Annotated in this window: 55 protein-coding genes (2 of these 55 only partly in view); 27 read left to right on the top strand and 28 right to left on the bottom strand. The window is 65.9% G+C overall.

Annotated features, from left to right (window positions below):
- Nucleotides 1–1,142, bottom strand: partial view of an amidohydrolase family protein gene (locus CJ179_RS29885; RefSeq protein WP_095863816.1) — the 5' portion only. 178 nt of this gene lie to the left of the window's left edge; the window shows 1,142 of its 1,320 coding nt (coding positions 1–1,142); the start codon lies at nt 1,140–1,142; the stop codon falls past the left edge of the window.
- Nucleotides 1,143–1,941: 799 nt separating this feature from the next.
- On the opposite strand from CJ179_RS29885, the gene CJ179_RS29880 reads away from it, so the two are divergent.
- The 11 genes from CJ179_RS29880 (at nt 1,942) to CJ179_RS29830 (ending at nt 12,183) form a co-directional block, all read left to right on the top strand.
- The gene (locus tag CJ179_RS29880; protein WP_095863815.1) at nt 1,942–2,817 is read left to right on the top strand and encodes a cyclase family protein; all 876 of its coding nucleotides are present in this window, start codon (nt 1,942–1,944) and stop codon (nt 2,815–2,817) included.
- A complete protein-coding gene (locus CJ179_RS29875; RefSeq protein WP_257015838.1) occupies nt 2,814–4,031 on the top strand; it encodes an acetyl-CoA hydrolase/transferase family protein in 1,218 nt (405 codons plus the stop codon). The genes CJ179_RS29880 and CJ179_RS29875 overlap by 4 nt, the downstream gene beginning before the upstream one ends.
- Nucleotides 4,028–5,035: a phosphotransferase family protein gene (locus CJ179_RS29870; RefSeq protein ID WP_095863814.1), complete on the top strand. Its 1,008-nt coding sequence runs from the start codon at nt 4,028–4,030 to the stop codon at nt 5,033–5,035. Before CJ179_RS29875 ends, CJ179_RS29870 begins: the two co-directional genes overlap by 4 nt.
- A complete protein-coding gene (locus tag CJ179_RS29865) occupies nt 5,032–5,412 on the top strand; it encodes a hypothetical protein (RefSeq protein ID WP_095863813.1) in 381 nt (126 codons plus the stop codon). The genes CJ179_RS29870 and CJ179_RS29865 overlap by 4 nt, the downstream gene beginning before the upstream one ends.
- A gap of 21 nt (nt 5,413–5,433) precedes the next feature.
- A complete protein-coding gene (locus CJ179_RS29860; RefSeq protein ID WP_257015836.1) occupies nt 5,434–6,579 on the top strand; it encodes a hypothetical protein in 1,146 nt (381 codons plus the stop codon).
- A gap of 392 nt (nt 6,580–6,971) precedes the next feature.
- Nucleotides 6,972–8,012, top strand: coding sequence for a substrate-binding domain-containing protein (locus CJ179_RS29855; protein ID WP_179377676.1), 1,041 nt, complete (start codon nt 6,972–6,974; stop codon nt 8,010–8,012).
- On the top strand, nt 8,009–8,818 hold the full coding sequence (locus CJ179_RS29850) for an ABC transporter ATP-binding protein (protein ID WP_095863811.1): 810 nt from the start codon (nt 8,009–8,011) through the stop codon (nt 8,816–8,818). Before CJ179_RS29855 ends, CJ179_RS29850 begins: the two co-directional genes overlap by 4 nt.
- Nucleotides 8,818–9,576, top strand: coding sequence for an ABC transporter ATP-binding protein (locus tag CJ179_RS29845; RefSeq protein WP_095863810.1), 759 nt, complete (start codon nt 8,818–8,820; stop codon nt 9,574–9,576). The genes CJ179_RS29850 and CJ179_RS29845 overlap by 1 nt, the downstream gene beginning before the upstream one ends.
- The gene (locus CJ179_RS29840; RefSeq protein ID WP_095863809.1) at nt 9,573–10,463 is read left to right on the top strand and encodes a branched-chain amino acid ABC transporter permease; all 891 of its coding nucleotides are present in this window, start codon (nt 9,573–9,575) and stop codon (nt 10,461–10,463) included. The genes CJ179_RS29845 and CJ179_RS29840 overlap by 4 nt, the downstream gene beginning before the upstream one ends.
- 86 nt (nt 10,464–10,549) lie before the next feature.
- On the top strand, nt 10,550–11,635 hold the full coding sequence (locus CJ179_RS29835) for a branched-chain amino acid ABC transporter permease (RefSeq protein ID WP_179377675.1): 1,086 nt from the start codon (nt 10,550–10,552) through the stop codon (nt 11,633–11,635).
- A 65-nt stretch (nt 11,636–11,700) separates the two neighbouring features.
- Nucleotides 11,701–12,183, top strand: coding sequence for a VOC family protein (locus tag CJ179_RS29830; RefSeq protein ID WP_095863807.1), 483 nt, complete (start codon nt 11,701–11,703; stop codon nt 12,181–12,183).
- A 140-nt stretch (nt 12,184–12,323) separates the two neighbouring features.
- On the opposite strand, the gene CJ179_RS29825 is transcribed toward CJ179_RS29830, so the two are convergent.
- On the bottom strand, nt 12,324–13,502 hold the full coding sequence (locus CJ179_RS29825) for an ISAs1 family transposase (RefSeq protein WP_179377674.1): 1,179 nt from the start codon (nt 13,500–13,502) through the stop codon (nt 12,324–12,326).
- An 843-nt stretch (nt 13,503–14,345) separates the two neighbouring features.
- Here CJ179_RS29825 and CJ179_RS29820 point away from each other — a divergent pair.
- Nucleotides 14,346–15,104: an SDR family oxidoreductase gene (locus CJ179_RS29820; protein WP_179377673.1), complete on the top strand. Its 759-nt coding sequence runs from the start codon at nt 14,346–14,348 to the stop codon at nt 15,102–15,104.
- 74 nt (nt 15,105–15,178) lie between these two features.
- The gene (locus tag CJ179_RS29815) at nt 15,179–15,814 is read left to right on the top strand and encodes a VOC family protein (protein ID WP_095863805.1); all 636 of its coding nucleotides are present in this window, start codon (nt 15,179–15,181) and stop codon (nt 15,812–15,814) included.
- A gap of 28 nt (nt 15,815–15,842) precedes the next feature.
- Here CJ179_RS29815 and CJ179_RS29810 read toward each other — a convergent pair whose 3' ends face one another.
- Both CJ179_RS29810 and CJ179_RS29805 read right to left on the bottom strand, forming a co-directional pair.
- Nucleotides 15,843–16,481: a carboxymuconolactone decarboxylase family protein gene (locus tag CJ179_RS29810; RefSeq protein ID WP_095863804.1), complete on the bottom strand. Its 639-nt coding sequence runs from the start codon at nt 16,479–16,481 to the stop codon at nt 15,843–15,845.
- A gap of 25 nt (nt 16,482–16,506) precedes the next feature.
- A complete protein-coding gene (locus tag CJ179_RS29805; RefSeq protein ID WP_095863803.1) occupies nt 16,507–17,073 on the bottom strand; it encodes a VOC family protein in 567 nt (188 codons plus the stop codon).
- Nucleotides 17,074–17,159: 86 nt separating this feature from the next.
- Between CJ179_RS29805 and CJ179_RS29800 the strand changes: the two genes are divergently transcribed.
- From CJ179_RS29800 to CJ179_RS29775, 6 genes are all read left to right on the top strand, one after another.
- Nucleotides 17,160–17,795, top strand: a complete 636-nt coding sequence (locus CJ179_RS29800; protein ID WP_095863802.1) for a TetR/AcrR family transcriptional regulator — start codon at nt 17,160–17,162, stop codon at nt 17,793–17,795.
- A 148-nt stretch (nt 17,796–17,943) separates the two neighbouring features.
- Complete coding sequence (locus CJ179_RS29795) at nt 17,944–19,209, top strand: CaiB/BaiF CoA-transferase family protein (RefSeq protein WP_095864015.1); 1,266 nt, start codon at nt 17,944–17,946, stop codon at nt 19,207–19,209.
- Nucleotides 19,206–20,129 (top strand): hydroxymethylglutaryl-CoA lyase, encoded by a 924-nt coding sequence (locus CJ179_RS29790; RefSeq protein WP_095863801.1) that lies wholly within the window; start codon nt 19,206–19,208, stop codon nt 20,127–20,129. Before CJ179_RS29795 ends, CJ179_RS29790 begins: the two co-directional genes overlap by 4 nt.
- A gap of 77 nt (nt 20,130–20,206) precedes the next feature.
- Nucleotides 20,207–20,593, top strand: coding sequence for a nuclear transport factor 2 family protein (locus tag CJ179_RS29785; protein ID WP_095863800.1), 387 nt, complete (start codon nt 20,207–20,209; stop codon nt 20,591–20,593).
- 1 nt (nt 20,594) lies between these two features.
- On the top strand, nt 20,595–21,779 hold the full coding sequence (locus CJ179_RS29780) for an acyl-CoA dehydrogenase family protein (protein WP_095863799.1): 1,185 nt from the start codon (nt 20,595–20,597) through the stop codon (nt 21,777–21,779).
- Nucleotides 21,770–23,143 carry a phosphotransferase family protein gene (locus tag CJ179_RS29775; protein WP_257015835.1) on the top strand — a complete coding sequence of 458 codons (1,374 nt, stop codon included), beginning with the start codon at nt 21,770–21,772 and terminating at the stop codon, nt 23,141–23,143. Before CJ179_RS29780 ends, CJ179_RS29775 begins: the two co-directional genes overlap by 10 nt.
- A 71-nt stretch (nt 23,144–23,214) precedes the next feature.
- Here the strand turns inward: CJ179_RS29775 and CJ179_RS29770 are convergent, their stop codons facing one another.
- The 7 genes from CJ179_RS29770 to CJ179_RS29740 all read right to left on the bottom strand — a co-directional run bounded on the left by CJ179_RS29770 (nt 23,215) and on the right by CJ179_RS29740 (nt 30,519).
- On the bottom strand, nt 23,215–24,279 hold the full coding sequence (locus CJ179_RS29770; RefSeq protein WP_095863798.1) for a branched-chain amino acid ABC transporter permease: 1,065 nt from the start codon (nt 24,277–24,279) through the stop codon (nt 23,215–23,217).
- Nucleotides 24,276–25,160: a branched-chain amino acid ABC transporter permease gene (locus CJ179_RS29765; protein ID WP_095863797.1), complete on the bottom strand. Its 885-nt coding sequence runs from the start codon at nt 25,158–25,160 to the stop codon at nt 24,276–24,278. The genes CJ179_RS29770 and CJ179_RS29765 overlap by 4 nt, the downstream gene beginning before the upstream one ends.
- Before the next feature lie 16 nt (nt 25,161–25,176).
- Complete coding sequence (locus CJ179_RS29760; protein ID WP_072941411.1) at nt 25,177–25,884, bottom strand: ABC transporter ATP-binding protein; 708 nt, start codon at nt 25,882–25,884, stop codon at nt 25,177–25,179.
- Nucleotides 25,881–26,666, bottom strand: coding sequence for an ABC transporter ATP-binding protein (locus tag CJ179_RS29755; protein ID WP_095863796.1), 786 nt, complete (start codon nt 26,664–26,666; stop codon nt 25,881–25,883). The genes CJ179_RS29760 and CJ179_RS29755 overlap by 4 nt, the downstream gene beginning before the upstream one ends.
- A complete protein-coding gene (locus tag CJ179_RS29750; protein ID WP_095863795.1) occupies nt 26,663–27,901 on the bottom strand; it encodes an ABC transporter substrate-binding protein in 1,239 nt (412 codons plus the stop codon). Before CJ179_RS29750 ends, CJ179_RS29755 begins: the two co-directional genes overlap by 4 nt.
- A gap of 114 nt (nt 27,902–28,015) precedes the next feature.
- Complete coding sequence (locus CJ179_RS29745) at nt 28,016–29,548, bottom strand: long-chain-fatty-acid--CoA ligase (RefSeq protein ID WP_095863794.1); 1,533 nt, start codon at nt 29,546–29,548, stop codon at nt 28,016–28,018.
- Between the two features lie 44 nt (nt 29,549–29,592).
- Nucleotides 29,593–30,519, bottom strand: a complete 927-nt coding sequence (locus CJ179_RS29740) for a cyclase family protein (RefSeq protein ID WP_095863793.1) — start codon at nt 30,517–30,519, stop codon at nt 29,593–29,595.
- A gap of 214 nt (nt 30,520–30,733) precedes the next feature.
- On the opposite strand from CJ179_RS29740, the gene CJ179_RS29735 reads away from it, so the two are divergent.
- Complete coding sequence (locus CJ179_RS29735) at nt 30,734–31,747, top strand: alcohol dehydrogenase catalytic domain-containing protein (protein WP_072941910.1); 1,014 nt, start codon at nt 30,734–30,736, stop codon at nt 31,745–31,747.
- 25 nt (nt 31,748–31,772) lie between these two features.
- Here the strand turns inward: CJ179_RS29735 and CJ179_RS29730 are convergent, their stop codons facing one another.
- The 4 genes from CJ179_RS29730 to CJ179_RS29715 all read right to left on the bottom strand — a co-directional run bounded on the left by CJ179_RS29730 (nt 31,773) and on the right by CJ179_RS29715 (nt 34,331).
- A complete protein-coding gene (locus CJ179_RS29730; protein ID WP_095863792.1) occupies nt 31,773–32,204 on the bottom strand; it encodes a DUF5313 family protein in 432 nt (143 codons plus the stop codon).
- Between the two features lie 50 nt (nt 32,205–32,254).
- Nucleotides 32,255–32,731: a MarR family winged helix-turn-helix transcriptional regulator gene (locus CJ179_RS29725; protein ID WP_072941543.1), complete on the bottom strand. Its 477-nt coding sequence runs from the start codon at nt 32,729–32,731 to the stop codon at nt 32,255–32,257.
- A gap of 73 nt (nt 32,732–32,804) precedes the next feature.
- The gene (gene hemQ / locus CJ179_RS29720) at nt 32,805–33,452 is read right to left on the bottom strand and encodes a hydrogen peroxide-dependent heme synthase (protein ID WP_072941912.1); all 648 of its coding nucleotides are present in this window, start codon (nt 33,450–33,452) and stop codon (nt 32,805–32,807) included.
- Nucleotides 33,453–33,503: 51 nt separating this feature from the next.
- On the bottom strand, nt 33,504–34,331 hold the full coding sequence (locus CJ179_RS29715) for a sulfurtransferase (protein WP_095863791.1): 828 nt from the start codon (nt 34,329–34,331) through the stop codon (nt 33,504–33,506).
- A gap of 107 nt (nt 34,332–34,438) precedes the next feature.
- Here CJ179_RS29715 and CJ179_RS29710 point away from each other — a divergent pair, with 107 nt between their 5' ends.
- The gene (locus CJ179_RS29710; RefSeq protein WP_095863790.1) at nt 34,439–36,121 is read left to right on the top strand and encodes a nitrite/sulfite reductase; all 1,683 of its coding nucleotides are present in this window, start codon (nt 34,439–34,441) and stop codon (nt 36,119–36,121) included.
- A complete protein-coding gene (locus CJ179_RS29705; protein ID WP_095863789.1) occupies nt 36,118–37,221 on the top strand; it encodes an aminotransferase class I/II-fold pyridoxal phosphate-dependent enzyme in 1,104 nt (367 codons plus the stop codon). Before CJ179_RS29710 ends, CJ179_RS29705 begins: the two co-directional genes overlap by 4 nt.
- An 8-nt stretch (nt 37,222–37,229) precedes the next feature.
- Here CJ179_RS29705 and CJ179_RS29700 read toward each other — a convergent pair whose 3' ends face one another.
- The 9 genes from CJ179_RS29700 to CJ179_RS29660 form a co-directional block, all read right to left on the bottom strand.
- Complete coding sequence (locus tag CJ179_RS29700; RefSeq protein WP_095863788.1) at nt 37,230–37,907, bottom strand: hypothetical protein; 678 nt, start codon at nt 37,905–37,907, stop codon at nt 37,230–37,232.
- A gap of 65 nt (nt 37,908–37,972) precedes the next feature.
- A complete protein-coding gene (locus CJ179_RS29695) occupies nt 37,973–38,233 on the bottom strand; it encodes a hypothetical protein (protein WP_143548923.1) in 261 nt (86 codons plus the stop codon).
- Nucleotides 38,230–38,559: an ANTAR domain-containing protein gene (locus CJ179_RS29690; protein WP_095863786.1), complete on the bottom strand. Its 330-nt coding sequence runs from the start codon at nt 38,557–38,559 to the stop codon at nt 38,230–38,232. The genes CJ179_RS29695 and CJ179_RS29690 overlap by 4 nt, the downstream gene beginning before the upstream one ends.
- A gap of 328 nt (nt 38,560–38,887) precedes the next feature.
- Nucleotides 38,888–39,682 (bottom strand): class I SAM-dependent methyltransferase, encoded by a 795-nt coding sequence (locus CJ179_RS29685; RefSeq protein ID WP_257015878.1) that lies wholly within the window; start codon nt 39,680–39,682, stop codon nt 38,888–38,890.
- Nucleotides 39,683–40,399: 717 nt separating this feature from the next.
- Nucleotides 40,400–42,943, bottom strand: a complete 2,544-nt coding sequence (locus CJ179_RS29680) for an excinuclease ABC subunit UvrA (RefSeq protein ID WP_072941561.1) — start codon at nt 42,941–42,943, stop codon at nt 40,400–40,402.
- Nucleotides 42,944–43,031: 88 nt separating this feature from the next.
- Complete coding sequence (locus CJ179_RS29675) at nt 43,032–44,198, bottom strand: FAD-binding oxidoreductase (protein ID WP_095863784.1); 1,167 nt, start codon at nt 44,196–44,198, stop codon at nt 43,032–43,034.
- Between the two features lie 48 nt (nt 44,199–44,246).
- Complete coding sequence (locus CJ179_RS29670; protein WP_095863783.1) at nt 44,247–45,395, bottom strand: Glu/Leu/Phe/Val dehydrogenase; 1,149 nt, start codon at nt 45,393–45,395, stop codon at nt 44,247–44,249.
- Nucleotides 45,396–45,427: 32 nt separating this feature from the next.
- Entirely contained in the window at nt 45,428–46,984 is a 1,557-nt protein-coding gene (locus tag CJ179_RS29665) for an aldehyde dehydrogenase family protein (protein ID WP_095863782.1), read from the bottom strand.
- Nucleotides 46,985–48,448 (bottom strand): VOC family protein, encoded by a 1,464-nt coding sequence (locus CJ179_RS29660; RefSeq protein ID WP_095863781.1) that lies wholly within the window; start codon nt 48,446–48,448, stop codon nt 46,985–46,987.
- Nucleotides 48,449–48,616: 168 nt separating this feature from the next.
- On the opposite strand from CJ179_RS29660, the gene CJ179_RS29655 reads away from it, so the two are divergent.
- Nucleotides 48,617–49,534 (top strand): LysR family transcriptional regulator, encoded by a 918-nt coding sequence (locus tag CJ179_RS29655; RefSeq protein ID WP_095863780.1) that lies wholly within the window; start codon nt 48,617–48,619, stop codon nt 49,532–49,534.
- A gap of 19 nt (nt 49,535–49,553) precedes the next feature.
- Here CJ179_RS29655 and CJ179_RS29650 read toward each other — a convergent pair whose 3' ends face one another.
- The gene (locus CJ179_RS29650) at nt 49,554–50,684 is read right to left on the bottom strand and encodes a CdaR family transcriptional regulator (RefSeq protein ID WP_095863779.1); all 1,131 of its coding nucleotides are present in this window, start codon (nt 50,682–50,684) and stop codon (nt 49,554–49,556) included.
- Nucleotides 50,685–50,955: 271 nt separating this feature from the next.
- On the opposite strand from CJ179_RS29650, the gene CJ179_RS29645 reads away from it, so the two are divergent.
- Nucleotides 50,956–52,347 carry an amino acid permease gene (locus CJ179_RS29645; RefSeq protein ID WP_095863778.1) on the top strand — a complete coding sequence of 464 codons (1,392 nt, stop codon included), beginning with the start codon at nt 50,956–50,958 and terminating at the stop codon, nt 52,345–52,347.
- A 69-nt stretch (nt 52,348–52,416) separates the two neighbouring features.
- On the opposite strand, the gene CJ179_RS29640 is transcribed toward CJ179_RS29645, so the two are convergent.
- Entirely contained in the window at nt 52,417–55,266 is a 2,850-nt protein-coding gene (locus CJ179_RS29640; protein WP_095863777.1) for an FAD-binding and (Fe-S)-binding domain-containing protein, read from the bottom strand.
- A gap of 52 nt (nt 55,267–55,318) precedes the next feature.
- Here CJ179_RS29640 and CJ179_RS29635 point away from each other — a divergent pair, with 52 nt between their 5' ends.
- Nucleotides 55,319–56,044 carry a GntR family transcriptional regulator gene (locus CJ179_RS29635; RefSeq protein ID WP_179377672.1) on the top strand — a complete coding sequence of 242 codons (726 nt, stop codon included), beginning with the start codon at nt 55,319–55,321 and terminating at the stop codon, nt 56,042–56,044.
- A 63-nt stretch (nt 56,045–56,107) separates the two neighbouring features.
- Here the strand turns inward: CJ179_RS29635 and CJ179_RS29630 are convergent, their stop codons facing one another.
- A complete protein-coding gene (locus CJ179_RS29630; RefSeq protein WP_072941588.1) occupies nt 56,108–56,296 on the bottom strand; it encodes a ChaB family protein in 189 nt (62 codons plus the stop codon).
- Between the two features lie 271 nt (nt 56,297–56,567).
- Here CJ179_RS29630 and CJ179_RS29625 point away from each other — a divergent pair, with 271 nt between their 5' ends.
- On the top strand, nt 56,568–56,822 hold the full coding sequence (locus CJ179_RS29625) for a hypothetical protein (RefSeq protein WP_179377671.1): 255 nt from the start codon (nt 56,568–56,570) through the stop codon (nt 56,820–56,822).
- A complete protein-coding gene (locus CJ179_RS29620; RefSeq protein WP_072941917.1) occupies nt 56,819–57,025 on the top strand; it encodes a hypothetical protein in 207 nt (68 codons plus the stop codon). The genes CJ179_RS29625 and CJ179_RS29620 overlap by 4 nt, the downstream gene beginning before the upstream one ends.
- 226 nt (nt 57,026–57,251) lie before the next feature.
- On the opposite strand, the gene CJ179_RS52925 is transcribed toward CJ179_RS29620, so the two are convergent.
- On the bottom strand, nt 57,252–57,330 hold the 3' portion of the coding sequence (locus CJ179_RS52925) for a hypothetical protein (RefSeq protein WP_255314973.1). 47 nt of this gene lie beyond the right edge of the window; the window shows 79 of its 126 coding nt (coding positions 48–126); its start codon lies off the right edge, out of view — the gene reads right to left on this strand; it ends in the stop codon at nt 57,252–57,254.

The raw sequence follows: 57,330 nt of genomic DNA, 5'->3' as shown, positions 1-57,330 counted from the left end.
AGCAGGTCGGCGAGGTAGCCGGCCTTGATGCAGCCCAAATCGTCCGGTTGGAGCATCAGCTCGCCACCGAGGCGGGTTGCAGACTCGATGGCCTCCATCGGGCTGAACTCCAGGAAGTTGACGAAATGCTCCAGGTCCCGGGCGTTGTTGCCCATCGGGTTCCAGGGCACGAAGTAGTCACCGCCGGGCAACACTCGAACTCCGCGCTTCTTGAGCTCGATCATGTTCGCGATCAGGCTCTCGAGCTGTTCGTCGAGACCCATCGAAGCAGTGACTTCCGGGGTCAGCCCCCAGTCGCCGGCCTCGTACCTCGACGTGTGGAGGAAGCCGAAGGCCGGGGCCACGAAGTGCTTGTCCTTGTTCTCGGCCACCAGGTCGAGACCTTCCTCGTCGGTGAAATCGGCATGGAAGATGATCTCGATGCCGTGGCGGACGCACATCTTCACCGATTCCGCGCTTCGGGCGTGCGCCGCCACGCGTTTTCCGCGAGCGTGGGCCACCTGGCACGTGGCGGCAACCTCCTCGTCGGTCATGGTGGTCATGCGACCTTTAGCATATGGAATGAACTCGTCACCAGAGATGTCGAGCTTCATGTGGTCGACGCCTTCACGCATGTACCACCGCGTCGTCTGGCGGAATTGATCCACACCATCGCAGACATGTTCGACGGATTGCCGATGCATGTGCGGCAGCCGGACATCACCGACTCCTCCGGTGACGGTCAGCTCGGGTGATGCGACCAGCATGCGCGGTCCGATCAGGTTGCCCGCGTTGATTTCGTTCCGGACAACCAGGTCCAGTCGCGGCTTCGCCGATGCGGCGCACAGGATGCTGGTGAAGCCCTGATCCAGCATCAGCCGTGCGTTGCGAGCAGTGAGCAACGTGTGCTCCTCGACCGGCAGATTGCCCATTTTGGCAAGGTCGATCTCGGGAAGGAAGCTCGGATGCGAGTGGGCATCGATCAGTCCCGGCATGACCGTCGCGCCGCCGACGTCTATGACTGTGGCGTCGGGGTCCTGCCCGTTTCCGGTCCCCTCGGCAGCGACACTCAGGATCCGCTGCCCTTCGATCACGATTTCGGCGAGATACGGCTCTGCCCCCGTACCATCGATCAGCCGTGCGTTGCGAAGCTTGATCGTCACGATTTTCTCCTTCTCAGCCTCGGGGAATCCAGGATTGGTGAAGCGCAGCGGCGAGACCCGAACGGGATTGTCCGTTCCAATTCCGGCGCCATAGGGCGCCCTTCGAGTGTCGCCTCTGTGGGCGGAATGCGACCCGACGCAGTCTTCCTGAATTCGGAACCATTTTCCTAGTTGTGAAATGTGTCACCGGACCGCGGGACTTGTCAAGAGAAATCCCGTATTGGCCGGTTTGTCACGATGAGGCAAGTCGGCAGACTTGACACCGACCCGTCCCGCCTTCCGTGGCCACTGCCGTCGCGCGGTGAACGGGTCCGACCTTCCAGGTCGCGCTCACATGCAATTGACTTCTCCCGCTTCGCTTGTCGCGCCGCTGTGCCGAAGTCGCCCGGGCGGGGGCAATTCACGAACGCGGGGCGCACGCGACCCCGAGCGGTCCGAAGGCGCCCACCGCCCAGACCCTTGACGTCGCCGCGCGCGGATCGCTAATATTCGAATACGCGAAATCAGTTTCGAAAAACCGAGAGCTTGAGGGTTGCCGGTTCACCGTCGCGAGCTCGTTGAGCGCTGAGCGGAACCCCTGAGGAGATAGATCGCTATGTGCCATCACGACTCGAAGAACCATGGCTGACCCACCCGCAGCGGCGAGCCTGCCTGCGCTACTCGCAGCATGCGCTACCGAATCGCCTCGAGCGGAGGCGCTGATTGACGACGTCGCGACCGGAAAAGTGGTGCGTCGAGGTCTAGGCGAACAGGCGCCGGCACTGGCGCCGGCACAACTGACACAGGATCGGAGTTGCGCATGAGCAACAACTGGGGACGATGGGGCGCCGACGACGAAGCCGGTGCACTTAATCTCGTCACAACCGGCGTGACGCGCAGGGCCGCGGGCTTGGTCGCCACCGGCCAGACGCTGTCACTGGCCCAACCCCTCGGCCCGAAGACACCTGCGCCCGGCCACCGGCAACAGCCGTCGCGGTTCATGAACCGCGACGCCGGTGATTACGCGCTCGGTGCACGCACGCCGGGAGGATTCAAATTCGCCGAGGACACAGTGCAATTCGCGACCCACAGCGGTACTCACGTCGACGCGCTGTCCCATGCGTGGTCGGGGGACGAACTCTACAATGGGCATTCGTCTGCCCTCACCAGAAGTACGCAAGGCGCACAGCGGTGCGGCGCCGAGAAGCTCGCACCGGTCGCCACCCGTGGCATTCTCGTCGACTTGGTACGCGCATCCGGTGGGCCGCTCGCCCCGCAGACCGCGGTCGGACCTAAAGAACTCGAGCGTGGCATTTCCGAAGCCGGCGTGTCGGTTGAGCCGGGCGACGCCGTATTGGTCCGGACCGGGTGGTGGGAATCGAAGGGATCGAGCGACTCCTACTTCGCGGACGAACCCGGCATCAACGAAGAGGCCGCCCGCTGGCTCGCGAGCCGTGACGTGGCGCTGGTGGGTGCGGACAATTATGCGGTCGAACAGCAATCGGCTGAACCCGGCTTTCCGGCGCATCTGGTGCTCCTCCACCAGTTCGGCGTGCCGCTGATCGAGAACCTGGATCTCGCGGAACTCGCGGAGGCGCTGTCCGTCCTCGACCGTTCGACGTTCTTCCTGCTGTTCGCCCCGATCCCCCTCGTCGGCTCGACCGGAACTCCGGTGACGCCCGTGGCGATCCTGTGAACAGCAACTGGCCTGCCGATCTCGTGCGGCCCGGAGACCTGGTTGTGGTGGCGCAAGGCGTCGGGGAGCCGACGCCACTGCTCGATCAGCTCCTCGCGGCCTGCCCACCCGAGGTCGAGATCTTCGTCGGACTCAGCCACAGCGATGCGCTCAAAGGATCCGCGCCGCAGCGTCCGCTCGTGTCCTTCGGTGCAATGGGGCCACTCGGCAAGCTCGCGGCCACCGGCCACGCCGAGGTAATCCCCTGCAATTTCGACGACCTGCCACGCCTGTTGCCTTTGCGTGCCCAGAGCAACCTCGTGCTCCTGATGCAAGTGTCCCCTGCTGATTCGCAGGGATGCCACGGCTTGGGAATGGCGATGGACTACACCTACGAACTGATCGCGCAAGCACGAACCGTGGTGGCCGAGGTCAATGCCGCGATGCCGACCACCTCCGCGCCAACACTTCCGGCCTCCACGTTCGCTGCCGTCATCCACACGTCCCGGCCTCTTCCGATTGTGCCCACACCGGCAGTCCATGAAGAACACCACGGAATCGCCAGGCATATCCTGCCGCTGATCCCTGACGGCGGGACCATCCAACTCGGCATCGGCGCGGTCCCCTCGGCCATCGGAAAGGCGCTGACCGTACGCCGCGGATTGCGTGTCCGATCGACTCTTGCCGGCGATTGGCTGCTGGATCTGCATCGTGCTGGATCACTCTGCGAAGAGCCCGGTTCGGTCATCATCAGCGAGGCCGCGGGCTCCGAGGAGCTGTACGAGCACATCGCCACGTCGAAAGCGTGGGTACGGCCGGTCGCCGAGGTAATCGGTCCGGCAGCCGCAGCGTCGATCCCGCGACTGTTCGCAGTGAACTCGGCACTGCAGGTAGACCTCACCGGTCAAGTCAATGCCGAAGAGATCGACAGCAGATATTTGGGAGCCACCGGTGGGCAAGCAGAATTCCTGCGGGCCGCTCAGCGCTCGCCCGGCGGGGCATCGATCGTCGCGCTCGCTGCGACGGCACGGGGCGGACGAACCTCCCGGATCGTTCGGCAGCTGCAGCCCCCGACCGTCACGACGCCGCGAACGAGCATCGACTTCGTGGCCACCGAGTTCGGCGTCGTCGATCTCAGAGGGCGGACTCTGCGCGAACGCGCCGACGCCATGATCGCGATCGCGGCGCCTCAGCACCGATCGAGCCTTCACGAACAGAACGGACACCAACGATGACACCACCATCCGAAACCGACGACCGTCTCACCAGATTCCTGTCCGACCAACTGGGTGGGGCCGGTGCCCGCGTAGTAGGCCTGAACCGCATCGGTGTCGGCAGGTCCCGGGACAATTGGGTGTTCGACCTGGTGACCGAACACAATGGCACCGAGCATTGCGAGCCGCTGATCCTGCGCAGCGACCCGGACGGAGGCCTGGTCGACACAGACCGCAACGTGGAGTTCGCGTTGCTCGGCATGCTGGAGAGCAGCGATCTGCCAACCCCTGGTGCCCGCTGGCTGGACGCCGACGGGCGATGGCTCGGCCGGCCCTCGCTGATCATGCAGCGGTGCCCAGGTGACTGCGACTACCGCGTGCTTTCGGACCCGCAGCGCTCGATCACTCAGCGGCGGGCCCTTGCCGAAAGCTTCTGCGAACTCATGGCGCAAGTCCACAGCACCGATTGGCAGGCACTCGGGTTGTCAGCGGTACTCGATGGTTCCGGCCGGCTCGGTGCGCCCGCCGAACTCGACGCCTGGGAGAAGGTTCTGCGTCACAACCAGCTGGAGCCGTTGCCCGAGTTGGATTTTGCGATTGCGGGACTACGAGCGTCAGCACCCGAACCGGCTCGCACCGTTCTGGTCCACGCCGATTTCAAACCCGGCAACATTCTGTTGGACGGTGATCGGATTACCGCACTGCTCGACTGGGAGTTGGCTCATCTCGGCGATCCGCTCGAGGACCTCGGGTGGGTGACGCAGCCGCTGCGGAGGATGGAGCACCTGATCGACGGGGCGTGGGATGCCGACGATCTGATCGAGCATTACGAGCGAGCCACAGGATTCGAGGTCGACCGCGGCAACCTTCGGTGGTGGCAGGCCTTTTCGACGTTCAAGACCGCGGTGATGCAGGTCAGCGGTCTGCGATCGTTTCTCGATGGCCGTAGTGACGAGCCATTTCGCCCCACCCGCCGGGTACTGGCGACATTGCTCGATTTCGTAGTCAAGGAGGATATCCGATGAGACCGACCATTCACGAGCAATTGTCCGGAGTCGATCGGCTTCTCGATCTCGCTGACGGATCTCATTCGCTTCCGGTCGAGACGTCCGAATTACTGAGCAACGCACGCCGACTGATCAAGCGGGTTGCCACATCATGGGACACGGCATTGCCCTTCCTCCTGGACGACAACGCTCGGCTCACCGAACTCCTGAACGCCGGCGTCGAGGCGCAGGCGCCTGCCCCGACCGACATCACAGCTGTCGTCGCGCGAAACGAGGAGCTACGAGGATCGTTAACTCAGCTCATCTCCACCATTCCCACAGACCCCGAGTTTCGACAGCGTCGGGCCGAAATCGGACAGTACCTGCAGTGGCGGGTTGCCACCGATCCCGCCTGACAGGCAGAAAGACGAGCAAACGTGAACGCACTACCACCAGAATCGATCTCCGGCGACGAGCACTTGGCCGAACAGTTCCCGCTATCGCCGATAGATGACTATTTCGTCCACCAAACCCCGGATCCCGTGCGGGTCATGTGGACAGGGGATCCCCGGGCGTACGAACGCCACTGGGTGGTGATCCACGACGACACCGGCGAGTTGCTGATCGCCACGGGCGGCAGCCTCTATCCGAACCTCGATCGGGCCGAGGCCTACGCGATCGTCAACTCGAAAGGCCGACATACCACCGTCCGGAGTTTCCGCTCGATCGGCGCGGATCGCACCGACCTGCGCGTGGGACCGATCGTGCCCACGATTGTTCGCGGTCTGCGGGAATGGCGTTACGTCCTCGAGCCGAACGAGTGGGGAGTCAGCTACGATTTGACGTTCCACGACACCACCCGGCAGGTTTTTCGCGAACCGCTGTCGGACTCTGCGCACGGCTTTCCGACCGGTCGCCGCAACGATGTCACCAGCGGATTCGAATGCTTCGGCTCGGTGACCGGATGGGTCGAGATCGAGGGCGAACGAACCACTTTGGGTCCGAATGCCGCAGGAACGAGGGATCGCCACTGGGGCACCGGACGCGGTGTCGGGGGACCGGAGTTGTCCCTGGGAGGCCGCCTGCACGTAGGGACCAACGGCAACGCCTTCGTGGCATTTCCGGACTGGGCGCTGTGGGGTGACCGACTCTTCTACCCGTTCGGCGACTCGACATCGGGTTCGACGCGAGTCCTCAAACCCACCCGCCGACTCCGGTTCGAGCCGGACACGGACCTCTTCGTCGAAGCCATCGTCGACTACGAGTTCGACAACGGCAAGCAAGTCCAACTCCACTACGAGCGGGTGGGCCAGCAGACGGCCTATCTGCGATGCGGAATGTACGGCGGCACACCGGATCGTGACATCCACCAAGGTGGTTATGCCGGCCCCGACCTGACCGAAGGAGAATCGTATGATCTGAGTCGACCGGAGACCCGGATCGGTATCCGCGGCCTCGACGAGCATCTCTGCCGCGTCACACGTGACGACGGCCAGACCGTTCTCGGGATATACCAGACCATCGACCCCGTGGCCTATGAAGTGTGCATGTCGGGCAGGAAGGGCTGGAACCTCCTCGTCTGAGAAGCACCAGGCCAGGACGGTATGGACCGTACAGCCGAAACTCTCTGAAACCCTTGACTTCAGCCATCGCTCGCGACATTCTGATAATCGGAACGCATTTCGAGTCCATGAATTCTGAATCTCCTGTGACCGTGGCGAACCAATCAAAATACGGTCGAAGACCACGAGATTGACCACTTCTGACGCAGCATGAAGCGATTTCGGCCAGTCGCATTCCTCAGATGCAGGCATTTCGTGCAACGAGAATCTTCCTGAAGGGGCAAATTGTGGTGATTTTACGGAGTACACGGCGAGGCGCGTGTGTACTGTCCGCAGCATTGCTGGCATCGGTCGGGTTGGTCGCTTGCAGCTCGACGGGTTCCGGCACATCGGGAGATGCGATACGAGTGGGCGTGACAACGTCGCTCACCGGATCGTTCGGTACCTACGGAAACATGATCAAGGACGGACTGGAGGCCGGCCTGTACTGCAGCACCGAAGGCACCAACGAAGTCGACGGCAAGCCAATCGAATTCGTCTACGCCGATGACGGCGGCGATCCCGAGCAGACGCTCGCTGCGGCCACCAGGATGGTTGGTGACGGGATCAACATCCTCACCGGCACCACGTCGTCCGCCGCCGCGATGCAACTCGGCCACTTCGCCGAGCAACAGAATCTCCTGTACATCTCCGGTGCCGCGGGGATCGATGATGTCACCGGTCTGAACGCCAACACTTTCCGTGCCTCGCGACAGGCGTATCAGGAAGCGGCCGCCCTGAGCAGCGTCCTCGAGAAGAACAATAACAAGACGGTAGTACTTGCCCAGGACTACGCATTCGGACAGAAGTACGCCTCTACGATCACCGGCATCCTCGAATCGAGCGGATCTGAAGTAGAGAAAGTGCTTGTGCCTTTGGACACGAATGAGTTCACGCCCTACGCGCGGCGAATCAGCGAGTTGAAGCCCGATCTACTGATTGTTGTCTACTACGGCGATGGGGCTCCGTCCATGTGGCAAGCGATGTCGCAACAAGGAATCTTGGACACGACCACGGTGGCGAGCGTGCTGGTCGAGAAGCCGCACTGGTCCATCTATGGTGACGCCGCCGAGAAGATCAACTTCGTGACGCACTATTACCCTGGCGCACCAGGCGGCGAAATGAACGATTGCCTGACCGAGCGAGTGCCCGATGCCGACCTGTCCACTCACGACGGATTCGTGGCTGCTCAGCAGATCGTGCATGCACTATCCACTGCGGGCCCCGACGACGTCGAAGGCATGATCGAGGCACTCGACGGGTGGTCATTCGAGGCGCCGAAAGGACCTATGACAATCCGCTCAGGTGACCACGCCCTACTTCAGGACATGTACCTCGTCTCGCTCAGTGACAACGATGGCGAATTGGTCGCCCACACAGTCGGAAACGTCGGCAGTGAGGCAGCGAAACCATGAAAGATACCGCAGCACTTGACCGGACGCTGCCGTCCTCACAGGTACTGGGACCCGCGATCGAATATGCGCTCGAGACAGTCGATCTCTCCTGGAGTGTCGGCGGATTCGCCATCGTCAGCGATGTCGGACTCCGTGTCCGGCGTGGCGAGTTTCTCACCGTTATCGGGCCCAACGGCGCCGGCAAGAGCACGTTGATGAATCTTCTGTCAGGGGTGTATCGCCCCTCATCGGGTTCAGTCCACTTCGATGGTCAGGACATCACCAGGATGGGAGCCGCACACCGTGTCCGGCGCGGCTTGGGACGGACGTTCCAGACGTCGAGCCTGTTTGCTGGACTGACGGTCCTCGAGAACGCACGGTTGGCGGCCCAGGCTGCGCTGGGCGGGAGCATGAACCTGTGGGGCAGGCCATCGGCCCACGATCGAGCCACCGAGCGTGCGCGAGAGCACCTCGAAGAGGTCGGCCTGCACGACATGGGCGGAAACATCGTGTCCGACCTACCGTACGGAGACAAGCGGAAGCTCGAGATAGCCCTCGCGTTGTGCGCGCGCCCGCGCGTGTTGCTCTTGGATGAACCGACGGCCGGTGTCTCCGCCGAGGATGTCCACGCGCTGATCGACGTCGTACGGGCGGTGCACGACACGGGCCGTACTGTGGTGATGGTCGAGCATCGAATGGATCTCGTTCTGGACGCGTCGGATCGTATTGCCGTCATGCAAGACGGCGGTCTTCTTCTGTGCGACGAGCCGAACGCAGTGATGTCCGATCCGCGGGTCCAAGCCGCCTACCTCGGGCCGGAGTTCTGATGTCCGCCGGCGACGCTGCCCTGTCCGTGCGAGACCTTCAGGTGCACCGCGGGGAAGCACATGTTCTGGAAGGTGTGTCGTTCGAGGTACGTCCACGTCGTGTCACCGCACTGCTCGGTCGCAACGGCGCTGGGAAGACGACAACGTTGATGACAATTCTCGGTTTGCTCGAGGGCAGCGGCAGCATCAGGCTCTACGGTGACGAGATCTTGGGCGTGCCGACCCACCACCTGGTCCGCCGAGGTATCGGATACGTGCCCGAGGACCGCGAGGTCTTCAGCACGTTGACTGTCGCCGAGAATCTTCGATTGGCTGCGCGGACACCGGAGGCGACCCAACGTCTGGATCTCGTACACGAATTGTTTCCAGACTTGCTGCATCGGAGCGCTCAGCGGGCGGGAGCGCTGTCCGGAGGCCAGCAGCAGATGGTGGCAATCGCGCGTGCCATCCTGAACCCGAACCGCTTGCTCCTCATCGACGAGCCGAGCAAGGGATTGGCGCCCATCGTGGTCGGCCAGGTAGTCGAGGCTCTGGCGAAGGCCGCCAGCGCCACCACAATCTTGCTCGTCGACCAGAACATCCGAGTCGCGCAGCGCCTGGCTACCGATGCGATCGTGCTGGACCACGGCGCAGTTGTTTTTACCGGTTCGATGGAGGATTTGGCCGCAGATGCGGATCTCACGCAGCGCTACCTCGGTGTCGCGCCGTCTTCCCGTGGCAGCAACACGATCGGGACCGAAAAGGGGTCTGCACAATGACAACTCTTATCGTCCTCACTGCTACGAGCCTCGGACTCGCGGGCCTGTATTTCCTCCTCTCTTCAGGGCTTTCCCTGATATTCGGCTTGATGGACGTCCTGAATGTTGCGCATGCCGCGACCTTTGGGGTGGGCGGATATGCGGCCTGGGTCGTCATGGACCGGTTCGACTTGATAGATTCCCTCGCTGCACGTTTCGCTGTCGCCATAGTTGTGGCGGTCATATTCGGATGCGTTCTAGGATATTTCGTAGAGCGGACGCTGATAGCGCGCAACTACGGTGATCACCTCACACAGATCCTCATCACGTTGGGGCTCGCATTCGTCATGGAGGGGCTCATCGGCGGTATTTTCTCGTATTCGCCGCAATCGATCGCACAGCCGGCCTGGTTCACCGACGTCACGGTGATCCTCGGTGGACGCATTCCCAACAGCAGAATCCTTATCTTCGGCATATCAGCCTTGGTGCTGGTGAGCTTGCTGTTCTTCATGAAGAAGAGCAAGTACGGGTTGATCATCCGCGCAGGTGTGGAGAACAGGCGGATGGTTCAGGCGCTGGGCATCGATGTCGCGCGGAGCTTCACCTTCGTGTTCGTACTGGGCGCTGCCTTGGCCTGCCTGGGTGGCGCGCTGGGCGCGGTCTACTTCACGGGAATTACCCCTGCCCTCGGTCCGAATCTGTTGATCTTCGCTTTCATCGTGGTGATTATCGGCGGACTCGGATCAATCGGCGGCACCGCCATCGCTGCCGCTCTCGTCGCCTTCACTCAGCAAATCGTGAACTTCTACGTGAGCACTGGGCTGGGCGACATCGCGGTCGTCGGTCTGCTTGCGGCTGTGCTCCTACTGCGCCCACAGGGCTTGCTCGGAAGGGTTGCGTCAGCATGATTCCGTTATCCAGTACCCAGACACGGTTGCCCGTCGACCGGAGTCCGGGAAAGATGCACCCGAGGCGGATTTCCGTCGGGGCGCGAGTGGGCCTCACGGTCATTCTCGTTTTGGCTGCTCTACCGATGTTGGATGTTCCGATTCCGATCCTTCTCCCCGGACAGTTGTCGAGTTCCGGTTCTCTGCTCATCTTGTCGATCGGCCTTGTATTCGCTGGTGTCGCGATATCTTTCGATGTCGTATTCGGATACACCGGCCTGCTGAGCGCTGGTCATGCCCTGGTTTTCGCTCTGGGAATCTACGCAACCAACCTGCTGATGCACGCAGGCCTGGGGTATTTTTCCGCTGCAGCGCTTGCCATCGCGCTGTCCGGGCTGGTCAATACCGCGCTGGGAGCGATCGCCCTTCGCGTGAAGGCGGTCGCCTTCACGATGGTCACGCTGGCGTTCGGCGAGGCCTTCTACATTTTGCTCCTGGTTGATCCTGCGGGGATTTTCGGCGGCGAGGAGGGCCTGCCTGTTGCCTTCGAGCAGATCCCCGATCTGCTCGCCAGCGCCCGCGACGTCCGCTGGCTCTACTGGCTATCGCTCGCATTCGCCGTGGTCGCCTACCTTCTGGCGTGGATGGCGACGCGGTCTCGTTGTGGCCAGGTGTGGCAAGCGATCCGCGAGAACGAGGATCGGGTCGAAAGTCTCGGGTTGTTCTCGTACAGCTACAAGCTGGTTGCATATGCTTTCGGCGGCGTGATCGCGGCGGCGGGCGGGGCGGTGTATCTCTTGGTTGCGCGGGGCGCCAATCCGTCCAGCGCATCAGTGCATTTCAGTCTTGCATTGATCGTCATGGTGGTTTTGGGCGGCCGCGGTCGGATCTGGGGTGCAGCGATCGGTGGCCTCGTATACGGAATCCTCACTTTGAGGCTGCCCGAGCTTTCTACGTCCGGCGTGCTCGACGGCCTACCTGAATGGGCAAGTCGCACAGTGTCCGAACCGCTCTTCGTCCTCGGGTTTCTGTTCATCCTGATTGTGCTGTTTTTTCCGGATGGCATAGTCGGTCTTGTCGACCGTACCAACTCCTGGCTCCGGACAGTGCGACCGCGGAACATGAATGAAAATGCGCGAATTCTGTCTCCGGATGAACGGATTGGAGCGGATGAGATCAGGAAGAAGCATTAGGAGAGGGCAGGTTCAGCACCATCTTCCCGTCGTCCAATTTGCTCGCAGTCCCGAAAGGAACGCACATGGAATCACCGAACGTCTATCACTACGGAATTCTCGTCAGAGACATCGACAACGCAATCACGCTGTACGGGCATCTTTTTGGGCTTACCTTCCATGAGCCGACCGAAGTGCATCTCAATAGACTGGCGGATCCCGACGAACACGAGTTCGACCTGCGAGTTACATATTCTCAACAAGGACCCCCTTATATGGAACTGCTCGAAGCCAAGGGTGACGGAGTTTATTCCGCTGGTCACGGGGAGGGCCTGCATCACATCGGCATGTGGGACGCGAAAATCGATGAAAACAAGAAGCGGTATCTCGATTCCGGAGTGGAATCGGATGGCGAGGTTTTGAACCCCGATGGAACCACGTTTGCGTGGTACACGAACCCGAAGACTACCGGCGGGGTTCGCTTCGAGTTCGTCGATGAATCCGCAAGGGAAGATCTCGAGAAATGGATTCAAACCGGGATAATGGGGCCGGGAGGTTTCGTCGTCTGAGGCCAATGGCTTCCCCCGATCGTGACGTAAACACGCTGGCTGGTCGAGCGCCGCCGAATTGGCCGACGCTCGACCAGGTCCGCACGGGCTCTCGGGCAGGGTGCCGTAGTTGTTGATTTCTGGAGCTGTGAGCTGCGTTTTCAGGTTCCCAGGATCAGGTCGACTGCGTGAACAGGGTTGGCGGCGAGTCGCCGGCAGGCGCGGGCGATGTTGGACTGTCCGGCCCGGCGGTGGAGGCTGATCACGGTGTTCCGCAACGTCGCCATCACCTGCGGGCCGCTGCCGGTGCGGATCGTGGAACGGTCCTCGTCGAACGTCACGTCCCGCACCCAGTGGATCTTGTTCTCGATGGTCCAATGACCGCGGATCCACGCCGACAACAGCTTCGGTGGTGCCTGCTCGCACGGCAGTGAACAGATCGCGTAGACAACCTCGACACCCCATCGTTCGGTGCCGATCCGGCGCCGGCGCCGGGTGATCTGCACGACCTGCTGTGCGTACGGAAACCGCAGGCCCCGGGGCACAGTGATGATCTTGTAGCTGCGCTGCTCCTCGCGGCCGTGGTGACGCTCGAGGCCGTCCTGCCACACCACCGGAACCCGCTCCCAGGGTTGCGCCTTCACCCGCGCGAACAATCCGGGCTGGTTCGCCTTGACGATCATCACGTAGTCTGCCCGGCACTGTTCCCGCAGGCACCGGGCGGTGGTCTTCTGGGTGTGCATCGCATCGATCGTGATCACCGCCCCGACCAGATCGATGCCCCGCAGCAGTCGGCGCACGGCGGGGATCTCGTTGGATTTCTCTGCCGTCCGGCACTGCCCGAGGACGGTGGCGCCGTCGTGGGTGACCGCGCAGACCAGATGCGGTGCCGGCTCCTGTCCGGCCCGTGCTCCGCGCACCGTCTTGCCGTCCACTGCCACCACCGGACGCCCACCGCCGTCACCGTTGCTGTCGGACAGGTAGCGGCCGAGCACCTGGTCCAGATCGTCGCCGTCGATGCGTTCGAGGACCAACCGCAGCGTCGCCTCGCTCGGCACCCGGAACCGAATACCCAACCGCACCAGCACCTCCGGGCCGACACCGGCCGCCCAGTCGGCGATCGCATAGAACGAGCGGGCTCCGCCGGCCACCGCACACAGCGCGACCGCTACCAACGACGAGAGTCGATAGCGCCGACCGCGGAGGCCACGAGGATCGGGCAGCCGCTCGTCGAGCACCGTGAGCAGTTCCGGCACCCGCTCCGGGGCGGCGACGGCGTCGGTCCACCGGGTCAGCTGGTCAAGACACGGGTCGATCGGGGACACTGTCCCGGCGGGCATAGGTGACTCCTCGCGGATGAGCATCGGATGCGTAAGACACACCCATGATCAATCCCTGTCCCTATGCCCGCTCCGCCGCCCCCGAGACACCTCCGAAGATCGGAAACCCCAGGCAGAACGCCCGCTACTCAACAACTACGGCACCCTGGGCTCTCGGGTCCCGAGACCGGGGTCGTGGACCACGAGTTCTTCGTCCGCATTGGCCCGGACTCCTCCTGGTTCACTTCGGATCGCCTTCGACTGCTTTCCGTTGCCGGCGGCGTCAGGTAGCCACGATGATGAGGACCGCAACTCGCCTCACGTGGCCTCGGTCCATATGCGGGGTCACACGGAGAATCTTCCGTCGGACCGCTGAGAGTGGCGATGCGGTCCGGTGCCAATTGGACACGTGATCCTCGCGCTCGATTGCCGCGATGGGACGACAACCTGATGGCGATCCAAGTCGGGCGCGTGCGATGTTCGTACCCGTCGCAGCGCGCTGGGTCGCAGCGGAGGTGATCGTCGCCGTGTTCGGCCCCAAGACCACCGGCGCGCCGCTGGAAGACTGACGACCTTCACGACCATCCGGTAGCGGCGGATGGGAAACCAGACCCACGTCCCGATGGTTGATCCCACCCTGGTGTTCGCCGAAATCAATCGACGGCGATTGGTGCCGCGCCCCTTGCCCCGCCGCGACGACTGTAGAAACATTTCCGTAGGCGGACACCGACCCGCGACTCGAGGTCGCGCGGTGCCGGACTGCGACGTGCTCTCCCCGACCGCGCCGACATGGTCGATCGGCGTACGAGCGCCACGCGTGCGAATCCCGGTGATCAGTGGCCGACGCTACCGATCGGAGAAATCGTGACCAGCGAAACCACACGATGCTCGATGCAGCGCGAACCGGAGCTGGCCGGACAGACCGTCGTCCTCATCGGCGGCAGCGCAGGCATCGGGCTCGAGACAGCGCGACGCGCCCGGATGGAGGGTGCCGACGTCATCCTCACCGGGCGCAACCCCGACCGGCTCGAGGCCGCAGCGGCAGACGTCGGCACGCAGCGCACCGCAGCGTTCGACGCCAACGACCCGGCCGCATTGCGGAGGTTCTTCGAGGACTTGCCGACACCGATCGACCATGTGCTGGTGACGGCAGGCGGCCCGCGTTACGCTCCCCTGCTCGAGATGGACGCGGACGAGGTGCGCCGGCAGCTCACCGAGCACATAGTGCTGGGGCTCGAAGTCGCGCGTAATGCGGCGAACAAGATGCGGCCCGGGGGCACGCTGCTGTTCATGGGCGGCACCGGCGGCCGGCGCATCGGTCACGGCCTAGGGATTGCCTCCGCCGCCACGGCCGCACTGCCCCCGTTCACGGCGGCCCTCGCTCTCGAGCTCGCGCCGGTTCGCGTCAACCTCATCGCCGCGGGCTTCGTCGACACCCCGCTGTCGGCATCGCTGCTCGGCGATCGGCTCGACGAACGGCGGAACGAGTTGCGGACGAAGCTTCCGATCGGCCGGGTCGTCGGCCCTGCCGACGTCGCAGCCCTCGCCGTCCACATCATGAGCAACACGGCACTCACCGGTGCGACGTACGACATCGACGGCGGCCAGCAGTTCGTCTTCTGACGACCGCACGACGACAGACGGACTGGTTCGCAGGGCCTGTTCGATCGATCCCGACACATCGCGAGAGGAAACCCATGAGCACCAACGAAGTTCACACCGACCAGGCAACCAGCACCACGAATGTCCCGACCGTCGACATGAAGCTGGAGGTCGTCGTCCTCCCCGTCTCGGACGTCGACCGCGCCACCGAGTTCTACACCACACTCGGCTGGAGACAGGACGTCACACCACCCGACTCCGGCGTCGTCCAGTTCACTCCGCCCGGCTCCGACGCCTCGATTCACTTCGGCGCAGACCTCACCACGGCCGCACCCGGTTCGGCCAGGGGATATCTCATCGTCTCCGACATCGAGGTCGCCCGTGACCAGCTGGTCGCTGCCGGCGTCGCGGTGAGCGTATTCCACCGCGGCGCGGACGGGCCTGCAGACGGGCCGGACCCCGACCGCCGCAGCTACTCCTCCCTGGCGTCGTTCAGCGACCCCGACGGCAATTCCTGGCTGCTGCAGGAGGTCACCACCAGGCTTCCCGGGCGGATCGACACGGCCACCACGTCGTTCGGCTCCGCACGCGACCTGGCGACCGCGCTCCGCCGGGCGGCGGCCGCCCACGGCCGGCACGAAGAGCGCACCGGCGAGGAGGACCCGAACTGGCCCGACTGGTACGCCGAGTACATGGCCGCCGAGCAGTCCGGGGCTGAGCTACCCACGTGAGGAGCGGCGACCGGTAGCGGAGCGAGTGTCATTCTCCGGACAGGTCGGCCGAAAGGTCACGGACCTCGATGCCGGCGGGAATCTCGACCTCGGCGATCAACTCCGGCCGGTCGTCGAATTCGAGGCGAAGGGCCCGGCACATCGTGGCGTGCATGTCGTAGAGAGTGGTGATGTAGGTCAGCTGCAGAATTTCGGGATCCGTCAGATGGGCCTTCAGGACCGCGAACACCTCGTCCGGCACCCGGCCGCCGTCGTAGACGAGGCCGTCGGTGTAGGCCAGGACCGCCCGCTCGAGTGCGGAGAAGCAGTCGCTGACCTGCCAGTGCGGAAGGGCCGCGATCTTTTTCTCCGGCGCCCCGAGGGATCGCATCTGCTTGCAGTGCTGGGAGAAGACGAACTGGCTTCCGCGTGCGTACCCGGCCCTGGCCTGCCCCAGTTCACGCAACAGGGGGTCCAGGGTGACGTTCCGGTAGAGCGAGAATCCGCGGACGGCGTGCCGGAACACGTCCGGTGACTGGGCGAACACGGTCCACCAGTCGCCGGGGGTGGCGTGGATGGTGCCGTGATCGACGGCGGGATCCTTGTCGGGTCCGAACAGTCGGTCGTAGAAGAAGAGGATCTTCTCGTCGGTGACTTCGGCGCGGGGTACCTCACGCAGACGGGGCACGGCATTTCCTTTCGGGCGGTGGCGGTCAGGATGCGGTGGGTACGCGCCGATCGGCGGCGGTCTTCGGTTCGTGCGAGACGTCGACTTCGGTGAAGATTCGCGTCCAGCAGGCGAATTCGAGCAGTACGCCGTCCGGGTCCTGGAAGTAGAACGAGCGCACGAAGGTGCCCGGGTGCACGTGCCGGGACACGCCGGCGGAGCTGTCGTCGTGGTTGAGGACCCGACTGACCTTGATTCCCTCGGCCTGCATGCGGGTGTAGTACTCGTCGAACTGTTCCGGAGGCACCGCGAACGCGACGTGATTCATCGACCCGACCGCACTCGCGAGTTCACCCTCGTCGGGGAGCCCCTTGGGGGCGGCGAGACCGGGCGCGGCCTCGGGGGAATCGGCCAGCCAGAAGAAGGCGATGGTGTTGCCGTTGCCGCAGTCGAAGAAGAAGTGCTGGCCCAGATCCCCCGGCAGCTCGATGGTCTTGATCAGGGGCATGCCCAGGACGCCCGAGTAGAAATCGATGGTGCGTTGCATGTCCGAGCACACCAGCGCAAGGTGGTTGATACCCCGAAGTTCGTACTTGGAGTTCGGATTGCTCATGGCGGTCCTTCCGATGTGGTGAAGTCGTCGCGAGAAGCGAACAAAAATGACTTGACAGTCATGTCATCTATTGGGAGAGTTTGTCTGTGAGCAAGTCATCTGTCAATACCCCGTCCACGCCGGCCACTGTCGACACCCTGACCGCGCGTGGCCGCAAGACACGCGACGCACTGCTCGACGCCGCCCGGAAGGTGTTCGAGACGGTCGGATTCCCCGACACCCGGGTCGAACACATCGCCCAGGAGGCGAACGTCTCCTACGGCACCTTCTACCGCTACTTCGAGTCGAAGGAAGAAGTGTTCCGGGAGCTGAGCACTCGATTGTTCGAGGACATGCACCGCCGCGAGCCGACCGACGGCGACCTGTCTCCGGCGGAGAAACTGGTCGCGTCGAACCGCTCGTACTATCAGTCCTACCGCCGGAACGCCCCGCTGATGGCGATCGTCGAACAGGTCGCGACGTTCAACGACGAATTCCGCGAACTCCGTCACGAGCACCGCCGTCAGCTGATCGACCGGACCTCTCGCGCGATCGCACGCTGGCAGCAGGACGGACTGGTCACCGCCACTCTCGACCCGGTGCTGGCGGCCCGCGCGATGGCCGCCATGGTCGACCACACCCTGTACCTGTGGTTGATCCAGGGTGACGACGCCGACGAGGCGGCCCTGCTCGACACCCTCGACCAGATGTGCCTCGGCGCACTCGGTCTCGACCGGAACTGAGCGCCGCGCGCTCCCCCGCCGAGAACCGTGCCGGGTCACGATCCCGACGGTGCGCTTCCTGCACACCCCTCACCATCGACTGACCAACGGCCGACCGATCGATCTCGTCGACTCGGCCGTTGTTCCGATCTCCCCGAAGGCACGCACAATGACAACGCACCCACCGTTCGCGTCCGCTACCACCGACACACCGCAGGGAGCGCTCGACGGCCTGCGGGTACTCGAACTGGGCACCCTCATCGCAGGCCCGTACTGCGGGCGCCTCCTCGGTGACATGGGCGCCGACGTCATCAAGATCGAAGCCCCCGATCGTCCCGACCCCCTGCGGGACTGGGGCCAGGCCGAGGGCGGGCACCAATACTTCTGGTCCGTGCACGCCCGCAACAAACGGTGCGTGAACCTCGACCTGCGCACCGAGGCCGGCCGGCGGATCTTCCTCGACCTCGTCGCCACCGCCGATGTCGTCGTCGAGAGCTTCCGGCCCGGCACCCTCGAGCGCTGGGGCGTCGGCTACGACGTTCTCCGGGAAATTTCCCCGCGGCTGGTCCTGGCCCGGGTCTCCGGTTACGGCCAGACCGGTCCGTACGCCGCGCGTCCCGGATACGCGTCGGTCGCCGAGGGCATCAGCGGCTTGCGGCACCTCAACGGATTTCCCGGCCAGGCGCCCCCGCGGATCGCGCTCTCGCTCGGCGACAGCCTCGCCGGGATGTTCGCCTTCCAGGGTGTCCTCGCCGCGCTCATCGCGCGCGAACGCACCGGCCGGGGACAGATCGTCGATGCCGCGCTCACCGAGGCCGCACTCGCCATCCAGGAGTCCACCGTTCCCGACTACCACAAGACCGGTCACGTCCGGCAACCCTCCGGCACCCGCCTCGACCGCGTCGCACCGTCCAATCTGTATCGCACGCAGGACGGACTGTGGGTGATCATCGCGGCCAACCAGGACACGCTGTTCGCGCGTCTGTCCGCTGCGATGGGCCGCCCCGACCTCGCCACCGATCCGCGCTACGCCACCCACACCGCGCGCGGTGATCACCAGGACGAGCTCGACACCCTGATCGCCGAGTGGGCGGCCGGCTTCCCCGCGGCGGAGCTGATCGAGCTGCTGACCAAGTTCGAGGTGGTCACGGGCCCGGTCAACACGGTCGCCGAGGTGATGGCCGATCCCCAGTTCAACGCCCGCGAGATCTTCGTCGACCACGTCGACCCCTCCCTCGGGCCCGGCGACACCGGATTCGATCCGGAGCCGGTGAAGGGAGTCGGGGTGATCCCGAAACTCAGCGAGACCGCGGGCGGGGTCCGCTGGGGTGGGCCCAGCCGCCCGGGCACCCACACCGACGAGGTGCTCACCGAAATCCTCGGCTACGACGCCGACCGACTCACCGCACTGCGCGAGCAGGGCACGATCTCGTGACCGCGATTCCACCGGAGGTCGACATCCGGGAGGTCGGGCCCCGCGACGGACTGCAGATCGAGAAGCCCATTCCCACCGCCGCCAAGCTGGAGCTGATCGACGCGCTCGCCGCGACCGGTGTCCGGCGCATCGAGGTCACGTCCTTCGTCTCCCCGCGGGCCGTCCCGGCGCTGACCGACGCCGAGGCCGTCGCCGCCCAACTCGGCCGCTGGCCACACGTCACCTTCTCGGCGCTGGTTGCCGGACTCGGCGGCGTCAAGCGAGCACTCGCAGCGGGTCTGACCCGCCTCGAGTACGTCGTCTCCGCGTCCGACGGGCACAGCCGGGCCAACGTCGGCCGCAGCAGCGAGGAGTCGATCGCGCTGATCACCCCCGTCGCCGAACTGATTCACCAGGCGGGCGGCACACTCGAAGTGATCGTCGCCATCGCGTTCGACTGCCCATTCGACGGACCCACCCCACCGGAGCGCGTGGCCGACATCGCGCGGCGTGCAGTTCTTTCGGGTGCCGATGCGGTGTCGGTCGCCGACACCATCGGGACCGCGACGCCGGTGCGCACCACAGACGTGCTCGCCCGGGTGCGCGCCGCCGCCCCGGGCGTCGACCTCGGCCTGCACTTGCACGACACCCGCGGCCAAGGCCTGGCGAACGCGTGGGCCGCATACACCTCGGGCATCCGCCAGTTCGACGCCTCCGTCGGCGGGCTCGGTGGGTGCCCCTTCGCGCCGGGCGCGAGCGGCAACATCGCCACCGAGGAACTGGCCTACATGTTCGAGGACGGCGGCATCACCACCGGCATCGACATCGACATCGAACTCGACGCGGCTCGACTGGCCGAGCGCCTGCTCGGCAAATCCCTCACAAGCAGACTGCTCTCGGCCGGGGGCCGACCGGTTCCCACCGGCACCGCCTGCAATTGACCACCTCGCTGCCGACACCGCGACGGAACACTCCGCCGCTCCGCGCGCAGCACCACACGGAAGAGACGGATTTTCGCATGAACGAGCTGGCTGATCGCTTCTTCGCCGCCGTCGGTGACGGCGACGAAACGACACTGACCGAGCTGTACGCACCGGACGCTCGGATTTGGCACAACGACGACGGACGCGAACAGACGGTCGCCGAGAACCTGACGGTGCTGCGCTGGCTCTCGCGCACTCTCGAGGACCTGCGCTACGAGGACATCCGCCGCCACGAGTTGCCGGAGGGCTTTGCCCAGCAGCACGTCCTGCGCGCCACGCTGCCCGGCCACGGACCGCTGGAGGTGCCTGCGTGCCTGTTCGTCCGCGTCGACGACGGCCGGATCACCCGTATCGACGAATACGTCGACTCCGCCGCCACCCTGCCCCTGCGCGCGCAGGCCGGCCGGCGACGGGAGCGCTGACATGCCCGAAACCCGTTCCGCCGTCCCGCTCCCCGAACTGTGCGCGCGGATGCGCTCGTTCATCGACGAGGCCGTCATCCCCGCCGAACCCATCCTGGTGAACGAGGACGGCCCCGCTCACGTGGCCATCGACGAATTACGTTCGAGGGCCAAGGAACTCGGTTTGTGGGCGCTCGGCCATCCCGCCGAACTCGGCGGTGGCGGTGTCCCGTTCCTCGACTTCGTGCATCTCAACGAGATCATCGGACGCTCGGAGTTCGGCCAGTTGGCCGTCGGCTCGGTGTCCATGCAGGACACCCTGATGCTGCACAAACACGGCACTCCCGAGCAACGGCAGCGATGGATTCCCCCGCTGGTCGCCGGGGAATTCCTGCCGTCCGTCGGGTTGACCGAACCGGACGCGGCGGGATCCGATCCCACCCTCATCGAGACACGCGCCGACCTCGACGGCGACACCTGGATCATCAACGGACACAAATGGTTCACCACCGGCGTAAAGGACGCCGGCTACTGCTCGGTCTTCGCCCGGACCGAACCCGACACCGCCCCGAGGCACGAGCGCATCAGCGCGATCATCGTGCCGACCGACACCCCCGGATTCCAGATCGTCCGGTCGATCCCGACGATGGGGCACGACCCGAGTGATCACTACGAGGTCCGGCTCACCGATGTGCACGTCCCCGCCGCCAATCTCCTCGGCGAACGCGGCAAGGGCTTCGCGGTGGCCCAGGACCGGCTCGGCCCCGGCCGGATATTCCATTGCATGCGGTGGCTCGGGCAGGCTCAGCGCGCATACGAGTTGATGTGTGCCCGCGCGAACACCCGCTACGCCCACGGCTCACTGCTCGCGGAGAAGGGCGAAGTGCACCGCTACATCGCCGAATCCGCCGCCCAGATCCACGCCGCCCGGCTCATGACTCTCGATGCCGCTCGCGCGATGGACGCCGGGGAGGACGCCAGGGTGCGCATCGGGCTGGTGAAATTCTGGGGCGCCCGCATGCTCCACGACGTCGTGGACCGAGCCATCCAGATTCACGGGGCGCTCGGCCTGACCGCCGATACCCCACTCGAGCGGATGTACCGGCAGGCGCGGTACGCCCGCATCTACGACGGTCCCGACGAAGTTCACCGTATGTCGACCGCCCGCCGGTTGCTGCGCGATCCCGAGGCTGCACCATGGCGATGACCGACGCTCCCGTAGCCCTCGCGGACGGCATCCGCGCCGTCCTGGCCGCCGCCTACGGCATGGACGCCACGGTCGGGGAACCCCGGCAGCTGACCGGCGGCGCCAGCCGGCAGGTGTGGGCCGTCGACGCCGACGGCCCGGACGGGCAACCCCTGCCCGTCGTGTTGCGCCGCGACCCGCCCGGGCACGGCGACGCCGCCCGGATGCGCGCGGAGGTGGCGTGCCTGCGGGCCACCGCCGCCGCGGGAGTGCCGGTGCCCACCGTCCTCGCTTCCGGGGACACCGCACCCGGCATCGACGCCCCGTACCTGATCATGAACAAGGTGGAGGGCGAATCACTCCCCCGGAAACTGCAGCGGGACCCCGCCTTCGACGAGGTGCGCAGCCGTCTCGCCGAGGACATGGGTTATGTCCTCGGCCTGATCCACCGCACTCCCCTGGACTCTCTCGCCGTGCTCGACACCACCGACCCGGTGGACGCGCTCGAGGCCACCTACCGCGACCTCGGCGAACCCCGGCCCGCGGTCGAGGTGGGTCTGCGATGGTTGCGTGACCACCGTCCACCGTCGCGACCGCAGGCTTTGGTACACGGCGACTACCGGATCGGAAACCTTCTCGTCGACGGAACCGGCATCCGCGGAGTGCTCGATTGGGAACTCGCCCACCTCGGTAACCCCGTCGAGGACCTCGGCTGGCTGTGCGTGCGGGCGTGGCGGTTCGGCGCGGATGAGCCCGTCGCCGGAATCGGCGCCCGCGACCAGCTCCTGGACGGCTACGAGAAGGCCACCGGGACGAGGCCGTCGTTGCCCGAACTGCACTGGTGGGAAACGTTCGGAACCGTGAGATGGTTGGTGCTGAGCAGGTTTCAGGCCGAACGTCACCTCGGCGGGGCCGAGCGGTCCCTCGAACTGGCGGCCATCGGACGCCGGGTCTGCGAATCCGAATACGACCTGCTCGACGTCCTCGGACTGCTCGACGACGCCGCAACCGCTCCCCCGCCGGCGCCACCCGGGCGCACCGTGCACGACAGGCCCAGTGTCCCGGAGATCCTCGACCTCGTGGCCGGCACTTTGGCCGACGACCTCGGACCGGCCCTCGACGGAACGCACGAGCGGGAGCGGTATCTCCTGCGGATCTGCGTCAACCTGTTGCGCACCGCGGGGCGTGAACTCGATGCCGGGAACGGCGCCGATTCCCTGCTCGACGGCGCCCTCGGTGCGCTCGGATGCGCGTCCGAGGCCGAGCTTGCCGCACGGATTCGCGCGGGGGCTCTCGACTACCTCGACGACAGCGTGCTCCGGGCGATCTCGATCGCCGTTGTGGCCCGCCTGCGGGTGGCCAATCCCCGGCACATGAACGCATAGCTGCGAAAAGCGGGAAGTGCCCGGCGGATTCGTCCGCCGGGCACTTCCCGTTTCGAGCCCACCACAGATCGTCAGTGGGAGGCGACCAGCTCCCGCGGATCCTCGTCGACCGAAGACACAGCCCGCCTGTGTCGGCGAGCGCCGGGGATCTTGCTCACCAGCGGCCCCAGCACCCACCGGATCACACTGATCAGCCCGTACGGGATCACGAAGATGAAGACGATCAACGCCGCACCGTACGTGATGCCCGCCGCCGACTGATTGATCTCCGCTGTCCACTGCGGCACGTACTGCACGAAGAACGCCCCGAACACCACACCGGGGACGGTGCCGAGGCCACCGATGACGATCATGGTGATGAAGGCGATCGCCAACGGGAGCCCGAATGCCTCGGGGCCGACGTACTGGACCACGAAGCTGTAGAGCACGCCGCCGATGCCGGCGAAGGCCGCGCTGAGCGCGAACACCGTCGTCTTCGTGCGGGTGGCCGGGACGCCGAGCGTCGTGGCGACAGCCTCGTAGTCCCGGATCCCGATCAGTGATCGACCGATCCGGCCGGTGGAGAGTCGCCGGACCACGAAGAAGGCGATCAGCGCCACCACCAGGCACAGGTAGTACACCCACTGGTCGCGTTCGAGTCCGCTGAATGCCGGGGGTTCGGCGCCGGCGATGTTAATTCCCGCCTGGCCGTCGGTGACGTGCTCGAACCGTTTGATCACCGCCGGGGTGACCAGTGCCAGCCCTAGAGTGGCGAGCGCCAACTGAAGTCCGTGGAGGCGCAGGGCGGGCAGGCCGAACAGGTACCCGATCACGAAACAGACCGCGAACGCGACCGGAAGGAGCAGCAGGTACGGGACGTCGTGATTCTCGACCAGCACGGCACTGAGGTACGCACCGACGGCGAAGAAGAAGCCGTGGCCGAGAGAGATCTGACCGGTGTTGCCGGTCAGCAGGTTCAGTCCCAGCCCGACCACCACGTACACCAGCACCATGGATCGATCGAAGTTGACGTACGGCGCCGACACCAACGGCGCCACCGCCGTCACGAGGAGCACCACCGCAACCGTCGCTCTCGCCAGCCACCGTGGTGGATCGAGTTCGGCGCGGGGACGGCGAAGCAGTTCGACGATTCTCATACTCGGGCCACCTTCCGTGCACCGAACAGACCCTCGGGTTTGAGGAGCAACACACCGAGGATCAGGGCCAACGCCACGGCCTGTTTGAAGTCGTGGCCGATCCAGGAAATGTAGGTGCCGGCAAGGTTTTCCGCGACACCCACGCACAATCCGCCGACGAGTGCACCGACCGGGCTGTCGAGGCCGCCGAGGACGGCGGCGGCGAAGGCGTAGATCAGCGAGGCGACGAGCATGTTCGGTTGCAGGAACAGCTGCGGCGCCGCGAGGGAGGCGGCGAGGGCTCCGATGGTCGCGGCGAGGCCCCAGCCGATCATGAGCATCCGGCCGACGGGCACGCCGATCAGCTGCGCCGAGTCCGGGTTGTCTGCCGCCGCCCGCATCGCCAGCCCGACTTTCGTCCGCTGGAACAGGACGAACAGCAGCGCCGCGACCACGACGACGGCGGCGACGATGACCAGCGACTGCTGGGAAACCGCAACCGGACCGAGCGTGAGCACCGGCCCGGACACGATCGCCGGGAACTCCTTGCTCTGCACGCCCCAGATCCAGCCGGCGGCGCTGTTGAGCACCAGCATCAGGCCGAGGGTGATGATGACCAGCGGCATGTGGTTCGGCGACGATGCCAGCGGCCGGATCAGTACCCGTTCGGTGGCGGCTCCGCCGACGAAGGCGACCGCCATCGCGCCGAGGACGGCGAGGTACAGCGGCACACCCCATGCGTGGAACTGCCAGGCGAAGAACGCCGAGAACATCGCCATCTCGCCCTGCGCGAAGTTGACGATTCCCGATGCGCGGTAGACCAGGACGATGCTCAGCGCGAACGCGCCGTACACGGCGCCCCACATGAGCCCGTCCACCAATTGTTGGAGAAATACATCCATGACCACTCTCCTGTGCTCAGTAGCCGAGGTAGGCGCGTCGCACCGACTCGTCGTGCGCCAATCCGGCGGCGGGGCGTTGGGCGACGACTCGGCCCGCGTCGACGAGAACCGCGGACGTGCCTATCTCGAGGGCGAGGTGCGCGTTCTGTTCGACCACGAGGATCGTGGTCTCGGTCTCCTGGCTGATCCTGCCGAGCGCACGGAAAACCTCCTGCGTGATGCGCGGGGCCAGGCCGAGGGACGGTTCGTCGAGCAGCAGCAGACGCGGCCCGGCCACCAGCGCGCGGGCGATCGCGAGCATCTGCTGTTCACCGCCGCTGAGCCCGCCCGCCTGCTGGTTACGTCGCTCGCGTAGTCGCGGGAAGAAGTCGTACCAGTGCTCGACGGCCCGGTCGGTGATCGCCGCCGACGTCGTGAATCCCCCGACGCGAAGGTTCTCCTCCACCGTCAGGGTGCCGAAGGTGCCGCGGCCCTGCGGAACATGGGCCACACCGAGCCGGGCGATCCGGTCGGTGCGCATGCCGGTGATGTCGCGGCCGTCGAGCCTGATGCACCCGCTGGTGCGGACCATCTGGCAGATCGATCGGAGGATGGTGGTCTTGCCTGCGCCGTTCGCGCCGAGTACCACGGTCACCTCCCCTGCCGGTACCTGGAAGTCGATGCCGTGCAGCACTTCCGCACGGCCGTATCGGGCATGCAGGTTTTCCACGGTGAGCAGGTTCATGCCGCACCGCCCAGGTACGCCTCGATGACCTCGGGGTGAGCAGCGACCTCTGCCGGTTCGCCCTCGGTGACCTTCTGCCCGAAGTTCAGTACCACCACCCGGTCGGAGATCGACATCACCATGGCCATGTGATGCTCGACGAGCAGCACCGAGAATCCTCGCTCGTCGCGCAACCGGCGGACCGTCTCGGCGAGTTCGAGGACCTCCTCGTGGATCAGTCCGTTCGCCGGTTCGTCGAGCATCAGCAGGCGAGGTCGTTGCATCAGTGCCCGTGCGAGCTCGACCCGTTTCAGGGTGCCGTAGGGCAGGTTGCCTGCCGGTTCGCGGCCGACGTGCGCGAGATTCATCGACTCGAGCAGAGCCCAGGCCTCGTCCCGTTCGCCTGCCTCCTCCCTGCGGGTGCGCGGCAGTCCGAGAGCGGTGGCGAGGAAGCCCGCCCGGGTGCGCGAGTAGGCCCCGGTGAGGATGTTGTCGAGCACCGAGATCGTCGGGAACAAGCCGATGTTCTGGAAGGTGCGCGCGATCCCGGCGTCGGCGACCCCGTCCGCCGACTGCGCAAGCAGGTCGGTGCCGCCGAACGTGATCTGTCCCGAATCCGGTTCGTAGAGTCTGCTGATGCAGTTGAACAAGGTGGTCTTCCCGGCGCCGTTCGGGCCGATCAGCCCGACGATCTGTCCGGGCTCGATCGTGAACGACGGTCCGTCGAGGGCGACGACTCCTCCGAACCGCAACCGGACGTCGCTGACTTTCAGCGTGGGCATATCCGGTGGCCGGGCGGTCATCGTTCGGCGCTGCGCGTGACCACAGCGTCGTAGTGCCAGCTGCCGTCGCGGAACGTCATCGGCGCCATCGACGTGATTGCGTACGGGTAGTCCGCGCTCGTGTCGAACGTGACGCCGTCGATGGACAGGTCGGTGGTGACCGCGTGCAGATTCCGGACGGAATCGAGCAGATCGGCGCGGGTGCACCCCTTCATCTGTTCGAGTGCGGCCACCAGCAGCTGAGCGGTGTTGTAACCGGTGGCGGCGATGGTGTCGGAGGACTTGAACGCGCCGGCGTGCCGATCGGCGAAAGCGCGCCATTCCTGCACGCCCGGCACCTGGTCGTGGTCGGTGCTGCTGACGTCGTAGATCCAGTAGAACGAATGCACGCCCTCGGCGGCGTCGAGGCCCGCCGGTGCGAGGACGAAGTTGGTGTCGGTGGCGCCGGAGTAGATGTAGGTCTCCGGCTTCCAGCTCAACTCGTGGGCCTTCTTCAGAGACTGCGTCACGAAGCCGGCGGTGGCGAAGTTGACGAACACGTCGGCCCCGGAGTTCGCGAGGTTGACCACCTGCGAGTCCACGGACGGTGTGGTCTGTTCGTACGACTGCTCGGCGACGATCTGTGTGCCGCTCCCGTCGAGGGCGGACTTCAGGGCGTCGAGACTGCCGTTGCCCAGACTGTCGTTCGAGTACAACACCGCGACCTTGCCTTGCGGGTGATCGCGAAGGATCTGTTTCGCCCGCTCGGCGACCTCCCAGCCGGTCTGCGGGTTCACCGCGCCGGCGACCACGGGCCGTTCGTCGAGGGTGGTGAGCAGTTCGTCGGTGCCGGTCATGGGGAACACCAGCGGGACGTTCTTCTGGGCGAGGTAGTCGACGACCGCGAGGGTCGAGGCGGTGCCGATCAGGTTCTGGATCGCGAAGACGTGTTGCTGTTCGACCAGCGATCGGACGTTGCCGACCGTGCGCGCCGGGTCGTATCCGTCGTCGAGTGCGGTGTAGACGATCTTGCGAGACTTGCCATCACCCATCGCGACGCCGCCGGCGGCGTTGATCTCGTCGAACAGGGCGGACGCCGCGGTCGCCTGGGGTCCTGCGATCGACTGGACCAGGCTGGTGCCGAAGTGGATCTCGGTGTCGGTGATGCCGGGGTCGCAGCCGCCTGCGGCGGTCGCGGTGTCATCTCGGCCAGAACATGCGGTCAGGGCCGCGGTGGCGCACAGGGCTGTCAGGCCCGTGGCGAGGATACGTTTCATGGTTGCTCCGTTAGAGGGAAGTCACAGGGACGGAAGACGTTCCAGCGGGGTTGTTTTCGGCAGCGCGCAGCGGGCGGCGACGAGAATCGTCGCCGCCGTGCGCGGTGAGAGGGACTAGACCGTGGTGTGGGAGAAGCGTTCGCGCAGATCGCGTTTGAGGATCTTCCCGGTGACATTCCGGGGCAGGGTGTCGACGAACTCGACCCGGCGGGGCACCTGGAATCCGCCGAGCTGTTCCCGGCAAGCGGTGATGATGTCGTCCGCGGTGGCCGTGGCGCCGTCGCGGAGAACGACGACCGCACAGACCAGTTCGCCCCAGGTGTCGTCCTCGACGCCGATCGCCGCGGCCTCGGCGACCGCGGGGTGACGGTAGAGGGCCTGCTCGACGGTCAGAGAGGCGACATTCTCGCCGCCACTGATGATCAGGTCCTTCTTCCGGTCGACGATGTAGACGAAGCCCTCGTCGTCGCGTCGGACCAGGTCACCGGTGTGGAACCAGCCGTCGGTGAACGCGGCCGCGGTCGCGTCCGGATCGCGCCAGTAGCCGGTCATCACCTGGTCGCCGCGGACCACCATCTCCCCCACGTGCCCGGTGGGCACGTCGCGCATGGCGTCGTCGACGATGCGGATGTCGACCAGGCGCATGGGTTTTCCTGCGGCGGCAAGTAATCCGCTCTCACCGCCGGCAGCGCGCAGATGCGCGTCGTAGTCGAGGTGGAGCACGTTGCCTGCGAGTTCCGTCATTCCCATGCCCTGATAGAAGTCGCAGCGGAGACGTTCGAGTCCCTGCCGCAGCACCTGCGCCGGGATCGCCGACGATCCGTACCCGATCGCTTGCAGGGTGCTGAGATCGTGGTCGGCAAGGGCCCGATCCTGGAGCAGGAAGTTGATCATCGTGGGTGCCAGCCCGGTCTGTGTAACCTGCCATTGCTCCACGAGACGCAGGAACGTCGCATTGTCGTAGGCGCGGACGATGCCGACGGTGCTTCCCATCAGGTGGTTGAGCAACGTCACGTACCCGCCGACATGGCACAGCGGGAAACAGAACAAGAAGACCGTGTCCTCCGGCAGAGCCCACTGCAGCGCCGAGGACGTGATCCCGCTGACCAGGTTGCGGTGGCTGATCATCACACCCTTCGGTGTCCCGGTCGTGCCGGACGTGTAGACCAGCCACGCGATGTCGTCCGGTGCCGGCCGAACCGTCGGCGCCTGCGCGGGTCCGGCACCGACGAACTCGTCCCAGCCGACGGTTCCCGGCGCGGCCCCGATCGAGACGATCGTGTGCACCGACGGGATAGAACCGCGAATCTGGTCGACAGCGCCGGCGAACTCTTCGGCCACGATGAGCACGGTGGCACCCGAATGCTCGATCAACGCGGCAATCTGGTCGGGATGCAGACGGAAGTTGAGGATGGTCAAGGCCATCCCGGCCATCGGCACACCGTAGTAGCAGTCGAAATACTCGGTGCAGTTGGTGGACAGGATCGCGACCCGGTCCCCCGGCGCGGCAACACCGAGCAGTGCACCCGCGAGCCGTCGGCTGCGATCACGCAGCTCGGCGTAGGTCACTGCCTCGTCCTCGAATCGCAGCGCGATCCGGTCGGGATGCTTGCGCGCGCCGTACTCGACGATGTCGCTGACCAGCATTCAGTTTCTCCTTGGAACGGATGAGGTGGTGGTGGACTTGGTGCTCACCGGATCGCGAGCGGGTTGATCGGCGACCCCACCCCGCGGGTGAACTGCAGAGGCGGTCCGGCATAGAAGAAGTCGTACAGGCCGTCGGCGGCGCAGGCGGCGGAAAGCTCCTCGAAGTCGAGCAACTCGGCAAGGGTCATACCCATGTCGCGGATCAGCACCATGTGAAGCTCGAACAACGCCCCCGGATTCTCGCCGGGCATCACCTCGACCGCCCAGTTGTCCGAGCCCACGACCGCGACGTCGCGCTCCCGCAGCCACGTGGCGCACGACAGACTCAAACCCGGCTCACCCGCCATGAATCCTGCTGGATCGTGGTCGGCGAGAAACTTTGCGCGCCAACCGGTGCGGATCAGCACGATGTCGCCCGGACCGACCTCGACGTCCTGTGCGGCGACGACGGCGTCGAGTTCGTCCGGAGTGATCGCCGTCCCGGCCTCGAGCCACTCCACACCGCGCGCCCTCGCGACGTCGAGCAGCACGCCGCGACCGGCGATCCCCTTCGCCTGAGTGTGGATCCCGCACTTGTCGGCACCCTTGACGGTGACCCCCGTACCGGGATGACCGTTGTAGAGCTGATCGTCGTAGTGCACATGGGACAGGGAGTCGTACTGCGAGCCCGCCTGCAGCGGCATGAAGACGTAGTCGTCGGCCCATTTGAAGCCTCCGGGGAGCACCTGCTCCTGCCCGTTCTCGGCCATCAGCCTGATCGGGTTGATCCGATTGCCTCCCGGCTGGGGCCCGTCCCCGTCGAGTGGGATGCCCAATTCGAATATCGTGCCGGTCCGAATCAGCGCAGCGGCAGCCGCCACACGCTCGGGAGTGATGAGGTTCGTGGTTCCACGCTCGTCGTCGGCACCCCAGCGCCCCCAGTTGCTCAACCGCCGGCCCAGTTCTCGCATGTCGGATATGGACGTGGTCATCCTGCCTCCTCGGGCAATCGAACAAAGTATGACGTGACAGTCATGTCAACTTCGTGAATTGTGACCCCCGGCACCCCCGGTGTCAATACCGGACATGCGCGAGCTCGGAAGAGGCGCCCCACAGCCTGCGTCAACCCTTGTCAGGAGTTCCGCCGAGGGTCTTGACTGGAACGTGGGTCTCGATCGCTCACGATGACAGACAGGAATGATGCAGATGCCAACCCATCAGGCAGTTCACGTCCAGGCCCCCGGCGAGCCGCTGACACTCGTCGACGTCGAAACGGAATCGCCACCGCGCGACCACGTTCGCATAGCCGTCTCCGCGTGCGGCGTGTGCGGCACCGACCACGCGTTCGTCAGCGGTGCGTTCCCCGAGATGTCGTGGCCGTTGACACTGGGACACGAAATCGCCGGAACCATAGCCGAACTCGGCGCCGGCGTCGACAACTACGCCGTCGGCGACCGCGTCGGGGTGGGCTGGTTCGGCGGGCACTGCAACCAGTGCATTCCGTGCCGCAAGGGCACCTTCATCTATTGCGAGAAATTGCAGGTGCCGAGCTGGCAGTACCCCGGCGGATACGCCGAATCCGTGACGGTTCCCGCCAACGCGCTCGCCCGGATTCCGAGCGAACTGTCCTTCACCGAGGCCGCACCCCTGGGCTGCGCCGGGGTCACCACGTTCGACGCGCTGCGGAAGACACGAGCAGTTCCGGGCGACCGCGTCGCCATCCTGGGCATCGGCGGGCTCGGCCACCTCGGGGTGCAGTTCGCCCGGGCGATGGGCTTCGAGACGATCGCCATCGCTCGTGGCGCCGACAAAGCCGACGACGCTCGCCAGCTGGGCGCCCATCACTACATCGACTCCACCGCCGGCGACGTCAGCGAAGCATTACGTGCACTCGGTGGCGTGTCGGTGGTTCTGGGTACCGCGGCGAATTCGAAGGCGATGGGTGCCGTGGTCGGCGGGCTGCTTCCGCTCGGTGAGCTCACCGTCGTCGGTGTCACGCCCGACCCACTGCCGATCAGTCCCCTGCAGCTGATCACTCCCGGCGTCAACGTCACCGGCCACCCCTCCGGCACCGCCCGCGACGTCGAGGAGACGATGCAATTCGCGGTCCTGTCCGGCGTGCGCGCCCGGATCGAGGAACGGCCTCTGAGCGAAGCCGCGGAGGCCTACGCCGCGATGGAGGAAGGGCGGGCACGCTATCGCATGGTCCTCACCATGTGACCGTTCTCGGGCTGATCGACCGGCTTCAGCGGAGTTCGTTGCCGCCCCGCCGCTCGACGCCCCAGGTGACGGAAGGTCCGTGAAGCTTCTCGTACGCCGCCTTTTCGGCGTCATGACGGGACGCCTTCTTCGGGTTCTCCAGATCGGGCGGCAGCCCGTGCCTCTCGAGGCGTCGAGATCGGTTCTGCGCCATATACGACACCGCATAGAACACGGCGAGTAGCACTCCGAGCAGGACCATGGAGGCTCGCAGCCCGAGCGGACCCGGGAACAGGAAGAACGCGGCGAAGACCGGAACGAACGGGACCATGCTGCGAACGAGGTGCCGGGGAACGGCCCAGTCACCGACCAGGTCGTTGCGGACCCAGTCCTGCATGGAGTCGGGAAGTGTGCGGCCCACCGCGTAGCCCAGCCACTGCAGGGGGCCGGGCCGGGTTCGTTGCGTCTTTCGCGACATGACAACAACCTGTTCATGTTGTGCTGGAATCGAATTCGACATGTTTTCCCTCATTGATCGAGCGCGCCCGCTCTGAGCGCAGCCTGATTGACGCGGGTGAGAACGTCGTGAAGTTCCTCGAGTTCGGCCAGGCTGACACCGAGCTTTTCGATCACGGCGGGCGGAATCTTCACTGCTTCCGCCCGCAGCGCAGCACCGGCTTCGGTCAGCTCGACATCCAATTGCCGCTCGTCGGCCCGGCTGCGGGTGCGCGTGATCAGTCCAGACGCCTCGAGGCGCTTGAGGAGCGGCGAGAGGGTGGGTGAATCGAGTTGCAGCGCGGTCCCGATCTCCTTGACCGCCATCGGGGCCTTTCCCCAGAGAGCGAGCATCACCAGATACTGCGGATGAGTCAGCCCCATCGGTTCGAGCAAGGGGCGGTAGACGGCGAGCACCGCCCGGTTCGCGATCGCGAGCGCGAAACACACCTGCCGGTCGAGAGCAAGTAGATCGTCGCCGGCCTCACTCTGCTGCACGTCTGCGGTCATGCGACCAGGCTACCAGATTAATTCGTGCAATAACTAATATTGCACGAATCAATCTGGAGGCGCTCGACGATCGTCAAGGCAGACGCGCAACGAGGGTATCGAGGCCGGTTCGCGGGCCGGAGAAAAAGGGCGTTTCCAGCCGAACGTGCCGGCGCGCGTCGGTGGCGCGAAGGTCTCGCATCATGTCGACTATCCGGCTCGGGTCCGGAGCCTCGAAGGCGAGGATCCACTCGTAGTCGCTCAATCCGAAGGAACTCACGGTGTTGGCACGCACATCCGGGTAGGCACGAGCCGCTCGGCCGTGCTCGGCGAGCTGCCGTCGCCGTTCGACGTCCGGCAGCAGATACCACTCGAGCGATCGGTTGAACGGGTACACGCACACGAACTGCCCCGGCTCCTCATCGGCCACGTATGCAGCGATATGGCTGCGATTGAATTCGGCCGGCCGGTGGAGCGCGGCCGCACTCCAGACCGTGGTACACGCTCGCCCGAGTCGGCAGCGCCGAAAGCCCGAGTAGGCCGCCTGCAATCCTTCGACGGTGTCGGCATGCGTCCAGATCATGAAGTCGGCGTCTGCACGCAGTCCTGCGACGTCGTAAATTCCGCGGAGCACGACACCGGACTCGGCGACTCCCTCGAAGTAGGCACGTGCATCCTCCACGACCTCGGCGCGCACACCGGGAAGCACGCCGGGGACCACCTGGAACACGGTGAACATCATGAACCGCACGCGTTGATTGAGTTCGACGAAGCGAGAGCCGATCAAGGCAGGTCACCTCTCGACCGGGACGCCGACCAACGAGCCGTACTCCACCCAGGAGCCGTCGTAGTTCCGGACCTCGGGGTAGCCGAGCAGTTCGTGGAGCACGAACCAACTGTGCGCGGATCGCTCGCCGATTCGGCAATAGACGATGATGTCCTTCGCCTCGTCGAGACCGGCATCGGCATACAGGGCGCGGAGTTCGCCCTCGCCGAGGAAGGTGCCGTCGTCAGCGGCAGCCTTGGACCACGGCACGTTGACAGCGGTCGGGACGTGCCCCGGAACCTGGGGTTGTTCCTGCGGGAACTGCGCCGGAGCGAGGATCTTGCCGGAGAATTCATCGGGCGACCGGACGTCGACGATGCTCTTCGTTCCTATCTGCTCGATCACCTCGTCGCGGTGCGCGCGGATACCCGACACGGGCTCGGACGCCACGTAGTCGGTAGCCGGTCGGGCGACAATATCGCTCGACAACGGCCGGCCGTCGAGCTCCCACTTCTTGCGTCCGCCGTCGAGCAGCCGGACGTCGCGGTGACCGTAGAGCTTGAAGTACCAGTACGCGTAGGCCGCGAACCAATTGTTGTTCCCGCCGTACAGGATCACCGTGTCGCCGTTGGCGATTCCCCGCTCGGACAGGAGATTCTCGAACGATCGCCGGTCGATGAAGTCGCGGCGTACGGGATCTTGAAGGTCGCGTTTCCAGTCGATGCGGACGGCACCGTCGATGTGGTTCTTCTCGTACTGGGTGGTGTCCTCGTCCACCTCGACGAGGACGACGTCGGGATCCTTCCCGTGTTCGACGACCCAGTCGGCGTCGACCAGGAAATTGCTTCTGCTCATGGTTCATCCTTCACTTCGCGAAAAATCGGGGCGTGCACATATTATTAATGCACGATCTATTCGCCTACGCTACAGTTTCGCCCACACAGTTTCGACAGGAGCACCGGATGACAACACCGACGACCCGTCCTGCCCGAACGAAGTCCCAGCGCCCAGAGGGGCAATGGGCACAGGGCGATCGCGAGCCACTCAACGTGAACGAGAAGGTCAAGCAGGATGACGACGGCCTCAACGTGCGCAAACGGATCGAAGAGGTGTACTGCCGCACCGGTGTCGCCGGCATCGACCCCACCGATCGGCGAAGCCGGTTCCGCTGGTGGGGGCTCTACACCCAGCGCGCACCCGGCATCGACGGCGGCCGAACCGCCACGTTGCCACCGGAAGAGCTCGAGGACGAGCACTTCATGCTCCGCATCCGCATCGATGGAGGAGCACTGACCACCGAACAGCTGCGCGTCGTCGGCGAAGTCTCCCGGCAGTTCGCCCGCGACACCGCGGACCTCACCGACCGCCAGAACATTCAGCTGCACTGGATCAGGGTCGAGGACCTACCCGACATCTGGCGGAGGCTCGAGGGGGTAGGCCTCACCACAGCCGAATCCGCCGGTGACACCCCGCGGGTGGTCCTCGGCTCGCCGATGGCAGGCATCGCCGTCGACGAGGTCCTCGACGCCACGCCCGCACTGCGCGAGATCACCCGCAGATTGATTGCGAACCCCGAATACTCCAACCTGCCGCGCAAGTTCAAGACCGCCATCTCCGGACTCCAGGACGTCGTCCACGAAATCAACGATGTCGCATTCATCGGCGTCGAACACCCGGAACACGGTCCAGGACTGGATGTCTGGGTAGGCGGCGGCCTGTCGACCAATCCTCGCATCGGCGAACGATTGGGCGCATGGGTTCCGCTCGAGGACGTGCCCGACGTGTGGATCGGCATCGTCTCCCTCTTCCGTGACCACGGTTATCGACGCCTGCGGGCGAAGGCGCGCCTGAAGTTTCTGGTCGCGGACTGGGGTGTCGAGAAGTTCCGCGACGTGCTCGAGAAGCAGTACCTCGGACACCCGATGATCGATGGTCCCGCGCCCGAGCCGCTCGACGAACCACGCGACCACGTCGGACTCCAGCGGCAGAAAAACGGTCTCAACGCCGTGGGAATCGCACCTGTCGTCGGCAGAGTCGGAGGCACCATGCTCATCGACCTGGCGAGCGTTGCCGAGTCCTCCGGATCCCGACGGGTCCGCATCACCCCGATGCAGAAGCTGGTCGTCCTCGACGTGCCCGACGAACAGATCGACCCACTCCAATCCAGTCTCCACAGTCTCGGATTCCCGTCGAGTCCGTCACCCTGGCGACGGAGCACCATGGCATGCACCGGCATCGAATTCTGCAAGTTCGGGATCGTCGAGACCAAGGCGCGGGCCGCCACCGTCATCTCCGAGATCGAGGACCGACTCGCCGACGTCCAGGATCGACTCGAGCACCCGATCACGTTGCACCTCAATGGGTGCCCCAACTCGTGCGCACGCATTCAGGTCGCCGACATCGGCCTCAAGGGCATGATCGTGACCAACGCCGACTCCGAACAGGTCGAGGGATTCCAGGTTCATCTCGGCGGCAGCCTCGGCCTGGACACGAGCTTCGGGCGCAAACTGCGCGGCCACAAACTACCCGCCACAGACGTGGCCGACTACGTCGAACGCATAGTTCGACGCTATCTGGCCGACCGTGCTCGCTCCGAGAAGTTCGCGAACTGGGTCCACCGCGCCACCGACGCCGACCTCACATGATCCGACACCGCCCCGGCATCCTCGAGATCGACAGCTACGTTCCCGGCGACTCCGGATCGTCCATGAGACCAGCAGCGCGGCTCGCTTCGAACGAGTCGCCCTTCCCGCCGGACGACAGGGTGGCGGCGGCGATCCGCGCGAGCATCACCCGGGCCAATCGGTACCCGGACTTCGACAGCAGGGAACTGACCGAGGCCCTCGCCAGTCGGTGGCACCTGTCCCCCGATCAGGTGAGCGTCGACAGCGGATCCAGCAGTCTCCTGCGCAACATCGTCACGGCATGCGCCGGCCCGGGAACTGAAATCGTCTACGGATGGCCTTCGTTCTCGAGCTACGAGCACACCACGCTGCTTGCGGGAGCGACACCGATTCGCGTCGCGCTCACGCCCGACCACCGCCTCGATCTCGCTCGCATCCTCGCCGCAATCAACGACCGCACTCGGGTGGTACTTCTATGCCTGCCGAACAACCCGACCGGCACCACTGTCGACCACACCGCGCTCGAGGCCTTCATGGAGGCGGTACCCGAAGACCTGCTGATCGTCCTCGACGAGTGCTATCGCGAGTTCGTCACCGATCCCGACGCTGCGAGCGGCCCCAGACTCCTCGGACGATTCCCGAACGTCGTCGTGCTCGCGTCGCTGTCGAAGTCCGCGGGATTGGCGGGACTGCGGATCGGTTATGCCCTGTCGTCCCCCGATGTCGGCTCCTTGCTGCGCGCCGTACGCATCCCCTTCTCCGTCTCCACGGTGGCTCAGGCGGCAGCCCTCGCGTGTCTCGAACCCGCGGTGACGGCTGCCCTCGAATCTCGCATCACTGCAACGGTGTCCGAGAGGAGGCGTGTATACGACACTCTGACAGGTGCGGGGATCGAGGTAGTCCCCAGCCAGGCGAACTTCCTGTTCCTTCCCCACCATCACGCCGCACCGGAGAAGGTACGACTCCTGGCGCAGCTCGGTGCACTTGTCCGGCTGGCGGGACCCCGGGAAATCAGAATCTCGATAGGCAACAGGAGGGAGAACGATCACCTACTCTCGTGCATCGACCCCCTGACCGTAGGGATACGGAAGTCGCCACCCTCCGAAGCCCACCTCACATGATCGGCTCGTCACGCCATCTCGGGGACGTGCAGATGAGCGATCGCCAATTCGAACTCCCCCACCTCGAGGAGCCGAGCGCCGGACTCGCACATTTCCGACGTTCCGACATTCTCGGCCACTTCACCGGTACCACCGCCCGCAGGCGGGGCCTTGTCGAAGGTCATCGACGACACCACACGACCGGCGGCCGGATCGACGAGCAGACTCGCGCTGCAGAATCCCTCGAGGTCGTGCATGGCGGGCAGCGAGGACATCTTGTACACGTCGATCACACGGTCCAGGTGCCCCGGCTCGACCTCGAGCCACGCGACCCGCACCCAGGCGCCTTGATGTGAGCGGTGGTCACGGTGCAGGGCCGCGATGTCCCACCGCGACACGGTCGCGGTGGCGTGGAAAACCTCGGCCATGCGGTCACGCAGCTGTCGAACAGGTGCTTCGCTCGCGCGCAGAGCCTCGTCGTCCGTCCAGGAGCTCGTGGCGATGCACCGGCCGGAGCCTCGATCGACCAGCAAGGACATTCCGGCGGACCCTGCGATGTCGGCGAGCGCGGGCATCACGGTGTCGCGCACGTGCTTGATCCCCTCGTCGATGAACGACGGGTGCGCATCAAAGGTGGAAGAGCGTGCATACACGATGGCATCCTTCTCCTCGGGCGGCGCCCCGCGGCGCCGACGGCCAATCCCCATCTCCCACACTCCTCCCCCTACGCGGGCGAGACAATGATCGACAGCGAAAGAAGAATCTCGGACGCCTACTCGTGCCGCGTGGAGGGCTCGCCCTCGGCGTATACGGAGGGCTCGCCCTCGGCGTACATGGAGGGTTCACCCTCGGCGAGCGCGGTCGCGTGGTCGATGACCACACGCTTCCACCACGAATCGAGCGGGCTCGGGTCCGGCCATACGACCGCGTCGGGGGTGAGCGACGACGTGGTTTCGCGCAGGTGGCCCGATTCCGTTCCGCTGATCTCGTCGGGATCGGCCTGAATGCCGCCCACCGCCCCCTGTTGCGTCAACTTGCCTGAGCGTGTCGGCGGGGAGGGAGCTGGGCGACCAACTGCTCCCACTCGTCGAATCGGGCGGTGTCGGTCCTGCGCGGCCGGGAGGAGGGGCCGGCTGCCAGCTCGACCAGGCTCCGGGCGGCGCCGAGGACGGTCAGGTGATGGCGTCGTGCGACGTCGAGAAGTTCGTCGAACGCCTGGGCGTCAGAGCAGCCGCGGCCTGCAATCAGAATGCCCTTCGCCGTGCCGAGCAGTTCTCGGCCATCGGGGCGCCTGCGCGGAACCAGGCGCGTCGGGCTGGGGACTGGAGTGAGGGATGGTTCGGTGCTGTCCTCGATCATTCCGCAGTACTCCTTCGCTCTCGTGCATCTGCCGCCGGTGTGCCGGCGATCCCGTCCGGACGCAAAATGTGAGTCACGTCACTGTCGATGCACGATCAGTTGTAGCGGACCGAGCCGCACCTGTCATCTAGACACATGTCCAGCTCCACGGCTGTTTGCCCTGGTGACGCGGCACGCGGCGCGATTCCCGGCTAACATCGCGATACCAACTTGTGACCTGTACCACACAGTAGCGTTATCGCGAGGCGAGACTGCACCGGCTTGGACACCATGTCGACCCACGATCACGACACGGTCACGCGACCGGGGACGGCGTTAACGGACGCCATCAGATAGTGGCCACCAACAGGTCCTCGCCGCTCGACGGCCGCAGGCCGTCGGTGCGGTCGGCGAAGTTGCGTTCGGCGAGCGAGGCCCCCGACACGTGCCGGGGGCTGTCGAAGCCGGAGTCGCGGGCCAGTGCCAGCATCTCCTGCGGGGTGTAGAAGCTGACGAACGGCGTTCCGGACGCCCGCGCGCCGTTCTCGGACACCTGGAGTCCGGCGCGATCGGCGACGTCGACGAGATCGGTGGGCAGCAGGAACGTCATCGCCAGCGTCGAACCGGGAGCGAGACCGGCGAGCTGGCGCAGGGTGGCGGCGGTGGCTCCTTTCGTGAGGTACATGGTGACGCCGGTGGAGACGACGACCGCGGGCCTGCCAGGATCGAAGCCCGCCGCGACAAGCCGCTCCGACCACGACTCGTTCGCCTCGAAATCCACCGGCACCATCCGAAGCCATTCCGGGACACCGAAACCCACGTCGGTCAGCCGTTGCCGCTTCCACGCCTGAGGGCTCGGCTGGTCGACCTCGAAGACCCGCATGCGGGCGGCGATCTCCGTCCTGCGCTGGGCAAACGTGTCCAGGCCCGCCCCCAGGACGACGTACTGGACGACGCCGCGGCCTGCCTGCTCGGCGACCAGATCCTCGATGAAGCGAGCACGGGCGACGATGGCCGCCCGAAACCCGCTGGTGCCGGTCGGATCCATGTCCGGGCGATCCCGCCAGCCCTCGTCCGGGGCCGCCAGCTGCAGGCCGATCTCGTCGACGAAAACGTGCGGCGGCGGGTCGACCAGCACGTGCATCGCCCGCCACAGGGCGACTCGAACCGCCGTGCTGTCCGGTGTCCCGGCCTGCTCGTCTGCCGTCGCCATGACGTTCTCACTCCTTCGCCGTCCGTTCTGATCCGGGGCGCACGGCCCGATCTCCGTCGTAAGGCCCAGAAACAGACAAACCTTCACCCGAAATGGCGTCCATCCCTCGAACCATTGTTCAGATCAAAATGGACGGTTGTCAAATTTCAATATGTGAGAAAATTCCGGTTTGGTGAAACGCCCCGAGATCGCGAACGCGATAAATGAAGTAAGCGGCGATCGACGATCCCGTGGATTTTCATCACCAACAGAGGAGTGAATTCTGATGGGTTCTGCAGGAATCGACTTCAACGTCGCATTCGAGGCGTTCCTGAAGTGGCTCAGCCTCACGTTCGGCGGCGGAATCGGACTCGGCTGACCAGCGGAGAGATCCGACACGCGATGGCCAGGCTCACCTGGGGCCAGCCTGGCCATCACTCTGATCTGTACGTATGAATACCTCGGCGGCGGAACACGCCGTCGAAGAACTCGGGCGGAATAATCCGAAATGCACCATTACTGCGCATCGGAAAATTCGACCGTGACGGTTAGCGACTTCGAGCGCGATCGCTGGGTATTCCGGCGCCACCAAAAGCTGTCTGTTCTTTTCATTTCTCCGCGAAAGGGGACCTCGCCCGTGGCGTGACGCTAGCGGGCCCTCCCCCGGACCTACACCGCCGACGGTGCGAAGTGCCGGCCGAGATATGCGGCGGTGGCGGAGTCGGCCGTCTCCGCGACAATCGCCGGCTGACCCGAGGCGATGATGCGGCCGCCGTTGTCTCCGCCGCCGGGCCCGAGATCGATCATCCAGTCCGCTGAGGCGATCACCGACATGTCGTGTTCGACCAGGACGACGCTGTTCTCCGCCGCGACGAGACGGCGCAGCACCACCATGAGTCGGTCCACATCGGCGGGGTGTAATCCGGTCGTGGGTTCGTCGAGCACGTAGAGCGTGTGCCCGGATCGGACGCGCTGCAGTTCGCTGGCCAGCTTGACGCGTTGCGCCTCCCCACCCGACAGCGTAGTGGCGGATTGGCCGAGCCGCAGATATCCGAGACCCACCTCTACCAGCATGTCGAGGCTCTTCTTGGCGGCCGGGACATGGTTCAGGAAGTCCCGGGCGTCGTCGACGGTCATCGCGAGGACGTCGGCGATCGATCGGCCGTCGACCAGGATCTCGAGAGTCTCGGAGTTGTAGCGTGCGCCGGCGCAGGCCGGGCACGGCGCGGAGGCCTCGGGGAGAAACAGCATGCCGATGGTGATCGCGCCGGCACCCTCGCACTCGTCGCATCGGCCACCGGTGACGTTGAACGAGAAACGGCCGGGACTGTATCCGCGTTCGCGGGCGGTGGGGTGTGCAGCGAAGAGTTTCCGGATCACGTCGAACAGTCCGGTGTAGGTCGCGAGATTCGAGCGCGGCGTCCGCCCGATCGGGGTCTGGTCCACACGCACCAGCCGGTCGATGTGTCCGAGCCCGTGGGACGACACCACGGTCGGTTCGGCGATGTCCCGGCCGTCGGCCAGGACAGCCGTGGAGTCGTCGGCGTCGTCGCCCACGGTGTCGGGGCCGGGTTCGTCGTCGACGCCGAGGTGCCGGCCGACGACGTCCGTGAGCACACGGCTGACGAGTGTGGATTTGCCGGAGCCGGACACGCCGGTGACCGCGGTGAGCACCCCGAGCGGGATCCGCACACTCAGATCCTGCAGATTGTGCATCGTGATGCCGGAGAGTTCGATCCACCTGCTCGGCTGTGCGGGCTCGGGGCAACTCTCCAGTGGTTCGAAAAGGTATCGGCGGGTGACGGATTCGGGAATCTTCGCGAGACCGTCCACCGTGCCGCTGTAGAGGACCCTCCCACCGTGCTCCCCGGCATCGGGGCCGACGTCGACGATCCAGTCCGCCGCCCGGACGACGTCGAGGTTGTGTTCGATGACGAAGACGGAGTTGCCTGCGGCGCGAAGCCGCCGCACGGCGGCGACCAGCGCCTCGGTGTCGGCGGGGTGCAGGCCCGCGGACGGCTCGTCCAGGACGTACAGCACGCCGAACAGGCCCGACTGCAGCTGGGTGGCCAGCCGAAGGCGCTGAAGCTCTCCTGGCGACAGGGTGGTGGTCGATCGGCCGAGACTCAGGTATCCCAGCCCGAGCTCGGACAACCCTCGGAGGCGTCCGAGTAGGTTGTCCACCAACGCCTCCGATGCTCGAACGGTGGCGTCGTCTGCGGAGGCATCGTGTGAGGCGACCGCGGTTTCGAGAACCGTGGCCAGCTCGGCCAGTGGCAGTTCGGTCGCGTCGGCGATGTCGAGGCCGGCGAACCGCACCGCCAGTGCCTCGGGTCGCAGCCGCTTGCCGTCGCATGCGCCGCAGGGGCGGGAGACCAGATATCGCGACACCTTCGCCCGCTGGGTTGCGCTCTTCGTCGTCGCGAAGGTGTGCAGGACGTAGGTGCGGGCGCTCGAGAACGTTCCCTGGTAGTCGCGCACCATCTTGCCCGGGTCGCGGATCGGTGACACCGTGACGGTGGGCTGCTCATCGGTGGTGAGGATCCACTCACGTTGATCTGCAGGGAGTTCCGACCATGGGCGGTCCACATCGATGCCGAGGGTGTCGAGGATGTCGCGGTAGTTCTTCCCCAGCCAGGCGCCGGGCCAGGCGGCGACGGCGCCGTCGCGGATACTGCGGTTCGGGTCCGGCACCAGGGCGTCGACGTCGACGTCGTGGGTGCGTCCGAGTCCGTGGCAGGTCGGGCATCCTCCTTCCGGTGTGTTGGGCGAGAAGGCGTTCGAGTCGAGGATGGGGGCGTCCGGCGGGTAGGTGCCGGCCCGGGAGAACAGCATGCGCAGCACGTTGGAGATGTGGGTGAGGGTGCCGACCGACGATCTGGCGGAGGTGTGACCGCGGGCCTGCTGCAACGCGACCGCGGGTGGAAGCCCCGTGATGTCCCCCACCCTGGGTGCTCCGACCTGATCCATCAATCGGCGCGCGTACGGGGTGACGGACTCGAGAAAGCGTCGTTGCGCTTCGGCGTAGATGGTACCGAAGGCCAACGACGACTTGCCCGATCCCGACACCCCCGTGAACGCGACGATGCAGTCCCGGGGAATGAACACATCGACGTGGGCGAGGTTGTGTTCGCTGGCATCGACCACTTCGATGCCGGCGAATTCCCGGGCGGGTGGTAGTGCGGCCGGCGGTCCGGGATCGAAGGTCGGCACAACTGCTCCAGGTGTCGGTTCGTGCTCGGACAGGTCGGGCCCCAGTCTTCCTCGAGGGATGGAACCGCAGTCCCGGTGGTGCGTCCGGTCAGACGATGTTCGTCTCGCCTGCGCCGATGCCGGTCTTCGCGAAGCGGCGCAGAGCAAACGAACTGATGTCGTAACCGGGCTCCCTGCTGTGGTAGAGGTCGCGCACGATCTCACCGGTCGCCGGTCCCATCAGGAAGCCGTGGCCGGAGTAACCGGTGGCGATGAGCAGGCCTTCCACCTCGGTGGATCGGTCGATGATCTGGTTGCGGTCGGGAGTGACCTCGTAGAGTCCGGCCCAGCCGGTGCTGATGCCGTAGTCCAGAACGGCAGGCACCCGGGTCTCGGCGATCGCGCCGAGACCCATCAACCAGTCCTCGAGTTCGAACCTGAGGTTGAATCCCTCGGGCTCGTTCGGGTCGGACCAGCCGAGCAACAGGCCCTTGCCTTCGGGATGGAAGTAGAAGTTCGAGGGAAAGTCGATGGTCAGCGACGGCGAGAACTCGGGCAACTCGGACAGCGGCTCGGTGAACGCGATCTGACGGCGGACGGGGACTACGGGGATGTTCACCCCGACCATGGTGCCGATCTCCGCCGACCACGCCCCGGCGGCGCAGACCACGGTGCTCGTCGTGATACGTCCGTGTTCGGTGACGACGGCGGTGATGGTGCCGCCCGTGCTCTCGATGTCGGTGACCGCGCAGTGCCGGATGATGCGGGCGCCGCGGCGACGGGCGGCCGCGGCGTACCCCATCACCACCGATTCCGGTGTCGCCTTGCCGTCCTGGGGGGACCAGGAGGCAGCGAGGAGTCCGTCGGTACTGATGAGCGGCGAGATCTTCTTCGCCTCGTCGGGAGTGATCATCCGGCTCGGAACACCGTGCCGGTTCTGCAGCGCCACGCTTTCGGTGAAGATGTCGACGTTGGTCTGGTCCGAGAGAAGGTAGAGGTAGCCGTCGCGGCTGAAGTCGATCTCCTGACCGTAGTCCTGGGCGAACCGCGAATACACCTCGAGGCCGCGCAGACCGATCGCGATGTTGGCCTCGTTGCTGAACGACGCACGGACGCCGCCTGCGGCCTTACAGGTCGAGCCGCAGGCCAACTCGTCCTTTTCCAGGAGGACGACATCGGAGACCCCGGATTCGGCGAGGTGGAACGCGATACTGGCGCCGATGACGCCACCGCCGATCACGACGACGGACGCCTGCTCGGGGAGTTCCTTGCTCATGTCGCTTCTTCTTTCCTGAAGAGTGATTATGTTATGCCGAACCGTCTTCTAGAACGCTGCGTTCCGCGGAGCCCGTCCACGCAACACCATGGCTTCGCGCACGCGGTCCTGGGCGATGCTGCGCGCCACCTCGTGGGTGGTACGACCCTGAGCCTTCGACGCATCGAGGGTGTCGATGGTGCTGGCGCGCAGCTTGTTCGAGATGTTGGCGAACACCGCGGCGGGTTCCGGACGGATACCGGAGTAGCGCGCGTCCATGGCCACCGCTGCGGCCACCACGCCGCCGGCGTTGGCGATGAAGTCCGGGACGACGGTCACGCCGCGGCCGTGCAGCACCGACTGCGCCTCGGGGCTGCTCGGCAGGTTCGCGCCTTCGACGACGATCCTGGCGGGCAACGTCCGGGCGAGATCGGCGTCGATGACGTCCTGCAATGCTGCCGGGATCAGGACGTCCGCCGTCACCGAGAGTTCTTCCCCGGCGGCGAGCGGCTTGGCGTCGGAGTACTCGTCGACCAGTCCGTCACCGTATCGTTCGCGCAGGTCGAGCAGGGTGGCGACGTCGAGGCCGTCCGGGTTGTGGATGCCACCTCGCGACGTCGAGACGGCGACGACGGTCGCGCCCAGTTCGGCAAGGCGTTTCGCGCTCGCCGCGCCGACCGCCCCGAAGCCCTGGATGGACACGCTCAGCGAACCGGTGGACAGGCCGATCGCCTGCGCGGCGGCGTCGGCCGACTCCGCGACTCCGTGGCCGGTGACGCCGAGTTGGTCGTACGGGAGTCCGCCGAGCGCGTGTGGGGTGCCGACGGCGCCGCCCCGGCCACCGACCTCGTCGAGCATGATCGCGGCGTCCTTCTCGGTCAGTCCGACGTCGAGCCCGAAGACGTAGTCCTCGGGGACCTCGTTGCGCAGGGCCCGCACGAACGCCCGCAGGACCGCTTCCTTCGACTCGGCGTTCGGGTCGGCCCAGATCCCAGCCTTGGCGCCGCCGTAGAAGAGGTCGACCCCGGCCCATTTCCAGGTCATGTTCCGGGCCAGCCGGGCGACCTCGCCGACACTGACGGTCGTGGACATGCGGGTGCCGCCCTTGCCCATTCCGCGGGCGGTGTTGTCGATGACCAGAACGCCGCGCATGCCGGTGCGTGCGTCGGAGACACACACGACCTTCTCCGGGCCCCATTCGTCGATCAATTCGAACATCGTCGTTGCTCCTCGTGCGATTCGAAGGGGTTTCAGGCGAAGTTGACGCCCTGAGCCAGGGGCAGCTCACGGGAGTAGTTGACGGTGTTCGTGGCGCGGCGCATGTAGGCGCGCCAGGCGTCGGAGCCGGATTCGCGGCCGCCGCCGGTGGTCTTCTCCCCGCCGAACGCGCCGCCGATCTCGGCGCCGGACGTGCCGATGTTGACGTTGACGATGCCGCAGTCCGAACCGTCGGCGGCGATGAATCGCTCGGCCTCACGCTGGTCGGTGGTGAAGATCGACGACGACAGACCCTGCGGGACGTCGTTGTGCAGGGCGATTGCCTCCTCGAACGTGTCGTAGGTCAGCACGTAGAGGATCGGTGCGAAGGTTTCGTCCTTGACGATCTCGCTCTGGGTCGGCATCCGCACGATCGCGGGCTCGACGTAGTACGAATTGTCGTTGCTCGGCCGGCGCTGACCACCGGCGAGGATCTGCCCGCCCTGCGCGACGGCTTGGTCGAGGGCTTCGGTCATGTTGGCGTGGGACTTGCCGTCGATCAGCGGGCCCACCAGGGTGCCGTCGGCGAACGGGTCGCCGATCGGGAGGCGCCGGTAGACCTCGGTGATGCGGTCGAGGAGTTCGTCGGCGATGTCCCGGTGAACGATGATGCGGCGCATGGTGGTGCAGCGCTGACCTGCGGTGCCGGCGGCGGCGAAGACGATGCCGCGGGTGGCGAGGTCGAGGTCCGCGGACGGGGTGACGATCGCGGCGTTGTTTCCGCCGAGTTCGAGGATCGCCCGGCCGAAGCGGGCGGCGACGCGCGGGGCGATCTGCTCCCCCATTCGCTCGGAACCGGTGGCGGAGATCAGCGGCACCTTCGGGCTGTCGATCAGGGCCTGCGTGTCGGCCGCACTCGCCGAGACGAGGACGTTCAGGTTGGCCGGTGCGCCCGATTCCGCTGCGGCGCGGTCGAACAGCGCCGAGCATGCGGCGGCGGTCAGGGTGGTCAGCTGTGCCGGCTTCCAGATCACCGCATCACCGCAGACGATGGCCAGGGCGAGGTTCCAGGACCACACCGCGGCCGGGAAGTTGAACGCGGAGACGACACCGACGACACCGAGCGGGTGCCAGGTCTCCATCAGGCGGTGGCCGGGGCGCTCCGAGGGCATGGTGCGGCCGTCGAGCTGGCGGGACAGACCGACCGCGAAGTCACAGATGTCGATCATTTCCTGGACCTCGCCGAGGGCCTCCGAGCGGATCTTGCCGACCTCGATGCTGATCAGGTTGGCGACGTCTTCCTTGTGCGCGGTGAGCAGTTCGCCGAGGCGCTTGATCAGGAATCCGCGGACCGGGCCGGGAACGGTACGCCACTGCAGGAACGCGTCGTGGGCGGCGTCGATCGCGGCCTCGACGTCGGCGGCGCCTGCAGCCGGGTAGTCGAACAGGCTCTCCCCGGTGACCGGGGTGCGGGCGGTGATGGTGTTCTTCACCCCGGCGGTGTCGAGGACCGCCGGGTCGACCCCACATCGTTGCAGGCTGGTGCGTGCGAGGGTGCGCAGTTCGTCGGTGGTGGGCAGGGTGATGGCGTCGGCGACAGCGGTGCTCATTTACTTGACTCCCTGGGTAGCGATGGGTGAGGTAGCGATGGGTGCAGGTACTTCGATGGGTCCGCGGATGTGCAGTTCGGTGGCCACACGATCGAGGGATGCGCGGCGGATCCCGTCATAGAGCGCGTACGGGTCGTGCAGGGGACGGCCCAGAACTCCCTCCATCCAGGCGGCGTCGACAGCGGCTGTCGACTGGGTGGTGTCCTTGCGACCGTCCGACGTCAGGTTCGACTGGAAGATCCCCGCAGCGGACTTCGGCAGGAAGTCCTCGTAGACGATCGGCTCGGGGCGGACCCAGCCCTGGTCGATCAGATCGGGCAGCGACCTGGATGGCGCGTGCCCGTTGGGCTGCTTGCCGGTGTTCACGGTGTAGGTGAAGTAGGCGAGGTCGTGCAGGGCCAATCCCTGCTCGGTGGCAGGCATCTGCTGATTCCACAGCTCCGCGGCGATCTGATTGCGTACCTCGGCCGACACCGGCGCGGCGGCGGCCGCCTCCCGGACCGCCTGCTCGGTCTCGACCGTCAACCGGTCGTAGACCTCCCGTCCGCGGACGGTGGCGGCGATGCCGCGGGCTTCGACCTCACCGAAACGCACTCGCAGCGAACCCTTCTCGACGCTGCCGTCGGCCTCGCGGAACACCCGCGGTTCGGCGAGGGCCCGGAACGAGGTCTGACGCAGCAGCAGATCCGGGCCGGCCCACCGGGGCGGTCCCTGGATCGTGTCGATCATGTCGATGCTGCGACGCTCCATGCGGGCGTAGAGATCGTCGATGTCCAGTACACGCGGGGTCAGGTGGTTGATGTGGGTGCTGGTGACGCCGCCGATGTCGGCGGCCACCGAGGACACCTGCTCGAGTTCGTGGTACCAGGCGCGGTCGACGGCCTCGGTGGAAAGCTTGAACGCCGCCGTCGCGAGAGTCAGGAACATCTCGGCGTCGCCGGAAGTCAGCCCCCGGTACTCGCTCGCCCGGTCGGCGAGGACCAGCAGTTCGGTGGTGAACAACGTGCGCCTGGCGAGGAAACTCTCGAGGCGCCGCTGCAGATCTGCGCTGAAGAAGCGGCGGTCCGCGGGAACGAGCATGGACGTGAACACCCGGAAGGGGTTGCGCGCCAGTTCCTCCGGGTCCGTGGGCCGGAAGGCGGTCGAGACGACCGGGACGGAACTGGCAGCCGCCTCGCGCAGGTCGTACAACCCGACCGGGTGCATGCCCATGGCCGAAAACACGCGTGCCACCTGCGCCATCTCCTGTGGGGTGCCCACGCGGATGGCTCCGTGGCGTTCGGCGGTGACGCGAGCGATCGAGCCCAGCCGTTCGGCGGCGGAGCCGGGGCGCGACAGCACGGCGTCGTTGACGGCCTGCGACACCTCGAGCAACGTGGTGTAGGCGGGAACTTCCTTCCCGTACATGTGCGAGAGGCGGCGAGCGAACTCGGCGCGAAGTTCCCACTGCGGGGTGATCGGCATGCGTGCAGCTCCAGGGTCGATGGGCTCGGGTGAGAGCGAAGTCGTGGTGTGCCGGAGGTTTTCGAACAGTGCGCCGGTTCGACGATTCGTTCCCGCTCGTTCATCGTGGTCTGCCGGATCGAATAGCACCAGCGAAGAAAACTAGCCGCAACCGTTTAGGATCCCTATATGAATATGAGTCTGGCCCACCTCGTCACGCTCCGGGAGCTGGCCCGGCGCGGAACGATGGTCGCGGTCGCCGAAGAACTCGGCTACACCGCCGGCGCCGTATCGCAGCAGATCGCAGCGTTGGAGAAGGCCGTCGGCTCGCAACTCGTCACCAAGATGGGACGCAACGTCGTCCTCACCGATTCCGGCGTCGTCCTGGCCGAACACGCCGTGAAGATCCTGGGCGCGGAACAGACCGCCCTCGACGCGCTTCGCGCGGTCCACGACGACGTGGCCGCGCCCCTTCTGCTCGGCACCTTCGGCAGCACCGCCGCCGCGCTACTGCCGCCGGTCGTGGCCGCCGCGCAGCGCGAGTACCCGCTCCTCACCCTCAGCAGCCGGGAACTCGACGTCGACGAGGCCGCCCTGGCGGTCCAACGCGGACAGGTCGACGTCGCCTTCGGGCTGGACTATCCCAATTCGCCGATGCCCCGCACTCCGGATATCGAGATGATAACCCTGCGCAGCGAGCGATTCGGGCTCGCCGTCTCCTCGGGGGCCTACGGCATCCGCACCGAGTGCACGATCGATCTGCGCGAGGCCGCGGAGTGGAATTGGATTCTGCCGCCCGCGGAAACCCAGTTCGGTCGCGCCATCCGAATCGCGTGCCGGCAGGAAGGTTTCGAGCCGATCGCACGACATGAAATCGTCGACACCGCCGTCTCCTTGGCGCTGGCCGCGAAGGGGCTGGGCGCGGCTCCGGTCACGGACATGATGATCAGGCTCAACAGCTCGGTACCGATCATCCGGGTCGACCTCACCCAGGAGATCGGCAGGCGGATCGTGCTCCTGCGCCTCGCCGGCTCGGAGACCCGGCCCACCGTGCGCGCCGTCACCGAGATCGTGCGTGCCGTGGTGAACACGGCCGAGACGCGGTGAGGACTCCTCCGAGAGGAAGTCAGTTCTCCTGTCCGATGGAGGTGTCCCGTACACCCTGGTGCTCGAAGATGAAGCGTCCCAGCGTGAGACCGACGTGTAACTCGAGTCGCTGCGCGCCCACCGACAGGTCGAGGCCGGAGACCTCCTCGATCTTCGCGAGCCGGTAGTACAGGGTCTGACGGTGGATGCCGAGGATCGCGGCGGTGGCGGCGGTATCGCCCGCCCGGTCGAGATACGTCCGGGCGGTGGCGAGCAGGTCGACGTTGCGGTGGTCGAGCAGGGCCCGCACCGACGGCGTGAGTACTGCATCGGCGAGGGCGCCGGTGGGCCCGCACGACGCCAGCCGGTAGATGCCGAGTTCTTCCCAGTAGGCGATCGGTCCCGTCGACTCGTCGTGCCGGGCGACCCGGACACCCAGCTTGGCTTGCTGCCAACTCCGCCGGGCCGAACGCAGTCCCCGATACGAACCTCCCACTCCGACCAGAGCACCGGCACCCGCACCGCTTTCGGCAACGGACCGGACAGGGTCGACGGCGCCGTCCGCCGCGGGCACCATGACGGCGGTCAGCGATCCGATCGGCGCCAGCAGACTGCGCGTGCCGGGGGCGGGCAGGAGCCCGTCGACGGCCAGCACGGTCAACGCGCCACCGTCCGGAAAGAGCCCGGAGTCTTCGATGCGAGTAATCGCACGGGCGAAAGCCTTTCGGTCGCCTTCGAGGAGGTCTGCGACGGCGACCGCCATATCGTCACGACCCCGGGCGGTGTGTGCGAGTTGCGCGCCGGCCTGGCCGGCCAGGGACATTGCGGCGGTGAGATCGCCGTCGGACACGGCGCTGTTCTCATTCGGCAGGACGAACAGATATCCGTACGCCGCGCCTGCATAGCGAGCCGGAAGACAGATCCGCGACGACGCTTCAATATCCGGATTCTCTGGCGTGATCACCGGGCGTGCGGTATCGGCAATCCCGAAGCTTTCGTACCACGCGCGCGCTTCCGGCGGGCAGCTCCGGGTGAGGATCGACTGCACCCGATCCCTGTCGACACCCGGCGACTGGGTGCTGTAAGCCATCAGCGAGAACGCCCGGTCGACCAGAACGACTGATGCCGACAGTCGTTCGGCCACCTCGGTGACCACTTCGTCGAGAGTCACTTCATCATCTCCGTGAACAGCGTGTTTCGTGGGCGATACGTACGGCGATCATTCCGCGTCGGCCATACAAGTGTCTGACTGACGGGGCGAAAAGTTCTGACACTTGTCCCTAGCATGCTACGTGTTGCGCCGTTACGTTGGTCACACACGAACGGAAGTTCGCCACCTCGCCAGGCCCCGCCCTCGGCACTTCCTCTGTCAGAGCGTCCCACCACCGCGGAACGGATCGCGCCTGACGCCCTCGTGTCCGACTCGACCTTTGGAGCGTGTGATGTCCACTCTCGAACAACCGCCCGAGACGTTGCAGAAGTCTCTGAAACAACGGCACCTCACCATGATCGCGATCGGAGGTGTCATCGGCGCCGGCCTCTTCGTCGGTTCGAGCGCCCTGCTGCACACCTCCGGCCCTGCGGCATTCGTGTCCTACGCCATCACCGGTGTCGTCATCGTCCTCGTGATGCGCATGCTCGGCGAAATGGCCACCACCAACCCGTCGACCGGATCGTTCGCCGGATATGCCCGCAAGGCCTTCGGGGGGTGGGCCGGCTTCACCACCGGCTGGCTGTACTGGTTCTTCTGGGTCGTCGCGGTCGGCGCCGAAGCCGTCATCGGCGGCAAACTGCTGCAACGCTGGATCGACCTGCCCTCCTGGACGATGGCCACCGTCCTGCTGTTGGCCATGGTCGCCACGAACATCCGCTCCGTCCGCAACTTCGGCGAGTTCGAATACTGGTTCGCTGGGATCAAGGTCGCCGCGATCCTGCTGTTCCTCGCCCTCGGTGCCGCCTACGTCTTCGGCCTGTGGCCGAGCCATTCCGCCGACTTCTCCAACCTCACCGATCACGACGGCTTCACCCCCAACGGCTGGACCGTCATCCTCTCCGGCGTCGTCGTCGCCGTCTTCTCCATGGTCGGACCCGAAATCGCCACCATCGCCGCCGCCGAATCCGCCGAGCCGGAGAAGGCCGTCGCCAAGGCCACAAACTCCGTGATCGCCCGCATCGGGTTCTTCTACATCGGCTCCGTGCTGCTCCTCGCCATCATCGTCCCCTGGACCGACGTCAAGGTCGGCCAGTCGCCGTTCGTCGACGCCCTCACCCACATGGGCATCCCCGGCGGACCCGACATCATGAACGCTGTGGTGCTCGTCGCCGTACTCTCCTGCCTGAACTCCGGCCTCTACACCTCCTCGCGGATGCTCTTCACTCTCGCGCACAAAGGCGATGCTCCACAGAGGATCGCAAAGCTGGACAAGCACGGCGTCCCCCGCAACTCGCTGCTCCTTGCAACCCTCGTCGGCTTCGCCTGCATCGGCCTCGACTACCTCTCCCCCGAAACCGTGTTCGCCTTCCTGCTCAACGCCTCCGGCGCCACCATCCTGATGGTCTACCTCATGATCGCGATGTCGCAGATCAAACTGCGCGGCCTGATGACCCGCGACGAAGTCGCCCAACTCCGCCTGAAGATGTGGCTGTTCCCCTACCTGTCCATCCTCGCCGCCGGCAGCATCCTCGCCGTGCTGGTGTCGATGTTCTACGTCGAATCGTCGCGCTCGCAGATCTCCCTGAGCGTCGGGGCCCTTGTCGCGACTCTGATCGCCTACCGACTCCGCCGACGCCTCAACCCACCCGTCACCACTCACCCCGCACCCGTCACGAACTAGCGCTCGGGGCGGCGGCAGGCGAGACACACCGTCTCCTGCCGCCGCCCCTTGTCGTACGCGCATCCGAGGTCAGTCCCGTCTGCGCGCACGGTCCGCGTCGAGCTGCGCGGCGAGCAGCTGCGCCAGGTGGTCGCCGCGGCGATCGGTCAGATCAGCGAGCTGGGTTCGGCAGGAGTATCCGTCCGCGAGGATGGTGGTGTCGGCATCGGCTCCGGCCACGGCGGGGAGAAGCTGCTGTTCTGCGACGGCCACCGACACCTCATAGTGCCCCTTCTCGACGCCGAAGTTCCCGGCCAGGCCGCAGCATCCACCCAACCGCTGCACCTGCGCACCGGCCTTCTCGAGGAGCTGCGCGTCCGGACTCCACCCCATCACCGAATGGTGGTGGCAGTGCGGCTGCGCGACAATGGATTTGCCTTCGAGTGACGGCGGTTCCCACCCTCGGTCCGTCAACAGTTCCGCCAGGGTGCGGGTGGCCTCGGCGACCGGGTCAGCGGTCGCCCTGCCCAGCAGTTCCGCGGCGTCTGAACGCAGGACCCCGGTGCAGGACGGCTCCATTCCGACGATCGGGATTCCGGCCGCGGCGCTGCCGGACAGTGCGTCGACGGTGCGTCCGAGGATCTTCTTCGCCGCGGTGAGTTGACCGGTCGAGATCCAGGTCAGTCCGCAGCACTGCTGCGTGTCGGTCAACTGCGGTCGGTAACCGGCGGCCTCGAGCACCCGCACGGTGGCGTGCCCGACCTCGGGGGTGAAGTAGTTGGTGAACGAGTCCACGAACAGCAGCACCGGGTCACCGGTGGTGGCACGGTCGTTCTCGGTGGCCTTGAACCAGGATCGGAACGTCTGCTTCGCGAACGGGGGGATGGTGCGGCGCCTGTCCACTCCGGCCGACGACAACGCCAGCGGTCCGATGCCGGGAACGCGCATCATGGCGTTGACCGGACCGGGGGCACGGCTGGCGATCTTCGCCCAGCGCGGAAGCCACCCCAGCGAGTAGTGGGAGGCAGGGCGGATGCGACCCTTGTAGCTCTGGTGCAGCACTTCGGATTTGAACGCGGCCATGTCGACCCCGGTCGGGCAGTCCGAGGAACATCCCTTGCAGGACAGGCACAGGTCGAGGGCGTCGTGGACCTCCGGCGAACGCCAGCCTCCGTCGACGGCGGTGCCGTTGATCATTTCCTGCAGGACGCGCGCGCGGCCGCGGGTGGAGTCCTTCTCCTCCCGTGTCGCCTGATACGACGGGCACATCACACCCCCGGTGGCGGTGTTGTCGGCCCGGCACTTTCCGACGCCGGTGCAGCGGTGCACGGCCTGGGTGAAGTCGCCGTCGTCGTTGTGATAGGCCATCGCGAGTTGGCGGCGCACGAGCGGGGCGGCGGGGATGCGCAGGTCCGCATCGACCGGGCGGGGGTCGACGACGACACCCGGGTTGAGGATGTTGTCCGGGTCGAAAACGTGCTTGACGGCGGCGAAGAGTGTCATCGCGTCCGGTGAGTACATCAGCGGGAGGAGTTCGCTGCGGGCGCGGCCGTCACCGTGCTCACCCGACAGCGAACCGCCGTAGCCGGCGACCAGTGTGCTTGCCGCCACCAGGAACTCCCGGAAGATGCCGCTGCCGCCGGGCTCGTCGAGCGGCCAGTCGATGCGCACGTGCAGGCAACCGTCGCCGAAATGCCCGTACGGCAGGCCGGTGACGTTGTATTCGTCCATCAGCGCATCGAAATCGCGGAGGTAGTTGCCCAGCATCGCTGGTGGCACTGCCGCGTCCTCCCACCCCGCGTGCGCGGGCAGTCCGGCGGGGCTGCGCCCGGCGAGCCCGGCCCCGTCGGCCCGGATCCGCCACAACTCGGCCGTGCGGGCGGCGTCGGTGACGACGAGGCTGTCGACGGCTCCGCAGTCGCGTCCGACCTGCTGGGCCCGGGCGATCGTCTCGTCGAGGTCTTCGCCGACCACCTCGACGAACAGCCAGGCCGCCCCCGTCGGCAGTGGCGGCACCGCGCCCGGGCCGCGGCGTTCACGGACGACGTCGACGATCCGGGAATCGATCCCCTCGCAGGCCGTCGGATCGAACTTCAGCACCAACGGGGTCGCGTCCCCCGCCGACGCGATGTCGGCGTATCCCAGAACGACCAGAACGCGGTGGGCGGGATCGGACACCAGCCGAACCGTGGCCCGGGTCGCCACCGTGAGCGTGCCCTCGGTACCGACCAGCATGCGGGTCACGTCGAACCGGTTCTCCGGCAGGAGATGTTCGAGGGCGTAGCCGGACACCTGGCGGCCGAACTGGCCGAGTTCGGTGCGGATGGTCGCCAGGCCGCCGCGGGTGACCTGCTGCAATGCACTCAGCGCCGGGGATGCAGTCAGCTCGCCCGCCGCGCCCAGTTGCAGCGACTCCCCGGTTCCGGCGAGTACGTGGAGGCCCGTCACGTTGTCCGAGGTCCGGCCGTATCCGAGGGTGCGGGACCCGCACGCGTTGTTGCCGATCATGCCGCCGATCGTGCAGCGGGTGGAGGTCGACGGATCGGGCCCGAATCGCAGGCCGTGCGGTGCCACGGCCTGCTGCAGCACCATCTGGATCGTGCCCGGCTCCACTGTCGCAGTCTGTGCGTCCGTGTCGATCGAGAGCACCCGGTTCATGTGCCGGCTGAAGTCCAGGATCAGTCCCGTCCCGACCGCGTTGCCGGCGACGGACGTGCCACCGCCGCGCGAAGTCAGGGGCACGCCCTCCCGGCGGCACACCGCGAGGGCCGCCGCGACCTCGTCGGCGTGTCGCGGCCGCGCGACGACCAGCGGTCGCACCCGGTACAGGGACGCGTCGGACGAATAGGCGGCGCGGGTCGTGCCGTCGGAGAGAACATCGCTCACTCCAGAACTGCGCAGCTCAGCGGCCAGTGATTCAGCGGTGATCATTCGTAGCATGCTACATGCTCCTAGCATGCTACGAACAGCCCTGTGTTGTTACAGTGATCGGGTGGCAGACGAAGCGCTCGAACTCGAACCGCTCACCCCGTTCGCAGGACGGCGGATGGAGCAGGCCATCGCCGCCGTGCGGGCCGCCATCGACGACGGCCGCATGAAGCCGGGAGTGAAGTATTCGGTCTACCAACTCGCCGAGGGCCTCGGCATCTCCCGCACCCCCGTGCGCGACGCGCTGCTCCGTCTCGAAGAAGTGGGACTCATCAAGTTCGAGGCTCGGCAGGGGTTCCGCATTCTGCTCCCCCAGCCCAAGGAGATCGCCGAGATCTTCGCTGTCCGATTGGCGCTGGAACTTCCCGCCGTCCGCAAGGCCGCGACCGCATCCGACCCCGCCCTGTCGGACGCACTACTCCGCCAGCAACGCCTGATGCGGGACGCGGCCGCTGTCGGCGACGAACACCAGTTCGCCCACCATGACCTCGGGCTTCACGACATGATCCTCGACGCCGCCGACAACAGCCGGGCCCGGGCGATCGTCAAGACATTGCGCGAGACCACCCGACTACTCGGGGCCAACACCGCCGACAAGACCAGAACGCTCACCGACATCGACGACGAGCACACACCCGTCATCGACGCGATCATCGCAGGTGATTCCGACGAGGCAGAGGCCGCGATGCGTAGGCACCTGGAGAACACCGGACGCCTGCTCGTCGCACAGGCCCTTCGCACCGAGGCGTCCGATCGATCCGTCGACGAGATCTGGTCTGCCGTCGTCTGAGGCCCATCCACCCGTGAGTACTTATCAACGTCCGGCGGTTAACAAGTACTCACGGGTGCGACATCAGTCCTGCTTGGGCACCCAGTGGTCCGTCACGAGCTCGAAAGATTGTTTGAGCTCGCCATATGCCGCACGTTGAGCCTCCTCGCCCTCGCCGTACCGCCGAACGGCTGTCTCATGCGCTGTGGCGAAAGCGGCCTGCACCTCCTTCGATGATCTCCGCAGTGTCTGTGGGAGGTCTGTCCGGTTCACGGCTCCACTCCTTCTCGGTCATGGGCTTGATCTCGTACCCATCGATTGTCCGCCCGGTACCACCGCGACGGAACCGGAGTTGGGCAAGTTTTCCGACGCCGACCGACTGATCAGCCATCGGCAGTCACGAGTCACCCCGACTCCCGACCGTGGCGGCACAGACCGGGAAACACCAGCATCGGACACCTGCATAGGCAACAATGACTCGGGAAGCTCGCCGCCACGTGAAATTCATTCTCGCCGAAGGGAATTCCGGACCAGAGGAGACTCGATGCCCGTTTCGCCACACACTTTGTTGCAGCACGTCCAGGATCGCACTACCGACCTGCGCCGATGGTTGGATACCGGCGAGAACACCGCCACCTTGACTGCATATCTGCGCGACGAACCCGTCGACCACCGATGGCTCTCCACCTACCGACGACTCACCCACGACCTGCTGCGGGCGGTCGACCACGCCAGCCCGCCCAGGGAACCTCACGACGCGCCGACGCCGAGTGTCGGCCGCCAATCGGACCTGCGATGAACGACGACCAACGCCGGGCACTCGAACACGTGCGCGACACGTGCGCGATGCTGCACTGCTTCCTGACCACACACCCGAGCGACCGACCCCCGGAACGGGTCCGCACCGCCACCTTCGAGCAACTCACCGACGACCTCCTCGACGCCGTCACCTCGGCACAGAACGCCGGCGTCCCGGAACAACGCATCTTCGACAGCATGTGACGGATGGTCTTCGTCGGAGTAGGCGCTGCCGTGACCGGGGTAGAACCCGTCCAGGCGCCGTTCCCCGGCGGCCGATGCCACGGTGACCACCTCGCAGACGCTGTCCTTGCCGAAGTCCGTCAACCGGAGTGGTCCGATCCGCCGATCCAGGGTGAGGCCCCTGCTACCCGGCAGTTCGCCCACCGCACTTCGAGCGCTCGGTCGAGCCGGGCCACCTTCTCACGGGTCAGCTCTGCCCGTTCCCATCGGTGACGGCTCCGCAGGACGGCATCAGCGGCACGGCCGGGATGAGCGACGCCGTCACT

This window comes from Rhodococcus sp. ACS1, assembly GCF_002300155.1.
Lineage (GTDB): Bacteria > Actinomycetota > Actinomycetes > Mycobacteriales > Mycobacteriaceae > Rhodococcus_F > Rhodococcus_F koreensis.
This window is presented reverse-complemented; position numbering and strand designations above follow the sequence as displayed.

Coding starts and splice junctions, on each gene's coding strand:
- CJ179_RS29880 (WP_095863815.1), top strand. CDS start 1,942: ATGAGCAACAACTGGGGACGATGGGGCGCCGACGACGAAGCCGGTGCA.
- CJ179_RS29870 (WP_095863814.1), top strand. CDS start 4,028: ATGACACCACCATCCGAAACCGACGACCGTCTCACCAGATTCCTGTCC.
- CJ179_RS29865 (WP_095863813.1), top strand. CDS start 5,032: ATGAGACCGACCATTCACGAGCAATTGTCCGGAGTCGATCGGCTTCTC.
- CJ179_RS29850 (WP_095863811.1), top strand. CDS start 8,009: ATGAAAGATACCGCAGCACTTGACCGGACGCTGCCGTCCTCACAGGTA.
- CJ179_RS29845 (WP_095863810.1), top strand. CDS start 8,818: ATGTCCGCCGGCGACGCTGCCCTGTCCGTGCGAGACCTTCAGGTGCAC.
- CJ179_RS29840 (WP_095863809.1), top strand. CDS start 9,573: ATGACAACTCTTATCGTCCTCACTGCTACGAGCCTCGGACTCGCGGGC.
- CJ179_RS29830 (WP_095863807.1), top strand. CDS start 11,701: ATGGAATCACCGAACGTCTATCACTACGGAATTCTCGTCAGAGACATC.
- CJ179_RS29825 (WP_179377674.1), bottom strand. CDS start 13,502: ATGCCCGCCGGGACAGTGTCCCCGATCGACCCGTGTCTTGACCAGCTG.
- CJ179_RS29815 (WP_095863805.1), top strand. CDS start 15,179: ATGAGCACCAACGAAGTTCACACCGACCAGGCAACCAGCACCACGAAT.
- CJ179_RS29805 (WP_095863803.1), bottom strand. CDS start 17,073: ATGAGCAATCCGAACTCCAAGTACGAACTTCGGGGTATCAACCACCTT.
- CJ179_RS29795 (WP_095864015.1), top strand. CDS start 17,944: ATGACAACGCACCCACCGTTCGCGTCCGCTACCACCGACACACCGCAG.
- CJ179_RS29785 (WP_095863800.1), top strand. CDS start 20,207: ATGAACGAGCTGGCTGATCGCTTCTTCGCCGCCGTCGGTGACGGCGAC.
- CJ179_RS29780 (WP_095863799.1), top strand. CDS start 20,595: ATGCCCGAAACCCGTTCCGCCGTCCCGCTCCCCGAACTGTGCGCGCGG.
- CJ179_RS29775 (WP_257015835.1), top strand. CDS start 21,770: ATGGCGATGACCGACGCTCCCGTAGCCCTCGCGGACGGCATCCGCGCC.
- CJ179_RS29770 (WP_095863798.1), bottom strand. CDS start 24,279: ATGAGAATCGTCGAACTGCTTCGCCGTCCCCGCGCCGAACTCGATCCA.
- CJ179_RS29765 (WP_095863797.1), bottom strand. CDS start 25,160: ATGGATGTATTTCTCCAACAATTGGTGGACGGGCTCATGTGGGGCGCC.
- CJ179_RS29760 (WP_072941411.1), bottom strand. CDS start 25,884: ATGAACCTGCTCACCGTGGAAAACCTGCATGCCCGATACGGCCGTGCG.
- CJ179_RS29755 (WP_095863796.1), bottom strand. CDS start 26,666: ATGACCGCCCGGCCACCGGATATGCCCACGCTGAAAGTCAGCGACGTC.
- CJ179_RS29750 (WP_095863795.1), bottom strand. CDS start 27,901: ATGAAACGTATCCTCGCCACGGGCCTGACAGCCCTGTGCGCCACCGCG.
- CJ179_RS29745 (WP_095863794.1), bottom strand. CDS start 29,548: ATGCTGGTCAGCGACATCGTCGAGTACGGCGCGCGCAAGCATCCCGAC.
- CJ179_RS29740 (WP_095863793.1), bottom strand. CDS start 30,519: ATGACCACGTCCATATCCGACATGCGAGAACTGGGCCGGCGGTTGAGC.
- CJ179_RS29735 (WP_072941910.1), top strand. CDS start 30,734: ATGCCAACCCATCAGGCAGTTCACGTCCAGGCCCCCGGCGAGCCGCTG.
- CJ179_RS29730 (WP_095863792.1), bottom strand. CDS start 32,204: ATGTCGCGAAAGACGCAACGAACCCGGCCCGGCCCCCTGCAGTGGCTG.
- CJ179_RS29725 (WP_072941543.1), bottom strand. CDS start 32,731: ATGACCGCAGACGTGCAGCAGAGTGAGGCCGGCGACGATCTACTTGCT.
- hemQ (WP_072941912.1), bottom strand. CDS start 33,452: ATGATGTTCACCGTGTTCCAGGTGGTCCCCGGCGTGCTTCCCGGTGTG.
- CJ179_RS29715 (WP_095863791.1), bottom strand. CDS start 34,331: ATGAGCAGAAGCAATTTCCTGGTCGACGCCGACTGGGTCGTCGAACAC.
- CJ179_RS29710 (WP_095863790.1), top strand. CDS start 34,439: ATGACAACACCGACGACCCGTCCTGCCCGAACGAAGTCCCAGCGCCCA.
- CJ179_RS29705 (WP_095863789.1), top strand. CDS start 36,118: ATGATCCGACACCGCCCCGGCATCCTCGAGATCGACAGCTACGTTCCC.
- CJ179_RS29700 (WP_095863788.1), bottom strand. CDS start 37,907: ATGGGGATTGGCCGTCGGCGCCGCGGGGCGCCGCCCGAGGAGAAGGAT.
- CJ179_RS29690 (WP_095863786.1), bottom strand. CDS start 38,559: ATGATCGAGGACAGCACCGAACCATCCCTCACTCCAGTCCCCAGCCCG.
- CJ179_RS29685 (WP_257015878.1), bottom strand. CDS start 39,682: ATGCACGTGCTGGTCGACCCGCCGCCGCACGTTTTCGTCGACGAGATC.
- CJ179_RS29675 (WP_095863784.1), bottom strand. CDS start 44,198: ATGAGCAAGGAACTCCCCGAGCAGGCGTCCGTCGTCGTGATCGGCGGT.
- CJ179_RS29670 (WP_095863783.1), bottom strand. CDS start 45,395: ATGTTCGAATTGATCGACGAATGGGGCCCGGAGAAGGTCGTGTGTGTC.
- CJ179_RS29665 (WP_095863782.1), bottom strand. CDS start 46,984: ATGAGCACCGCTGTCGCCGACGCCATCACCCTGCCCACCACCGACGAA.
- CJ179_RS29660 (WP_095863781.1), bottom strand. CDS start 48,448: ATGCCGATCACCCCGCAGTGGGAACTTCGCGCCGAGTTCGCTCGCCGC.
- CJ179_RS29655 (WP_095863780.1), top strand. CDS start 48,617: ATGAATATGAGTCTGGCCCACCTCGTCACGCTCCGGGAGCTGGCCCGG.
- CJ179_RS29645 (WP_095863778.1), top strand. CDS start 50,956: ATGTCCACTCTCGAACAACCGCCCGAGACGTTGCAGAAGTCTCTGAAA.
- CJ179_RS29640 (WP_095863777.1), bottom strand. CDS start 55,266: ATGCTACGAATGATCACCGCTGAATCACTGGCCGCTGAGCTGCGCAGT.
- CJ179_RS29625 (WP_179377671.1), top strand. CDS start 56,568: ATGCCCGTTTCGCCACACACTTTGTTGCAGCACGTCCAGGATCGCACT.
- CJ179_RS29620 (WP_072941917.1), top strand. CDS start 56,819: ATGAACGACGACCAACGCCGGGCACTCGAACACGTGCGCGACACGTGC.